Here is a 55,546-nt window from a genome sequence, read left to right on the forward strand (position 1 = left end):
AGCGTGTCCTCTTTCAGCATGGCGCGCAGGTCCAGCCCCGCCGAACCTGTGGTGGCGTAAGCGGGGAGCGGAAAATCGCTGCCGATGCGAGGGTCGAGGATCTTGGCTTGTAGGGCGTGCATTCGTGTTTAAACCTGGTTCATTCGATCGGCAATAAAAGTCACCAGCTGCCGCGCGATCTTGGCTTTGCTGGTCTGGGCGAAGAGCGTCTCTTGCAACGCTCGGTCAATCACGCTGCAGGCGTTTTCTTCGCTGTTGAAGCCGATGCTGGGATTGGCGACGTCATTGGCGACGATCAGATCAAGGTTCTTGTCCTTGAGCTTGCGTGCGGCGTAATCGAGCAGGTGTTCGGTCTCAGCCGCAAAACCGACGCTGAACGGGCGATCCTGGCGCTGGGCGATAGTGGCAAGGATGTCCGGGTTGCGGACCATCTGCAGGAGAAGACCATCGCCGGTTGTAGGGTCTTTCTTCAATTTTTGTGTAGCGACGACTTCAGGGCGGTAGTCGGCAACCGCGGCGGAGGCGATGAAGAGATCGCAAGGCATTGCGTCTTCGCAGGCTGCGAGCATGTCCCGGGCACTGACAACGTCAACGCGCGTTACACGGTCTGGCGTCTGCAAGTTCACGGGGCCGGTGATCAGCGTGACCCGCGCGCCGGCTTCGGCCGCGGCTTCGGCCAGCGCAAACCCCATTTTCCCGGAGCTGTGGTTGGTGATGTAGCGAACCGGATCGATGTTTTCCTGGGTGGGACCTGCAGTAATCAGCACGTGCTTGCCGGTCAGCGTGAGACGCTGGAAACAATCGGCGGCAGACTGCGCCAGATCATTGGGTTCGAGCATTCGGCCATAACCGACGTCGCCGCAGGCCTGGCTGCCACTGGCCGGGCCGAACATGCGCAGGCCGCGCTGTTCGAGCAACTGCAGGTTGGCCTGTACGGAGGGGTCTCGCCACATGGCCTGATTCATTGCAGGTGCGACGGCAACGATAGCGTCCGTCGCCAGTACCACGGTGGTCAGTAGATCGTTGGCGATGCCTTGGGCCAGACGCGCCATCAAATCCGCCGTGCCCGGCGCGATAAGAATCATGTCGGCCCACTTGGCCAGCTCGATATGGCCCATGGCGGCTTCGGCAGCCGGGTCGAGCAAATCCAGGTGAACAGGATGGCCGGACAGGGCCTGCATGGTGAGCGGGGTAATGAACTCCGCGCCGCCCCTGGTCATGACGACCCGAACTTCTGCGCCGTGATCGCGCAATCGGCGGACCAGTTCGGCGCTCTTGTAGGCCGCGATGCCACCGCCGACGCCGAGAACGATGCGTTTTCGATACAGCCGCTGCATAGGCCTGCCTTAAGGTCGGTTAACACGCGGCAATCATTACGCCTCCCCAGGCCTGACTGTCGCGCAAAAAAGAGCGGCTAAGATAGCACAGCGACCGCACGGGAACAGCGGTGCCACACACAGGGAGCTGCTATGAGTATTCGTGATTGGCCGGCGGCAGAGCGTCCGCGTGAAAAGCTGTTGGAGCGGGGGGCAGCCAGCCTGTCGGACGCCGAGTTGCTGGCGATTTTCTTGCGCACGGGGGTCTCGGGGCGAAGCGCCGTGGACCTGGCCCGGCATCTCCTGCAGCAGTTTGGCAGCCTGAGGGCGTTACTCGAGGCCAACCTGACCGCCTTCAGCAGCGAACTGGGGCTCGGGCCTGCAAAGTTCGCCCAGTTGCAGGCCGTGATGGAAATGGCTCGGCGCAACATGGGCGAGGATTTGAAGCGCGAGTCGGTACTGCAGAATCCGGATCAGGTGCGGCGCTACCTGAAGGCGCTGTTGCGGCATGAGCCCCATGAGGTCTTTGGTTGTCTGTTTCTGGACAGCAAGAACCGGGTCCAGACGTTCGAAGTGCTGTTTCACGGCTCGATCAACATGGCCCATGTTCACGCAAGGCAGGTGGTCAAGCGCGCACTGGCCCACAACTCGGCGGCGTTGATTCTGTGCCACAACCATCCCTCAGGCGTTAAGGACGCCAGCGAAGCTGATATCGAACTGACGCGCTACCTGAAGCAGGCACTGGCGCTGGTGGACGTGGTGGTGCTGGACCACTTGATCATCGGCGACGGCGATCCATTGTCCATGGCGGAATACGGGCTGATGTAGCGCCCCTGTGACCGGCTAAGGCGATGCAGTGGTATTGGCCGTTCTCCGACTGTGAGGCCAGCGTCAGCCATGAGGGCGTGAGCCGCTAAACCATAGAGCTGACGCTCTAGGAACCGGCCTATTCCCGGCTGAAGCCGGTCCCACTGAAAGCATTGCGCGCATTCAGAGGGACCTGACGCGACCTCGGAGGTCTTGGGAATCCTCGGTGCGTTACTTCACCGTCACTTCGGCGAAATCCTGGCGACCAAACGGACTGACGCTATAACCCTCGACATTTTTTCGGGTCAGCGCGTAGGCCGTTGGATGCGCCAGCGGTAGCCACAAGGCTTGCTTCTGGATCTGCTCCTGCGCCTGGTGGTACAGCTTGATGCGCTGAGCCTGATCGGTAACGGCCTTGCCTTGGGAGATCAGCTTGTCCAGGCCCTCGTCGCAGTAGCGCGCGAAGTTAGTACCGGACTTGACCGCTGCGCAGGAAAACTGCGGCGTGAGGAAGTTATCCGGATCACCGTTGTCGCCCGCCCAGCCCATGAACAACAGGTCGTGCTCGCCAGTTTTGGCGCGACGAATCAGCTCACCCCATTCAATCACTTTGATCTCCGCCTTGATGCCTACGGCCGCGAGATCGTTCTGCAGCAGTTGTGCGCCAGCGTTTGGATTGGGGTTCAGCAGACTGCCCGACGGACGTGTCCAGATCGTGGTTTTGAAGCCGTCTTTCATACCGGCCTTTGCCAGCAGCTCTTTGGCCTTAGCCACGTCATGTTTGTAACCTGGCAAATCACTGGCGTAGCCCCACGTATTGGGCGGATAGGGACCATTGGCCGGCCGCGCCGAACCTTCAAAGACGGCTTTGAGGTAAGTGTCCTTATCGAATGCCAGGTTGATTGCCTGACGTACTTCTGGCTTGTCCAAGGGTGGGTGTTGGCTGTTGATCGCCAGGAAAGCGGTCATGAACGCGTCAGTCTTTTCGACCTTCAGATTCGAGTCTTTGCCCGCTTCGGCAACATCCAGCGGCTTTGGTGAAAGGGCAACTTGGCATTCATTACGACGGATGCGTTGCAGGCGGACGTTGGCGTCCGGGGTAATCGCGTAGATCAGCGTATCCACCGCAGGTTTGCCGGCGAAGTAATCGGGATTGGCGTCATAGCGCACAACCGAGTCTTTCTGGAAACGCTTGAAAACGAAGGGGCCAGTACCGATCGGCTGGCTGTTTAGCTTCTCTGGCGTGCCCGCTTTGAGGAGCTGAGCGGTGTACTCCGCAGAATAAATAGACGCGAAGCCCATGCTTAGCGTCGCCAGAAACGTTGCGTCCGGGTGGTCCAGGGTGATGCGCACCGTGGCAGGGTCGATTGCTTCGACTTTTTTGATCAGCGAAGGCCACTGCATCGACTGCGCATGGGGAAAGCCCTGCGCAGCGACCTTGTTCCAGGGGTTGGCCGGGTCAAGCATGCGCTGAAAGCTGAACACGACGTCGTCGGCATTGAGCTCGCGCGTCGGGGTGAAGTAGTCGGTGTGATGGAATTTGACACCCGGCTGCAGCTTGAAGTCATAGGTCAACCCGTCGGGCGACACGCTCCAGCTTTGCGCCAGGCTGGGGACAAGCTTGGCCGAGGCGGCGTCGTAGTCCACCAGACGGTTCATCAGCACGTCGGCGGAGGCGTTGGTGGTGGTCAGCGAGTTGTACTGCACCACGTCAAAGCCTTCAGGGCTGGCTTCCGTGCAGACGCTCAGCGTGTTAGCCGCCTGTGCCAGCAACGGGGTGGACAGGGAAGCGAGCAAGAGGGGTAAAACGGCTAGGCGCATGGCGATTTTCCTTTCAGAGATAGCCCATCTGCCGGTGCAGTCTGGAGAGGGACTAACCCTAGACCATCGATTGAAGTAGAACAATCGCCCCGGCGCGACGAGTGGTATATTTCCCCTCGCGCCCTACACCTCTGCACTCGGCGGGCCGCCGCCCTTGTCTTTCTGGGAGGCAAATCGTTGTTTGTGTTGTTGCATCGGGGGCTTTCTGGTATAAAGCAGCGCTCTTTTCTAGGGGCCCGCTGCCTTCACCGCAGGTGTGGCCGGTAAGACCCCTGAAGAAACGCGGCGCCTGGCGCCAAATGACTGAGAGATTAAGCGGCCAACCCATGCCGGGTTGGGCATGAGGTTTAGAGGGCTGAGGCATGTCGAGAGTCTGTCAAGTTACCGGTAAGGGTCCGGTAACCGGGAATAACATTTCCCACGCAAATAACAAAACCCGTCGTCGTTTCCTGCCAAACCTGCAGCATCACCGCTTCTGGGTTGAAGAAGAGAAACGCTTCGTACGTCTGCGCGTATCTGCTAAAGGCATGCGCATCATCGACAAGCGTGGTATCACGGTTGTTCTGGCCGAAATCCGCCGTGCTGGCGCTAAGGTTTAAGGGAGAAAATCATGCGTGAATTGATCCGTTTGGTGTCGACCGCTAACACCGGCCACTTCTACACCACCGACAAGAACAAGCGCACGACTCCGGACAAAATCGAAATTAAAAAATTCGATCCGGTTGTTCGTAAGCACGTGATCTACAAAGAAGCCAAAATCAAGTAATTGATTTTCGTCTCTTACAAAAAAGCCCGCAGCGATGCGGGCTTTTTTGTGGGTGAGAGAATGGCAGCTCACCTCTCGATACCTTGATGCTCAAGCTTTCTGTTCGAACACCACATAAATTTTGCGGCATGGCTCAAGCACTTCCCACGTCCCGCTGAACCCGGCCGGAATCACGAAGCGGTCACCCGCGCGCAGAGTCTTTGCCTTGCCGGCCTCATCGCGAAGGACTGATACGCCCTGGACGATTTCGCAATATTCGTGCTCGGTGTAGCTCACCTTCCACTGGCCGACTTCCCCTTCCCAGACACCTGCATTCAGCTGGCCGCACGGGCTGTTGTAGTGGTTGTAAACCGTCTGGTCGGGCTCGCCCTTGAGAATCTTCTCGGCAGCAGGCCTGAAGCGCTCCGCTGCGGTGGTGGCTTCACTGAAATCAACGACGCTTTCGATGCTCATATCGGGTTCCTGAAATAAGGCGCTGCTTGATTGTTGATCGTAAGAACTGTGACTGACCAGGCCCCAACGGCTGTTGAATAAAATGCACGATTCGGCCGCATTCTGCCTGCTTGTGTCCAATATATTGGAAATTAGCCCAATGCTGGTTTAGGGTGGCGAATGCCCTTGGCTGATCCGACGACGCTTCATGCACTCTCCTGAAGCCTGACCCGCGAGCGCCGAGGCGCGCACATCTCATAAGAGGAGGACGTTCCATGACCACCCTGACTCATGCTGACTGGGCGCAACGTGCCCAGGATTTGAAAATCGAAGGCCGTGCATTCATCAATGGTGAATACACAGACGCCGCTTCCGGCTCGACGTTCGACTGCATCAGTCCGGTCGATGGCCGTTTCCTCGCTCATGTTGCCAGCTGCGACGCTGCCGATGCCCAGCGCGCTGTCGAGAATGCGCGAGCCACATTCAATTCCGGCGTCTGGTCGCGACTCGCGCCGGCCAAGCGCAAGGCAGCCATGCTTCGTCTGGCCGAACTGATCAACGAGAACGTTGAAGAGTTGGCGCTGCTTGAAACCCTCGACATGGGCAAGCCCATCAGTGACTCCTACGGCATTGACATTCCCGGCTCCGCTCAGGCGTTGAGCTGGAGTGGCGAGGCCATCGACAAGCTGTACGACGAAGTGGCGCCCACTCCGCATGATCAACTCGGGCTTGTGACCCGCGAACCGATCGGTGTGGTTGCCGCCATAGTGCCGTGGAATTTCCCGTTGCTGATGGCTTCCTGGAAACTGGGTCCTGCGCTGTCCAGTGGCAACTCGGTGATCCTGAAGCCGTCGGAAAAATCCCCACTGACTGCCATCCGCGTGGCTCAACTCGCCATCGAAGCCGGTATCCCGGCAGGCGTGCTAAACGTGCTGCCCGGTTATGGTCATACCGTAGGCAAGGCGCTGGCGCTGCATATGGATGTCGACACGGCGGTATTCACCGGTTCGACGAAGATCGCCAAGCAATTGCTGATCTACGCCGGCGAGTCGAACATGAAGCGCGTTTGGCTGGAAGCCGGCGGCAAGAGCCCGAACATCGTTTTTGCCGATGCGCCGGACCTCCAGGCAGCGGCCGAATCGGCAGCGAGCGCCATTGCTTTCAACCAGGGCGAAGTGTGTACGGCCGGTTCGCGCCTGCTTGTCGAGCGATCCATCAAGGATAAATTCCTGCCCATGGTGATCGACGCGCTGAAAGCGTGGAAGCCGGGCAATCCGCTTGATCCGGCGACTACAGTGGGCGCATTGGTGGATACCCAGCAGATGAATACTGTGCTCTCGTACATCGAGGCCGGCCATTCGGACGGTGCCAAACTGGTGGTCGGCGGCAAGCGCATCCTTCAAGAGACCGGCGGTACCTACGTCGAGCCGACCATTTTTGATGGCGTGACCAACGCGATGAAGATCGCCCAAGAGGAGATCTTCGGGCCGGTGTTGTCTGTCCTGACTTTCGATTCGGCCGAGGAAGCAATTCAGATTGCCAACGACACACCTTACGGGCTTGCGGCGGCGGTGTGGACGGCTGATCTGTCCAAGGCACATCTGACGGCGAAGGCGTTGCGCGCGGGCAGCGTGTGGGTCAATCAATACGATGGCGGCGACATGACCGCACCGTTTGGCGGCTTCAAGCAGTCTGGCAACGGCCGTGACAAGTCGCTGCATGCGTTCGACAAATACACCGAGCTCAAGGCCACCTGGATCAAGCTGTAACAGGTCGCGCCCGTTCACCCTCCAGTCACTGAAAGACCATAGCAGCCGGACCTTCCTCAAGGGCCCGGCTGTTTTGTTTCATCCTTTTGAGCCACAGGAGCGTGGTGATGCGTTGGGGTACTTATTTCGCGGTGCTGGCTTCAGTGCTGAGCGTGGGGCTGGCGCTGGGCGTGAGCATGCCGCTGGTGTCGTTGAGGCTGGAAGCGTGGGGTTACGGCGCGTTTCCCATCGGCGTGATGGCGGCGATGCCCGCTATTGGCGTTTTGCTGGGCGCCAGCCTTGCCAGCCGACTCGCGTTCAGGCTCGGTACCGCGAACCTGATGCGCTTGTGCCTGTGGGGCGGATCGATTTCAGTGGGGTTGCTGGGCTTGCTGCCCAGCTACTGGGCCTGGCTGGCTCTGCGCCTTGCGCTCGGGATGATCCTCACCATCGTGTTCGTGCTCGGCGAAAGCTGGATCAACCAATTGGTGATCGAGCGGCTGCGCGGCAAGCTGGTCGCGCTGTATGGCAGTTCCTATGCCCTGAGCCAACTGGGCGGGCCCATCCTGCTGGGCTTCATGGGAACCGAGGCTGACTACGGCTTTTGGGTGGGAGCCGCCTTGCTTGCTGTGTCGCCTCTTCTGTTGCTTGGCAGAACGGGCGCACCGGCCGTGGCATCCAGCCATGTAACGCTGCGCGATCTCGGCGGCTTCTGTCGGAGCTTGCCGGCCATTGCATGGGCTATCGCCCTATTCGCCGGGTTTGAAGCGATGATTCTGACGTTGCTGCCGGTGTATTGCCTGCAGCAGGGATTCACGCCGGAAGTGGCCCTGGCGATGGTCAGCACGGTGGTGGTGGGGGATGCGCTTCTGCAGTTGCCCATCGGGGCATTGGCCGACAGGGTGTCGCGTCGTCGGCTGTTTTCCGGGTGTGCGCTGGCGCTGACAGCGACCAGCCTGGCCATTCCGCTGTGGGTCGATACGATTGCCATCTGGCCATTGTGGGTGCTGTTCGGCGCCAGTGCGGGCGGGCTGTTTACGCTGTCGCTGATCCTGATCGGCGAGCGCTACCGTGATGACGCTCTGGTACGCGCCAATGCTCACGTTTCGCAGCTCTGGGGCATTGGTTGTCTGCTAGGGCCTTTGGCGGCCGGCGCCGGTAGCCAGTGGATCAGCGGTCAGGCTTTGCCCCTGCTCATGGCAGCAGGGGCGCTGGGATTGGTGATCCTGTCACAGCGGCCCAAGGCGTTCGGGCCGCAGGCGGCGGTGGCTTAGAGCATCTTTTCCAAGCCTACCGCGCTACTGAACCAGGCATTCATCCGCCGCCACCAGTCGCCAGGCTCCCTGGACAGCGTGTGGATTTTGCCGTTGTCCTCGGTCACCCACACCAGCCGGTCGTTCTCCAGCTTGACCTGATAGCTGATGGCCGGCGCCATACCCTGAAGCGCCAGATCCCGCAGGTATTCAGTCAGTTCAGGGCTGTCCACAAGCACGCCGACTTCCGTGTTCCACAGCACCGATCGCGGATCGAAGTTGAATGAGCCTACAAACATTTTCTGGCGATCAAAGATCATCGCTTTGCTGTGCAGACTTGACTCCGACCCGCCGTTGATCAAGCTCGTGCGCAGAAACTTCGGTCCGCTACCTGCGTTGCTAGGGTCGCCGGGTTGGCGGCGCAGTTCGAACAGCTTCACGCCATGTTCCAGCAGCGCTCGACGGTAAGGTGCATAGCCGCCATGTACTGCCGGTACATCGGTGGCTTCCAGCGAATTGGTCAGCAGGCTTACAGAAACGCCTTTGTCTGACAGCCCTGTCAGGTACACCAGGCCCTCCTGCCCGGGGACAAAATAAGCCGAGATCAGCGTCAGTTCCTGGTGCACATTGGCCAAGTCAGGGCTCAGTTGGGTTGTCAGCAACAGGTGAGGGTCCGGTTCGCCCCGCGACAGCACTTTGGTCGGAGCGTCCCACAACGCCTGGTTATGCGCCCAAATCAGTTCGTTGAGCCAGGTTTTCATGCGTGGCTGGGTCCGGTAGGCCATCAACCTCTCATAAAGCGCCTTCTTCTCGACGTGGGCCTGCGCCAGCGACTTGGCCAGCAGCGTGCGCGCCTTGGCCAGATCCTTGCGGTCAGGCGGCCAGTAAAGAAAATCGTCGATTGGCTTGCTCAGCGTGCTGTTCCAGTACTGATCGAAGCTGTGGCCCAGCTGTTCGGCGACCGGCCCGACGCTGAGCATGTCGATGTCGGTGAAATTCAGGTTGGGTTCGGCGTCGAAATATTCATCGCCCAGATTGCGCCCGCCCACGATGGCGACGGCGCTGTCTGCCAGCCACAGTTTGTTGTGCATGCGCCGGTGCTGTTGGGACAGATTGAACAGCCGGCCCAGGTTGCGCGTGGCGCCCATGCTGCGGCCCAGGTTGAGCGGATTGAACAGACGAATCTGAATGTTCGGGTGTGCTGCGAGAGTGGCGATGACCTCATCCAGTCCATCGCTGGTGGTGTCGTCGAGCAGGATGCGCACACGGACGCCGCGATCGGCCGCTTTCAGCAGTTCGTCAACCAGCGCCCGAGTGCTCAGGCCGTCGTGGACAATGTAGTACTGCAGGTCGAGGCTGGTTTTCGCATTGCGAATCAGCTCGGCCCGGGCCATGAATGCTTCGGTGCTGTTGGGCAGCAGGCGAAACCCGGAGCGGCCTTCATGGGGAGCGGCCTGGGCCATGATTGAGCGGCCGAACGAAGACTGCGCCGCAGGCAGGGCCTGACTGGGGCCGTCAGGCGCGGGCGTGTGCGCACAGCCGCCAAGCCCGAGGGCGAGTGCCAGAACGAGGGGCACCGCCCATGTGTTGGTCAACGCAGTCATCCGAAAATCAGTCATGGCGATATGACCGCGCTTTCTTCAAAAGGTTAAAGGCTGCAGAAGGTTAAAAGCTGCAAGGGGTTATGCAAGGTCGGCACGCTGCATGAGCCGCGCTGCGGCAGCGCCCACCTTGCGCACGGCCTCTTCGATTTGCGTGGTCGGTTTGGCGGCGAAATTCATTCGCAGGCAGTTTCTGTATTTGCCGGATGCGGAAAAGATACTGCCGACGGCGATCTGTACGCCCTGGCCCTGCAAGGCCCGATTAAGGCGCAACGAGTCGAAGTCCTCCGCCAGCTCGATCCACAGCATGAAACCGCCTTGAGGACGACTTACGCGGGTGCCTTCCGGGAAGTACCGCGTAACCCAGCCGGTCATTAAATCGCGACTGCGCTGGTACTGTCCCCGCATCCGGCGCATATGCGGTTCGTAGTGACCGGCGCGAAGGAAGTCGGAAATCGCCAGTTGTGGCTGGGTCGCGGTCGAGCCCGTGCTGATGTATTTCATGTGCAGCGCGCGGTCAAGGTAGCGACCGGGTGCGATCCAGCCCACGCGAAGACCCGGCGCCAGGGTTTTGGAAAACGAACTGCACAGCAGCACGCGTCCGTCTTCGTCGTAGGATTTGATAGTGCGAGGGCGGGGATAGCTGTAGGCCAGATCGCCATACACGTCGTCTTCGATAACGGCGACGTCGAAGCGTTGCGCCAGGACCAGCAGCGCTCGCTTGCGGTCCTCCGGCATGTTGTAGCCCAGAGGATTATTGCAACTGGGTGTCAGCTGTATGGCTTTGATCGGCCATTGTTCCAGAGCCAGCTCCAGCGCATCCAGGCTGATGCCGGTGAGCGGGTCGGTCGGGATCTCCAGGGCTTTCATGCCCAGACCCTTGAGCGCTTGCATGGCACCGTGAAAGCTCGGCGAGTCCACCGCGACGATGTCTCCCGGTTCGCAGACCGAGCGAATGCTGATGGCCAACGCTTCCTGGGCACCGGTGGTGATCATCAAGTCATCGGGATCGACGTTGGTCCCCGAATCCAGCAGCAGGCGCGCGACCTGCTCTCGCAGACAGCGCCGCCCGTGGATGTTGTCGTAATACAGCCCGGGCATGTCCGAGCGCCGGCTGATCCGGCCAAGCGCCTGGGTCAGCGGGCGCAGGGTCGGGCTGGTGACGTCGGGCATGCCGCGGCCCAGTTGAACCACTTCCGGGCTGGGGGCCGCGCGCGCCAGCTCCAGCACTTGATCCCACTGCGAGATTTCCACTGGCCGCTGCGCAGGTCGACCTATGGCTGGCAAGGCAGGCACCTTGCGGTCGGCAGGCACGAAATAGCCGGATTTAGGGCGGGGCAATGCCAGGCCGTTGTCCTCCAGCAGCCGATACGCCTGCTGCACCGTGCTCAGGCTGACGCCATGTTCAAGACTCAATGCCCGAACGGAAGGCAATCGATCCCCAGGGCGATAAAAGCCGTTTTCAATGCGGGTGCCCAGCAGTTCGGCAAGGTTGACGTAAAGGGTCATGGCGTACTCCCGCAGCTGATGCGTTCGGTGGACCAATACAGATCAGCGGAAAATACAGCATTCAGCCGCCTATTAAAGCGTTCTGTATGCAAAGAATAATAATTCTTTGGATCTGTAATGGTTTTCCATACAGCCACATCATGAACCGGTCGAAACCCTTCACGAGGTGTCTGGAGATGAGCGGAATAAGTGATGTTCGGTTAACGCTGTATGGAAGCGAGCTGGTGCGCGAGCATGAAGCGGGCCTGCGCATCAATGCGCCGGAAGGCCTGGGCGTGTGGGGGCTGTTTCAGCACCGTCGCGCCACGCGGCGAGCGCTTCTGAAATTGAATGACGAGCAACTTCAGGACATCGGCTTGAGCAGAGAGCAGGCGCGTTATGAGGGACTCAAGCCGTTCTGGCGCGAATGAGGCCTGTGACGGTGTCGGTCCGCACGGAGCGAGGTTCGCTACACCCATTCTTTCAGCCGGTGCCACAACATCCCCATCGCCAGTAACGGCGAGCGCAAATGCTTGCCGCCGGGGAAGGTGATGTGCGGCACTTTCGCGAAGAGTTCGAACCCGCCGCTGTGTTGACCACTGATGGCTTCAGCCAACAGCCTGGCGGCCAGGTGTGTTGCGTTGAGCCCATGCCCCGCGTACGCCTGGGCGTAGAACACGTTCGGATGCTTATCCATCCGCCCGATCTGCGGCAAGCGGTTGGCGCCAATGCCGATCATGCCGCCCCACTGAAAATCGATTTTTACGTTCTTGAGCTGAGGAAACACCTTGAGCATCTTCGGTTGCATGTAAGCGGCGATGTCGCGTGGGTCGCGACCGGAATAGTGACAGGCGCCGCCGAACAGCAAGCGTCGATCAGCGGAGAGTCGGAAATAATCGACCGCCACGCGCTGGTCGCACATCGCGGTGTTGCGGGGCATCAACTGGTTTGCGAGCTCTTCACTTAACGGCTCAGTCGCGATCACGTAGCTGCCCGCGGGCAAGACCTTGCCGCTCAACTCCGGATCGAGCCCGTTGAGGTAGGCGTTGCAGCCCAGCACCAGGCTGCTGGCGCGAACCAAACCGTGAGGCGTGTGAATTTTGACCTCAGCCCCATACTCCAGGCGTGTCGCAGCCGAGTGCTCGAACACGTCGACGCCCAGAGACTGGGCTATGGCCGCTTCTGCCAGCGCCAGATTCAAGGGGTGCAGATGCCCCGAGCCCATGTCGAGCATGGCACCGGCGTAGTTGGGCGAGCCGATGACGCTGCCGATGTTGCCCGCTTCGACCAATTCCAGCGTGTGCCTATAGCCCAAGCTGTGCAGCTCTTCAGCGTCCTTGGCAAAACCTTCGAATTCTTTGGGCTTGTTCGCCAGATCGCAGTAGCCCCAGGTCAGGTCGCAGTCGATGTGGTATTTGCTGACGCGCTCGCGGACGATTTCCACCGCTTCGAGGCCCATCAGCTTGAGCTGACGAACGCCATCCTCACCGATGACATTGCTGAATTGGTCCACCTCGTGCCCGACGCCGCGGATCAGTTGCCCGCCATTACGCCCACTCGCACCCCAACCGATTCGGTGCGCCTCCAGCAGTACGACTTTCAAACCGCGCTCAGCCAGCTCAATGGCCGTGTTCACGCCGGAGAACCCGCCGCCGATGATGCAAACGTCGGCTTTGATCTCGCCGCGAAGGGCAGGGTAGTCAGTTTCAGGATGGCGAGTGGCGGCATAGTAGGACGCCGCGTGATCAAGCAATCCGGGCTGAGGAGGCCGAGCATTCATGTTAAATATCCCGAGAGCGCTGTTTGGAAAATTTTACGGAGGGTAGCGGGCTGGGGATGACGGGGCAAGAAGATGGCGGTGTGCGCTGTCCCGGCCTGGCGAAAGATGGGCATGGGACTGTGTAAGCGAAAGGCCTGATCGGGCACACTTACGCCCTTTAACAGGAGGATCTGCCGCGATGGGCTGCAACAGCGAGAAAATCCGCGATCTGCGGCGTCAGATTCCGTCCTTCGAGTGTGTGCCAGGGTGCCACGACTGCTGCGGGCCTGTAACGACGTCTTCCGAAGAAATGTCGCGTTTGCCGCGCAAGACCGCCGCCGAGCAAGAGGCCGCGCTCGACGAGCTGAACTGCGTGCATCTGGGTCCAAACGGTTGCACGGTTTACGAGGAGCGGCCGCTGATCTGTCGTTTGTTCGGCACCACTGAAACCCTGCCATGCCCTAATGGCCGCCGGCCGGAGGTGCTGATTCACCCGCGCGTCGAAAAGCAAGTGCATGAGTTCATCGCCTCCACGCGGCAAGTGCTGGTTTGAGGGTTTAAGGTGCTATTCGGGGATCGGCAAACACAAACTCTCCTTTACCTCTTCCATCACGATATAGCTTTTGGATTCCCGTACATGGGGCAGCTTGAGCAGGATGTCGCCCAGCAACTTGCGGTACGACGCCATCTCGGAAATCCGCGCTTTAACCAGGTAGTCAAAGTCCCCTGACACCAAGTGGCATTCCAGCACATGCGGCAGTTTAAGCACCGCGCGTCTGAACTCTTCAAACGTGTCGCCTGACTTGTAATCCAGGCTGATCTCGACAAACACCAGCAGGCTGGCTTTGAGGTTCTGCGGATTGAGGCGGGCGTTGTAGCCCATGATGATCCCTTCCCGCTCCAGACGCCGGACCCGTTCTGTACAGGGCGTAGTAGACAGCCCCACGCGTTCGCCCAGTTCAGTGAAGGAAATCCTGCCGTCGTTTTGCAGGATGCGCAGAATGTTGCGATCAATCTTGTCCAGTTCGCGTCTGGACTGGTGTTGGGTGCGCATCACAAGGCCCTCTGTCAAAACGACGGTCGTCGAGAGAAAACACCGAATATAGGCTGTTATATAGTCAAAAGCACTGCTCGGGCCTTTTTATACTGCGCACATCCTTGCCTTAACTTGAAAACGTCAGCGGATATCCGCGATGAGGGAATCAACATGCGCGTCCTGGTCCTTGGAAGTGGCGTCATAGGTACCACTAGTGCGTATTACCTGGCGCGCGCCGGCTTTGAGGTGACTGTCGTCGACCGTCAGCCGGCCGCTGCCATGGAGACCAGTTTCGCCAATGCCGGGCAGGTCTCGCCGGGTTATGCCTCGCCGTGGGCCGCTCCGGGTGTGCCGCTCAAAGCGCTCAAATGGCTGATGCAGCGCCATGCACCGCTGGCGATCAAGGCGACGGCGGATATCGATCAATACCTGTGGATGGCGCAGATGCTGCGCAACTGCACCCAAAACCGCTATGCCGTGAACAAGGAGCGCATGGTGCGGCTGTCCGAGTACAGCCGCGACTGCCTTGACGAGCTGCGCGCCGAGACCGGGATCTCCTACGAGGGCCGCAGCCTTGGCACGACTCAGCTGTTCCGCACCCAGGAGCAACTGGACAACGCCGCCAAAGACATTGCGGTGCTTGAGCAAGCCGGTGTGCCCTATGAGGTACTTGATCGCGAAGGCATCGCCCGCGTTGAGCCGGCTCTGGCGAACGTCAGCAATATCCTCAGTGGCGCACTGCGCCTTCCCAATGATCAAACCGGCGACTGCCAGCTGTTTACGACACGTCTGGCCGAGATGTGCGTGAAGCTGGGCGTTGAATTCCGTTTCGGTCAGTCCATTGATTCCATCGAATTTGCCGGCGACAGCATCCACGGCGTCCGCATCAACGGCAAACTCGAAACTGCTGACCGCTACGTGCTGGCGCTTGGCAGCTATTCGCCGCAACTGCTCAAGCCTCTGGGCATCAAGGCGCCGGTTTACCCGCTCAAGGGTTACTCGCTGACGGTGCCGATCACCGACTCTGCGATGGCGCCGACGTCGACCATCCTCGATGAGACTTACAAGGTCGCGATTACCCGCTTTGACAACCGTATCCGGGTGGGTGGCATGGCCGAGATCGCCGGGTTCGACCTGTCGCTCAATCCTCGTCGCCGCGAGACGCTGGAGATGATCGTCAACGATCTTTATCCTCACGGCGGCGACCTGCAGCAAGCCAGCTTCTGGACCGGTCTGCGCCCGACCACGCCGGACGGGACGCCGATCGTAGGCGCCACACCGTATCGCAATCTGTTTCTCAACACCGGCCATGGTACGTTGGGTTGGACGATGGCCTGCGGTTCGGGCAGATTGCTGGCCGACCTGATCGCCCGCAAAACGCCACAAATCAGCGCTGAAGGCCTCGATATTTCTCGTTACGGCAGCTCCAGGGAGAACGCAAGACATGTCCATTCAGCGCCAGCTCACCAATGAACGCATGAGCCAGTTGGTCGTCCACAACGGCACCGTTTATCTTGCCGGGCAAGTGGCCGACGACATGGCGGCGGGGATCGAGCAACAGACCCGCGAGACGCTTCATAACATCGAGCGACTGCTGGACCTCGCCGGTACCGACAAGACCCGCATCCTGTCAGTGACGATTTACCTGAAGGATATCGACGCGCATTTCGCCGGCATGAACAGCGTCTGGGATACCTGGCTGCCAAGAGGCCTTGCGCCGGCGCGAGCCACAGTGGAAGCCAAACTGTGCGAGCCCGGGATTCTGGTCGAGCTGTCGGTGGTCGCGGCGCTGCCTTAAGTCGGAACTCCTTGGCACGCTGCGCGCCTGTGTGCTGCTGAAACCATACGCAACATCTTTTAGGAGCGCGCCCGCCCGCGAAGACAGGTCAGCTGCATCGGCCTCGCCTGACACGCCACAATCGCGGGCAAGCGCGTTCCGGAAGATTCTCCAACCCTGATCAAGAAGCCTCGCCATGCGTCCAGCCCGCGCCGTTATTGACCTCCAGGCCTTGCGCCACAACTACCAACTGGCCCGAGACACCGCCAATGCCAAGGCGTTGGCTGTCATCAAGGCTGATGCCTATGGGCATGGCGCTGTAAGCGTTGCGCAGGCGTTGGAGTCTCAGGCGGACGGCTTTGCCGTGGCGTGTATCGAAGAGGCACTCGAACTGCGTCAGGCCGGCATCCGTGCGCCGATTCTGCTGCTGGAAGGCTTTTTCGAGGCGGACGAACTGGCGCTGATCGTCGAGCACGATTTCTGGTGCGTTGTGCATTCGTTGTGGCAGGTCGACGTTATCGAGCAGGCAGCACTCGCCGAACCGCTGAATCTCTGGCTGAAGATGGATTCGGGGATGCATCGCGTCGGTATTCATCCTTCGGAATTTCAGGCGGCGCATCGACGGTTGCTGAGCAGTGGCAAGGCCGCCAAAGTCGTTCTGATGAGCCACTTCGCCCGCGCCGACGAGCTGGACAGCGCGCGTACTGACGAGCAGCTGGCGATATTCCAGTCGGCGCGTGCGGGCTTGCCCGCAGAAATCAGCCTGCGCAATTCGCCCGCCGTGATGGGCTGGCCCACGGTTCCAAGCGACTGGGTCCGTCCTGGCATCATGCTTTACGGCGCAACACCCTTCGATCAGCCGCAGTCCGTGGCAGACCGCCTGCAGCCGGTGATGAGTCTTGAATCCCGAGTGATTTGCGTTCGGGATCTGCCCGCTGGCGAGCCGGTCGGCTACGGCGGCACCTTTATCGCCGAGCGCAGCATGCGCATCGGTGTGGTCGCGATGGGTTACGCCGACGGCTATCCCCGTCAGGCGCCAACCGGTACGCCGGTGATGATCGATGGGCATCGCAGCCAGTTGTTGGGGCGAGTGTCGATGGACATGCTCTGCGTCGACCTGACCGACGTGCCGGGCTCAGGTTTGGGCAGCGACGTGCAGCTGTGGGGCAAAAACATCCTCATCAGCGACGTCGCAGCGCACGCGGGCATGATCCCTTATCAGATTCTCTGCAACCTCAAGCGCGTGCCAAGGCTCTATTCCGGCCGCTGATCCCGCACCTCGGGCGGCTGCGATAACTCCTGTTGCAGCCTGCCGCCGCCGCTAGTCCCCTGGCTGATCCGGCCATGGGCTCAAGTGTTGTAAATACTGAACGCTGTTGCCATGATGGCTGCCACTTGACCCAACATGATCATCAGGAGGACTCCCGCATTGGACGTCGGTGAACGACTGCAATCCATTCGTAAACTCAAAGGTCTGTCCCAGCGTGAACTCGCCAAACGAGCGGGCGTGACCAACAGCACCATCTCCATGATCGAGAAAAACAGCGTCAGCCCCTCGATCAGTTCGCTGCGCAAGGTGCTGGGCGGCATACCGATGTCCATGGTGGAGTTCTTTTCCGAAGAGCTCGAACCCGAAAATCCTACCCAAGTGGTCTACAAGGCCAGTGAACTGATCGATATCTCGGACGGTGCCGTGACCATGAAGCTGGTCGGCAAATCCCATCCGAGCCGCGCCATTGCGTTTCTTTCCGAGGTTTACCCGCCGGGGGCTGATACCGGCGTCGAGATGCTCGTGCACGAAGGCGAGGAGACCGGGATTCTGGTCGAGGGCCGTCTTGAACTGGTGGTCGGTCTAGACACCTACGTGCTTGAAGAGGGCGACAGCTACTACTTCGAGAGCTCACGACCGCATCGCTTTCGCAACCCGTTCGACGTTCCTGCACGGCTGATCAGCGCGGCCACGCCGGCGAATTTCTGATCGCGGCGCCAGACTCGGGATTGCAGTGAATGACAGGTCCAAAGCTGATGTTGATCGCGCTGGCAACGTTGCTGTACGTCGGGAACGCGTCAGCGACCATGCGCTGCGGCACCGCGCTTATCAGCCTGGGCGATACTGCCGATGTGGTTCGCAAGAAGTGCGGAGCGCCTGACAGCAGCGTTGACCAATTGCCTGCGCTCACAGCGAATGGCGTTCCGAGGCTGAACGCCGCAAAGGTGAGTATGTGGATATACGGCCCGCGCAACGGCGCTCGGCAGCATTTGCGATTTATCGAAGACAAGCTGGTGGACATCGATACAAAACGGGATCAATGAACCGCTAGCGACGCCCTTTGCAATCACATCGCAGGGCGCAATGCAGCAAATAACCTGAAGCCTCGGTCCAACGCCCATCAAATAACAAATCAGGAGAGGCCGGATGCCGCAATCCTGCTCGATCGAGCAAGCTGTCGATCACGTGCTGGCCGAGTTGCCTGCGCACGTCCACATGGGTATGCCGCTGGGGTTGGGCAAGCCCAATCGGTTTGCCAACGCGCTTTATGCCCGGATCAAATCGCTGCCGGATCGGCAACTTACTGTGTACACCGCGTTGTGCCTCGGACGGCCAGACGGTGGCGACGGTTTGCAGAAGCGCTTCCTGGGGCCCTTTCTGGAGCGGGTTTTCGATGATTACCCCGAGCTGGACTTTCTCGCTGACCTGCGGCGGGACGAATTGCCGCCCAATGTCCACGTTCAGCAGTTTTTCATGCAGCCCGGCAGCCTGTTGGGCAGCAACGAGGCGCAGCAGGATTACGTCAGCAGCAACTACAGCCATGCCGCACGGGACATCAACGCCAACGGGTTGAACCTCGTTGCGCAGCTGATCGCCCGCGACCCTCAACGTCCCGACCACCTCAGCTTGAGCTGCAACCCCGACATCACCCTTGACCTGTTGCCCATGCTGGAAAAACGCCGGGCAGCGGGGGAGCGCATTCTGATGCTTGGCCATGTGCACGCGGACCTGCCGTACATGCCGGGCGACGCCGAGATCGGCATCGATACTTTCGACCTGCTGATCGAACATGAGGAGCGCAGCACGCTGTTCTCCACACCCAATATGCCGGTGGGTATTCAGGACCATTTCATTGGTTTGTACGCGAGCATGCTGGTGCGTGACGGTGGCACGCTGCAGATCGGCATTGGCTCCATGGGCGATGCGTTGACCGCCGCATTGCTGGCACGGCAGGCCGATAACGATACCTATCGGGCGTGCCTGGCAGAACTGGACGGGATCTCCACCTGGAAACCGCTGATCGAAGCCGAAGGCGGGGTGATGCCCTTCGCCACCGGGCTGTACGGCTGCAGCGAAATGTTGGTCAACGGCCTGCTGGTGTTACTGGAGGCGGGGATCATTCGCCGCAAAGTGTACGCGGACATCGAGCTGCAGCAGATGGCGAATGACGGGGTTCTCGATGAGTCGGTCTATGGAGACGGCGTGCTGATTCATGGCGGCTTCTTTCTTGGTCCGCGCAGCTTTTACGATCGACTGCGGGAGTTTGCGCCAACACAAATTGCGCAGATCAACATGACCGCCATCAGCTACATCAACGAGCTTTACGGCAACGAAACGCTCAAGCGTCTGCAACGACGCGACGCGCGGTTTATCAACAGCTGTTTCACTGTCACGCTGCTGGGCGCAGCGGTGTCTGACCAGTTGGCCGATGGCCGAGTCGTCAGCGGCGTGGGCGGGCAGTACAACTTCGTCGCGCAAGGCCATGCCCTTGAGGGCGCGCGTTCGGTGCTGATCCTGCGCAGCTGGCGCGAGTCAGGCGGGGAGGTCAGCTCCAACATTGTCTGGGACTATGCGCACACGACGATTCCGAGGCATTTGCGCGACATCGTCGTTACCGAATACGGCATCGCCGATCTGCGTGGTAAAACCGATGCGGCGGTGATCGAGGCGTTGCTCAACGTCAGTGATTCGCGCTTCCAGCCGGGGCTGATCGATCAGGCACAGAAGGCTGGCAAGTTGCCAAAGGATTTCCGCCTCGACCCGCTGTTCAGTCAGAACACGCCCGATCGGCTCAAGGACATTCGCAGCCAGTTCCCTTCGTTGTTCATCGAGTACCCGTTGGGCAGCGATTTTACTGCCGAGGAGCGCGACCTTCTGCGAGCGCTGAACTGGCTGAAGAGCAAGTTCAAGCTCACGGAAATCATCGAGTTGGGCAAAGCCACGCTGGAGGCGCCCGATGCAGGCGAGTTTCCGGTGCATTTGCAGCGCATGGGGCTGGATCAGCCACAAGGGCTGCGCGAAGAGCTGTATCAGCGTCTGTTGTTGGCGGGCCTGCAAGCGACGTCATAGGTTCAGGGTGAGTTTGCTCGGAAATGCGTGGGGGCGGGCAGCGCTGCTTTGACAGACCGGACACTTTCGCGACCGTCGTAACCTCCGATTGCTCCTACGGTGGAATTGCGCCGGACCTGTGTTGAGGTTACCGGCGTGAGTTGTGGGAGCGAGCTTGCCCGCGAATGCACCTGTATGGATCAGCCGAGAGTTTTGATGACCAACAGAACGGCAGCGAACACGCCGCTCACCGCGAACAACTGCTGCAATCTAGGGCCGGCCAGATAGCGACTGACTCGGCGGCCGGCCACAAGTCCTGCGACCGCCCCGCAGGCGAACGGAACTCCCACGGCCCAGTGCATGGCACCGCTGACGCTGGCGGTGATCACGCTACCCGTCGAGACCAGCGCGATGACGGCGAGTGACGTGGCGACGATGCTTTTCATCTCCAGATCGGTGTAACGGGTCAGTGCTGGCACGATCACAAAGCCGCCGCCCACCCCGAGCAAACCCGACAGCAGCCCTGCCAACGCGCCGGTCGCCGCCAGTGACCGGGCGCAGGGCAAGGTCCAGCGCAAGCGACCGACCAGCGGATTCACCACGCACGGCCTGAAAGCGCCTCGCTCGGGAGGCTTGCCGTGGCGCAGTTCATGAGCCGCTTTGCGGTAGATCCGCCCGCACACATAAAACAGGATCAACGCAAACCCCAGTGCCAGCGGGGCATTGGGCAACCGGTGCGCCAGCCACAGGCCGACCGGGGACAGCGCGATACCGATCAGCGCGATAAAAACGGCAGCCCGGTAGCGAACGATACCTTGACGCAGGCCCAGTGCAGCACCGACTGCGGAGGCCAGGCCGACCGCCAGCAGGCCGACCGGGGCGGCTTCGATCATCGTCAGACCCAGGCCAAAGATCAGCAACGGCACCGCAAGAATGCCGCCGCCCGCGCCGGTCAGCGCCAATACCGCGCCAATGATCGTACCGAGGCCGGCTCCGATCAGTTCGTGTTCATTCATGTCAGTCAGGCATGTTCCGTGAGGCTGCCGGGCAGGGCTGCCTGTGGTGAGCGCCACTCAGTGGCGCGGTCGGTAAGTTTTACAGCGCGTTGATTGGTACTTTCAGGTAGCGCACGCCGTTGTCTTCCGCCTCCGGCATGTTGCCGCCGCGCATGTTGATCTGCACCGAGGGAAGAATCAGCGTCGGCATGTCCAGCGTGGCGTCGCGTTTCTCGCGCATTTCAACAAAAGCGTCCTCGCCGATGCCTTCACGCACATGGATGTTGCTGGCGCGTTGTTCGGCAACCGTGGTCATGAACATCAGTTCGCGCCCGTTGGGCAGGTAGTCGTGGCACATGAACAGGCGCGTCTGCGGCGGCAGACTGAGAATGCGCCCGACCGAGCGATACAACGTGCGTGCATCCGCCCCCGGAAAGTCGCACCGGGCGGTGCCGTAGTCGGGCATGAACAGCGTATCGCCAACGAACGCCACGGCTTCATCGCCGGCTTCGATCACGTAGGTCATGCAGGCCGGTGTATGGCCGGGGGTGTGCATCGCTCTGGCTTGCAGGCTACCGATCTGGAAATGCGCGTCGTCTTCCAGCAGGCGGTCGAACTGGCTGCCATCCCGGGCGAAATCGCCTTTGGCGTTGAACAACGTGCCGAAGACTTTCTGCACGCGAGTGATGTGGCTGCCAATTGCGACGGTACCGCCAAGCTGCTCTTTCAGGTAGGCCGCCGCCGAGACGTGATCGGCGTGTACGTGGGTTTCCAGAATCCACTGCACCGACACGCCCAGTTCGCGAACCCGTGCTATCAGCTTGTCGGCAGACTGAGTGCTGGTGCGCCCGGATTTGGGATCGTAATCCAGCACGCTGTCGATCAGCGCCGCATGAAGAGTGGCGCGGTCAATGACCAGGTAACTGATGGTCGAGGTCTGTGGATCGAAGAACGCCTCAACGCTCAATTTTTCGTCAATGTCCATAACGTGTCTCCTGCGGTGAATCTGGATCAAACGAAGGTAACCACGCCGTCTTTCAGTGACTGCACGCGAGCCAGGGACTCTACACGGTAGCCCTGGCCGTCGAGTTCGGCGCGGCCGCCCTGAAATGACTTTTCAATCACGATACCAAGCCCGGCGACGGAAGCGCCCGCTTGCTTGATGATCGAAATCAGCGCCTGTGACGCTTTGCCGTTGGCCAGGAAGTCATCGATGATCAACACGCGGTCGCTGCTGTTCAGGTGGCGGGTGGAAATGGCGATGGTGCTCTCGGTCTGCTTGGTGAATGAAAACACCGATGCCGAAAACAGGTTTTCCGTGAGGGTCAGCGACTGATGCTTGCGCGCGAAAATCACCGGGATGCCCATCTTCAGGCCCGTCATGACCGCAGGTGCGATACCGGAAGCCTCGATGGTGACGATTTTGGTGATGCCCGAGTCGGCGAACAGGGTGGCAAACTCATCACCGATCTGCTGCATCAGCACCGGGTCAATCTGATGATTCAGAAATGCATCGACCTTCAGTACATGGTCGGAAAGCACGATGCCTTCTTCGCGAATTTTCTTGTGCAGTGCTTCCACGTGGGTGGTCCTCAGAGCGCGGTGTGCGCGAAATAAACGTTATCTTTTGAGCATGGCGCGAATGTCCGCCAAGGCTGTGTTGCCGCGTACGGCTTTGACTTCAACGGGCGTGTCATCGTTGCCCTCCCAGGCGAGATCGTCCGGCGGCAGCTCATCAAGGAACCGGCTCGGCAGGCAATCGATGATTTCGCCGTACTGTTTGCGCTTTGCCGCAAAGGTGAACGCCAGCGTCTGCCGCGCGCGGGTGATGCCCACGTAGGCGAGCCGGCGTTCTTCTTCGATGGTATCGGCCTCGATGCTGGAGCGGTGCGGAAGGATTTCTTCTTCCATGCCCATGATGAACACGTACGGAAACTCCAGACCCTTGGAGGCGTGCAGGGTCATCATCTGCACGCCTTCGGCGCCGTCTTCCTCTTCCTGCTGGCGCTCCAGCATGTCGCGCAGCACCAGCTTGCCGATGGCCTCCTCAATGGTCATGCCGCCTTCTTCGTCTTTCTCCAGCGTGTTTTTCAGCGCCTCGATCAGAAACCACACGTTGCCCATGCGGTAGTCGGCGGCTTTATCGCTGGAGCTGTTCTGACGAATCCAGTTTTCGTAATCGATGTCCATGACCATGCTGCGCAGTGCGGCAATCGGGTCCTGCGTCGCGCATTGCTGACGCACGCCATCCATCCAGTGCTTGAAGCGCTTGAGACGGTCAGTGAAGCGGCTGTCCAGATGCTCGCCCAGGCCGATTTCGTCCGTGGCGGCGTACATCGACACCTTGCGTTCGGTCGAGTAATTACCGAGTTTTTCCAGGGTGGTCGAGCCGATTTCCCGGCGTGGCACGTTGATCACGCGCAGAAAGGCGTTGTCGTCATCCGGGTTGACCAGCAGGCGGAAGTAGGCCATCAGGTCTTTGACTTCCTGACGTCCGAAAAAGCTGTTGCCCCCGGACAGTCGATAGGGAATCTGGTGGTGCTGCAACTTCAGCTCAATGAGTTTGGCCTGATAGTTGCCACGATAGAGAATGGCGAAGTCGCTATAAGGCCGATCGGTGCGCAAGTGCAGGCTGAGGATTTCGACAGCGACGCGCTCGGCCTCCGCGTCTTCGTTTTTACAGCGAATAACGCGGATCTCATCGCCGTGACCCATCTCGCTCCAAAGCTGTTTTTCGAACGCGTGGGGGTTGTTGGCAATCAGCACGTTGGCGCAGCGCAAGATACGGCTGGTGGAGCGGTAGTTCTGCTCAAGCATCACCACTTTCAGCGACGGGTAATCGTCCTTGAGCAGCATGAGGTTTTCAGGGCGAGCCCCGCGCCAGGCATAGATTGACTGGTCGTCGTCACCCACGACGGTGAACTGGCAGCGCGTGCCGATCAGCATTTTTACCAGCAGGTACTGGCTGGCGTTGGTGTCCTGATACTCATCGACAAGCAGGTAGCGCACCTTGTGCTGCCACTTCTCCAGAATGTCGGCGTGCTCCTCGAACAGCTTCACCGGCAGCAGGATGAGGTCGTCGAAATCCACTGCGTTGTACGCCTTGAGCGTGCGCTGGTAATGGCTGTAAACGATGGCTGCGGTCTGCTCCTTGGGGTTGCGCGAATTGGCAAGCGCCTCGGGCGGCAGGATCAGTTCGTTTTTCCAGGCGCCGATCATGTTCTTGATCTCGTCGACGCCGTCGTCGCCCGAGTATTCCTTCTGCATGATGTCGGTCATCAGCGCTTTGACGTCGGTCTCGTCGAAGATGGAGAATCCGGGCTTGTAACCCAGCCGGGCGTGCTCCTTGCGGATGATGTTGAGACCCAGATTGTGGAACGTCGAGACGGTCAGACCGCGACCTTCGCCGGCGCGCAGCAGGGTCCCGACGCGCTCTTTCATCTCCCGCGCCGCCTTGTTGGTGAAGGTCATGGCGACGATGTACTGAGCCCGAATGCCACAGTTCTGGATCAGGTGGGCAATCTTGCGGGTGATGACGCTGGTCTTGCCGGAGCCAGCGCCGGCGAGCACCAAAAGAGGGCCGCCGACGTAGTTCACGGCTTCCTGTTGCCGGGGATTGAGTCGGGACATGGGGAGAAATGGGGTCGCTTGAAAAAGGGCGGGCATTTTAACAGGGTCAGCGGAATGTGCAGCCTCCGTCCGACGCTGTGACGCGCCGCGCTATCTATATTTCGCCGTTTTGTTACATTTGCGACATTGCGGATGATTCTCGCGTTTGACGACCCTCATTCGGGGGGGCGCCAAGGTCATTATGTTTGTGTGGGGAGTTAGCTTGTCTACGCCTGTCGAACCCTTGCGTTTGCTGCTTCTGGCGGCCTCGCCTGAATGGCCGTCATCGTTGCGCGAATGCCTGGCTCCGCTTGGGAATATCGCCGTTCTTGACTGCGCGTCGAGCTGGGACACCGTTGGTCATCAAATGGACCTCACGGTCCCCGGAATTCTGTTCACCACCGAAGCCCTTCAGCCTTCTGCAGGTCAATGCAATTGGCCTACTGTTTTGCTCTTTGAAACAGAGCCCGACGAAGAGCCTCCCGGCGTGAGTGACTGGCTGGTGCGCGACGCCCTTACCCCTCAGGCGCTGCGACGCTGTTTGCGCCATGTGCGCGAACGCGGCGTGCTGGAAACTACCCTTCATCGTCTCGCAGAGCAGGACCCCCTGACGGGCATTGCCAATCGGCAAGGTTTTCAGACGTTGCTGGCGGCCCGACTGGCTGAGTTTGACGGTCGCGGCCTGGCGCTCGGGCATCTGGACCTCGACAATTTTCGCCGCGCCAATGACGCGCTGGGTCACCAGGCGGGTGACCGGTTGATCTTGCAAGTGGTAGCGCGGCTGAAAGGTCAGTTGGAGGCATGCGATCAGCTGGCGCGACTGGGCAGCGATGAGTTCGCTCTGCTGATCGATACACGGCGCGCCCCTGAGCGCGCGGAGTCCATTGCCGAGCGCATCACCGAAGCGTTATCGGAGCCGTACTGGGTCGACGGTGAGAGCCTGTTGATCGGCTGCAGTCTGGGCATCGCTTATGCCCGGCTTAACGGTGGCGCCGATCCACTGATGTGGCATGCACACATCGCCATGCAGCAAGCCAAGGGCACGCAGGGCTGCACTTATCACGTCTTCAACGAACGCATCAACCGAAACGCCCGCAGCCTGGCGGACCTGGAAAGTGAACTGCGCCGCGCCTTGCGTCGCGATGAGCTGGAGCTCCACTACCAGCCGCGGCTGTGCCTGAGCACGGGCCGCATTCTGGGGTTGGAGGCTTTGGTGCGTTGGCGGCACGCCGAGCGTGGGTTGTTGCCGCCCAGTGAGTTCGTCCCGCTCGCCGAGCAAAGCGGACTGATCGTGCCGCTCGGGTACTGGGTCATCGCTCGAGCCCTGCGTGACATGCAGGCGCTGCGCGAGCAAGGCGTGCCGCCGCTGCACATGGCGATCAATCTGTCGTTCCGCCAGTTTCAGGACAACCAACTGCTCGCAACGCTTAGCCGCCTGATTGCCGATCGCGGTATCGATGCGCAATGGCTTGAATTCGAGCTGACCGAAACCGCCGTCATGCGCCGCAGTGACCTGGTTAAACAGACCATGGACGCACTGGGGCGCTTGGGTGTGCGCTTTTCGCTGGACGATTTCGGCACCGGTTTCTCATCGTTCGTTCACCTCAACAGCCTGCCGATCACTTTGCTGAAGATCGACAAGAGTTTTGTCGGTGAGATGGAGCAGCGTGAAGAGAACCGCAAGCTGGTCCACGCCATGATCAACCTGGCGCATAACCTCAGCCTGGAAGTCGTGGCCGAAGGCGTCGAAACCACAGAGCAACTGGCGCTGCTGCGCAGCTTCAACTGCGATCAGGCTCAGGGCTTTCTCATCAGTCACCCGCTGGCAATGCCCGAGCTGATGCAATACCTGGCGATGGACCAAAGCAGAGGGCTTGTAGTCCAAGGCAAGTGATCGGCAGCGCAGTTTCTCTACATGCCTCGAACCGGTTCCAATGGCGCGCCTAAAGTTTCGACACGCCTCGGACTGATGCTATTTGGCGCGGCCCGATGTTTCGACACGCCTCGGACCGATTCTGTAGGAGCGCGCTTGCCTGCGAACGGGTTGGGCCAGCGGCGACGTTGCTTGCAGGTACGACGCCATCGCGGGCAAGCGCGCTCCTACAATTAACGGCGTGGAATTTCGAAATGCCGCGGGCCGATTCTGTAGGCACGGCGCAGAGCTTCGACACGCCTTGGCCCCATTCTGTAGGAGCGCGCTTGCCCGCGAACGGTCGGGTCAGCGGCGACGTTGTCGGCAGGTACGACGCCATCGCGGGCAAGCGCGCTCCTACAATTAACGGCGTGGAGTTTCGAAATGCCGCGGGCCGATTCTGTAGGCACGGCGCAGAGCTTCGACACGCCTCGGACCGATTCTGTAGGAGCGCGCTTGCCCGCGAACGGTTGGGTCAGCGGCGACGTTGTCGGCAGGTAGGACGCCATCGCGGGCAAGCGCGCTCCTACAATGAACAGCGCAAAGTTCGAAATGCCGCGGACCAATTCTATTAGCGCGGCGTACAGCTTTGACACGCCTTGGCCCCATTCTGTAGGAGCGCGCTTGCCCGCGAACGGGTTGGTTCAGCGGCGACGTTGCTTGCAGGCACGACGCCATCGCGGGCAAGCGCGCTCCTGCGATTAAGGGCTGCTCATCCCATCACCACAACGCCCGTTGCCTCCTTGCGCAGCAGCCGTGTGGTCTTGCGCTCGAACGCCCAGGTCAGTGCAACGGCTGAGCAAAGCAAGCCGATCGCCAGCCCCCACCACACGCCTACGGCGCCTTGGTTCGCAAGGAATCCAAGGCCCCATGCCAGAGGCGCGCCCACCACCCAATAGCTGGCCAGGCCGATCAGGAAAGTGGTTTTTGCGTCCTTGAAGCCACGAATCGCGCCCATTGCGATGGTCTGCGTCCCGTCGAGGATTTCGAACCACGCCGCAATAGCCAGCAGCTTCACCGCCAGCTCGACCACGCCTTGGTACTTCGGATCGTTGACGTCCACGAACAGGCCGATGACCGCATAAGGCGCGACCCAGAACAGAATGCCGAACGACAGCATCAGCAGACCGCCAAAACCAATGCCCATACGCCCGGCGGTGCGCGCCAGTAACAGGTTGCCGGCGCCGTAGTGCAAGCCAATGCGCATGGTCACCGCGTAGGAAATCCCGACAGGCACCATGAACGCCATCGACACCGATTGCAGGGCAATCTGGTGCGCTGCCATCTGCGTGCTGCCCATCGCGCCCATGCAGAACGCCGCAAATGTGAACAGGCCAACCTCCACGGCATAGGTGCCGCCGATGGGCAGGCCCAGACGCCAGAGTTCTTTCAGGCAGCTGCGCGAAAGCTTCATCAATTCTTTATGGAGCGGGTACGCCGCATAGGCGCTGTGATATCTGATGTGCAGGGCAAGCGCGAGGGCCATCGCGTTGGTGACGATGGCCGTCACCAGTCCGATGCCCATCAGGCCCCAGTGCGGCAAGCCGAACAGCCCATGGATAAACGCGTAATTCAGACCGAAGTTCAGCGCCACACCCACCAGGCTGATCACCATGACTGGCGTGGCCCGGCCCAGCGCGCTCGTGAAGCCGCGCAGGGCCATGAAGCTCAGCAGGCCGGGCAGCGCCAACGGCAGAGTGATCAAAAATTCGCTGGCCATGTAAACGTTGGCCTCTGCCTGGCCGAAATGCAGCAGGACCGGCTCAAGGTTCCACAGGATCAAAGCAGCAATCAGGGCCATGCCCCATGCCAGCCACAATCCGGCCTGGGTCAGCCGGGTAACGCCGGCGTGGTCGTTTGCGCCTTTGCGGATCGCGACCAAAGTGCCAACGGCGGCCATCACACCGACGCAAAAGAACGACACGAAGTTATAGCTCGCCGCGCCCAAGCCACCGCCCGCAAGGGATTCCGGACCCAGCTTGCCCATCATCACGGTGTCAGTGAACACCATCAGCATGTGCGCCATCTGGGAAGCGATCAGCGGCCCGGCCAGACGCAGGATGATCCAGAGTTCTTTGAAGGCGTGCTGATGCATGGTCTTTGCGCTCGGGTGACGGGTGTTGGCAGGCCGGTCATTGTGGGGATTAGGCCGGGGATGCACAAAGGGATAAATCCGATCATTGGCATGAGTAAAACTCATACCGCCATTTCTGCAGTACAGTGGCTGCGGTCGCGTTCTGCCTGAGGAAACCTGCCGATGTCACGCAATCTTCCGCCCCTGTATGCACTGCGCGCGTTTGAAGCCGCCGCCCGCCACAGTTCGTTCACGCGCGCGGCGGAAGAGTTGTCGATCACGCAAAGTGCAGTCAGTCGGCACATCCGTACGCTTGAAGAGCATTTTGCCTGCCGATTGTTTCGACGCAGCGGGCGCAACTTGCAGCTCACTGAGGCAGCGCGTGAACTGCTCCCTGGCGTGCGTGAGGGGTTCTCGGCTCTGGAGCGGGCGTGCAGCGCGCTGATGGCAGAGGAGGGCATTTTGCGCATGAAAGCGCCGTCTACCCTGACCATGCGCTGGCTGCTGGCGCGGCTAAGTCGCTTCCGTCATCTGCAGGTTGGCAACGAGGTTCAGCTGACAAGTGCGTGGATGGATATCGACAGCGTGGACTTCACCCAAGAGCCTTTCGACTGCGCCGTGCTGCTCAGCCATGGGCACTTCCCGCCAGAGTGGGAGGCGACATACCTGTTCCCCGAGCTGCTGATTCCAGTCGGCGCGCCCACATTGCTGGACGACGCCCCGTGGGACGCCGAGCGTTTGGCGAGCGCCGAACTGCTGCACCCCACGCCAGATCGCCGCGACTGGCGTCGGTGGCTGGAGCGCATGGACCTGTCCGAACGGGTCTCGCTCAAGGGTGGGCAGGTGTTCGACACGCTTGAGCTGGGCATGATCGCGGCGGCTCGCGGCTACGGGGTATCCATGGGTGATCTGCTGATGGTGGCCGAAGATGTGGCCCAAGGCCGACTCAGCCTGCCATGGCGCACGGCGGTGGTCAGTGGCGAAAGTTACTATCTGGTGTGGCCCAAAACCCGTCCGGGCGGCGAGCGTCTGCGGCGGCTGAGTGATTTCTTGCAGAGCGAAGTACAGGCAATGGAGTTGCCCGTTGTGACCACTCTTGAGTGACTTTTCACATACAAGGGCCAACCGGGCCAGGGAGTCATGCAGTTCTGCGCACCGGCTTGAAGCGCTTTGCGTCCTAAGACCGCGTGTAGGACTCAAGTATTCCCATCGTCAGCCGAATCTGTGACTGCAGACCCGATTTATCTCTATCGGTTTCATAAATCCTTTCTATCAGAAATCGTCCGAATGGTGCTCCTGTAATCAGAGCGGTCCAGTCGTTCGGCAAGGAGCCCCCATGCCTCAGCCTCGCGCCCGAATTGCTTCGCAACTCGGTATTGCCCTGGCCGTTATTCTGGCCGTCGTCATCAGTGGCAGCACGCTGTTCGCCCTGCGTTCTCTGGACTCGGCGAACCTTGTGATCCGCGAAGAGCACATGGGCAGTGAAGCCCGCTTGCTTGCCGATCAGCTCAATACGTTCCACAGCACCTTGCGCGACAGCACCCAGCGCTTGAGCGGTCTATTCGAGAAGCGCTTCTCTGAAGGTCTGAGCATTCAGACCGATCAGCAGATCGCAGTTGCGGGCGCGCAAACGCCGGCGCTGCTGCTTAACGGCACCGCGCTGAACAATGACTTCACAGAGGTCGATGACTTCAAAAAAATGACTGCCGGTGTAGCGACTGTGTTCGTACGCAGCGGCGAAGACTTCGTGCGTATCAGCACTTCTTTGAGCAAGCAGGACGGGTCACGTGCCATCGGCACCGTGCTGGATCACAAACATCCGGCCTACGAGAAGCTGCTTGCGGGCCAGGAATATGTCGGCCGCGCCCTATTGTTCGATCGCTTGTACATGACCCAGTACACCCCGGTGCGTGACGCCGGCGGCAAGGTCATCGCTGTGCTGTTTGTGGGCTTCGATTACACCGACGCGCAGAAAGCCCAGTTCGATAATCTCAAGAATTTCCGAATCGGTTCCACCGGCTCGCTGGCGCTGCTGGATGAGCAGAACAAATGGCTGGTGGCGCCTGCGGGCGTCAAAGACCTCGATCAGGCGAGCGCTACGCTGGCCACGTTCGTCAAATCGCCCGGCGTGGGGCATTTCTGGCAGGACGCCGGTGAAGATTTTTATACGGTGGGTGAGAAATTCGCGGGTGGTCCGTGGGTGGTTCTCGCAACCATGCCAAGGGCCGAGATCAGCGCCGTGACATGGAGCGTCGGTACCCAATTGGCGATTGGCAGCCTGTTGGCAATGCTGATTGCAGTAGGTGCGGCCATCTGGCTGCTGCGTAGCAAGCTGCGACCGCTCTCTGCGCTGGTTGATCAGGCAGAAGCCTTGGGTGCAGGGAATTTGAGTGTGCGGCTGAACATCACCAGTCGCGACGAAATCGGCCAGTTGGCAAGCAGCTTCAACAAGATGGGGCAGGCCCTGGAAACCATGGTTTCCCATATTCGCACTGCCGCGCAGGAAGTCAGCGGCCGCGCCAACGCCTTGTCCGGATTGTCCGGCGGCGCTTACGAGGGGATGGAACAGCAGTCCGGCGAGATCACCAGCATGGCCGGTGCGGTGGAAGAGTTCAGTGCCACGGCTCTGACAATCGCCGACAACATGGGCAGCACCGAGCGCATGGCCCAGGGCAACGCCCAGCAGACACGCATCGGCCGCGCCTCGATGGAAGAGGCATCGGCCTCGCTGGAGCAGATTGCCGGCTCACTGAGCAGTACCGCGACGGTGATCGATACTCTGGGTCAACGCTCTCAAGAGATTGGTGGCATCGTCAGCGTGATCACCTCGATTGCCGAGCAAACCAACCTGCTGGCCTTGAACGCTGCCATTGAGGCAGCTCGTGCCGGTGAGCAGGGTCGTGGCTTTGCTGTGGTGGCGGATGAGGTCCGCAGCCTTGCCTCGCGTACCCGTCAGGCCACTGACGAAATCTCTGGCATGATCAGCAGCATTCAGCAAGAGACCAGCAACGCCATCAACACCATGCAGCAAGGCAATGCTTTGATGCAGGAAGGCTTGTCGCGCAACGCCAAGGTCGCGGCGGCGCTGGCGACGATCGACGAACAAAGCCGCTCTGCCGGCGAACAGTTCACCTCCATCACCACGGCGACTCAGGAGCAAAGCAACACCGCGACCCTGCTCAGCGCCAACCTGCAAAGCATCGCGCTGGCCAACAGCGAACAGCGCGAAGTCGTGTCCAACCTGGCGATCACCGCGCAAGAGCTCAACTCTCTGGCGGCTGACTTGCAGAAGGAAGTGGATAGGTTTCGGTGATGTCAGCGAGCTGACAGTCGCGGGAGCAACGTGCGCTCGCGCATGGTTCGCGATGTATTCAAGAATCGCCAGCAAATCTGCTTTGGCATACTTGGTCCATTCAAGTCTCAGCACCGCGCTTCCTTTCAAGTAGTTCTGCGGCGGCAGCCATGACGTCCTCGTGCGAGTGCGTCGGCCCCGAGTCATCCATGGCTTCACGCACCTTGGCTTTAAACCATTGATCGTAAGCATCCGGGTGCGCGCCAAGGCCTGCGGGCAGGCCGCCTTCTCGGACGACCCGCGTGAGTAAAATACGTACGGCATCGGAGATTGTCAGGCCGAAGTTGGCCAAAGTTTCCGACGCCTCGGTTTTAAGCGCCTGATCGATCCTGACATGCAGCATTGAAGTCTGGGTTGTCATGGGGGCTACTCCTGAAAAAGAGCACTATGTATCTCAGGTGAGATACGTACAACAACGATCTTCAATTAGACGACGGCCGATACTGCAGCGCCTCTGCAATGTGGCAGCGGGCGATTGCGTCCACCTTCTCCAGATCTGCCAGCGTTCGCGCAACCTTCAGCAGACGGTGTGCGGCGCGCAGGGAAAGGTTGAGGCGCTCACAGGCAATCTCGAGCCAGGCTTCGTCTTCCGGCAGCAGCGCGCAGTGTTGGCGCAGCGCGGGCAGGTCGAGAAATGCGTTGGCGCAACCCTGCCGCCGTTCCTGGCGCTGTCGGGCTTCAGACACTGCTTCAGCTGCGCGGGCGCTTTCACCCTCGGTGTTTTGCGCGCCTGCCAGCGACGTGGTTTCGCGGGCGACGGTCAGGTGCAGGTCGATCCGGTCGAGCAGTGGGCCGGACAGCTTATTGCGGTAACGCTGAATCTGATCGGTCGAGCAACGGCAGCGCCCGGTCGGCTCGCCGTGGTACCCGCATGGGCAAGGGTTCATTGCGGCGACAAGTTGGAAACGCGCCGGGAAGCGCACTCGATCTCTCGCCCGGGAAATCACGATGTGGCCTGACTCAAGCGGCTCTCTCAGCACCTCCAGCACGCGCCGATCAAACTCCGGCAGCTCATCCAGAAACAGCACGCCGTGGTGTGCGAGGGTGATCTCACCGGGTTGTGGACGACTGCCACTGTAAAATCCATCAATAAATGTCAATATATTGATAATTGAACAGAGGTAAATGTCAATGACCGCAAAGCCAGCTCCGAAACCATCAGCTTCTGCGCGCCAAATTGGAATGACCACCCGAAGCGTATCCGGCATCGTCCCGGGGCTTGGACCGTACGAATCAACCTTGGAGCGGGACTTGATGGAGATCATCCGATTTGAAGGCGCTTTCGAGTCGTTCCTCGCCCAGCCAGTAAAGATTCAATATCCTGGTCAAGGCAAAAAGGTGAGATCGTACACTCCAGATGGGCTGATCCATTTCAAAGCGTCACTAGCTAGGAAACCACTCCTTTATGAGGTGAAATTTCGAGAGAACTTTAGGGAGAAGTGGCGCGAGCTTATGCCTGCATTTCGCGCGGCTAAAAGCTATTGCGAAGGTGTTGGATGGGAGTTTCGAGTGTTCACAGAGGTTGAGATCAGAACTCCCTTTCTCACAAACGCTAAATTTCTTTGGCCTTTTAAGGATCTAGATGCCGATACCGCGATGGTCAAAGCGTTGATGAGCAAGGTTGATGATGAAGCGATCACAGTGGAAGCACTTCTGGATCAGATAGAAGAAGGTGATCGCACGCTGTTTATTCCTCCGCTGTGGAATTTAATCGCGAATAGAGTGATACATTGTGATTTGAATCAAACTTTGAGCCTTAAAAGTTTGCTCTGGGCGGGAAGCAATCACCCATGAGAAATTTGAACATTGGTGATTCTGTCTACTTTGGGCATAGGAAGCTAGTGCTCTTAGAAATTATCGATATGGAAAGCGCGCTTGTCGCCCCGTCAAGGGAGGCCAAATCTGAAGTGGTCCCTTTGACTGACCTAGCGCTGACACCGCCTTGTGCTGATCCCTTAGCAACGCCGTTAGCGGCTATTAACAATTATGAGTGGGCATTGTTAGTTCAAAAATTCAACATGCTAAAACCACTTCTTGCAAACCGCGCCCGAACGGAGGATGACGTTAAAAATGTTGCCAAAGCAATAGGGAAAACAAGTAGAACAGTCTATCGCTGGCTAGAGCGCTACAATAAAACGCAGATAATTACGGGGTTGGCCAGGACCGTCCGTATCGACAAGGGCCGCCGGCATTTAGGGGAGGAGACTGAGAGTGTAATTCAGAGCTTCATAGAAGCATACTACCTTACGGCTAATAGACCAAGTGTTCAAAAACTGTACGAAAGAATTAAAGAGCATTGCATTAAGCATAATTTAACCACGCCGCATAAAAATACTGTGTCGAAGAGGGTTGCGGATATTCCTGAAGAGATAAAAACTCGTAAGAGGCTCGGGAAAAAGAAGGCTGTTGAAATTCATGCACCTCAGCGCGGAAACTTTCCGGGAGCAGATTCTCCAAACGCAGTTGTTCAAATCGATCATACTCCCGTAGACATAATATTGGTAGACAGTGAGCATCGGCTTCCTATAGGGCGGCCGTATTTAACGTTGGCGTTGGATGTAGCAACAAAAATGGTCTCTGGATACTATTTATCGCTTGATCATCCTAGCACTTTATCCGCCTGCCTTTGCATATCTCACGCTGTGCAACGAAAGGATATGTGGCTGAGCAAAAAAAACATCGATGCGGAGTGGCCAATCCACGGGAAAATGGAAAAAATCCACTTAGACAATGCTAAGGAGTTTCGGGGTAACTCAATTAAGCGTGCGTGTGAAGAGCATGGAATTATTCTCGAATGGCGCCCCAAGGGGCAGCCGAACTATGGCCCGCACATTGAGAGAAGCTTTCGAACTTACATGGACGAGGTGCATACGCTCGAAGGTACCACCTTTTCAAGCGTCGCGAAGAAAATGGATTATGACTCTGAAGGCAAGGCATGCATGACCCTGGAAGAGTTTGACCGATGGTTCGCAATTTTCTTGTGCTGTAAGTATCACAATAAGGCCCACAAAGGAATTAGTGAAATGGCGCCCCTCAAGCGGTTCGAGCGGTATGTTCGCGGTACCGATACTGAGTTGCCGAGAGGTTTTCCAGCCGTAATAAAAGACGAAGAAAAATTTAGGCTAGATTTTATGCCGTATCGCGTCAGAACGGTGCAGCAGTCGGGAATAGAATTGCACTATATTTCCTATTATGCCCCTGTGCTAAAGTCATACATAGGTGAAAAGCAAGCAGGTTCCAATCGATCTGCACAATATCATTGCTCGTACGATCCACGCGATCTTAGTTACATCTATTTTTATGATGCCGAGGCTAAAGTCTACCACAAGATACCATGTGCCAACGGTAGCCGACCACCGATAAGCTTGTGGGAGTATAGGGCGGTCAGTAAAAGAATTAGATCTCACCCGGATCATGTAATCAATGAGGACGCCATCTATAAAGGCCATGAAGAAATGGAATGCATACGCCAAGAAGCCATTGCGAAAACTAATCAATTTAAATCCCGCCGCGCAGCGGTAAAACGGCAATTAAGGACAGCCGAGAGGCGTCTTGGATGGGCAGGGGTGCATCAGCAGGAATCTACGGTTGCCACGCTCGAGATCGAGACGGAAGTCGCCGAGACAGAAGATATGATATTTGAGCCATTCGATGACATAGATCTGCGATAGGAGTTACTATGACCTACTCACACTTACACCCAAAAACTCTCGAGAAGATGGGCCTATCGGACGAGGATAGAATTGAGTGGATGAAACTTCATCGATGGCTCGGATACCCACATGCCAATATAGCTCTTGAACGGCTGGAAGAACTGTTGGCTCATCCAAGAGTAGACAGAATGCCAAACTTACTGTTGTTAGGGCGAACAAATAATGGTAAGACAACCGTGGCCAAGGAATTTGTGCGGCGTCATCCCGCTGACGAAAATATCGGTGGAGATTACATATGTTTACCAGTCTTATATATCGAGTGTCCAGGAACGCCCACTGAAGCCGGTATCTATAACGAAATATTTAAGACCCTTTACGGATCAACCATAACTGGCTCGATCGAGCAGAAAAGAGACCGCGTAGCTAATCTATTAAAACAAATCCAAACGAAAGTGCTTATCATAGATGAGCTGCATAATCTTTCCGCCGTCGGTGCTATCAAGATGAACCAAGTGCTCAACGGTCTGAAATATTTAGGGAATATTCTTCAGTTGTCTCTTGTTGGTTGTGGTGATGCGCGACTGCCTAGAATAGTTCGTACAGATGATCAAATAGAAAATCGTTTTCAGCCTGTGGTCCTACCACATTGGAAATTCAATAAAGAGTTTCGGCAACTGCTCGCTTCCTATCAACGCATCTTACCGTTAAAAAAAGAATCGCGTTTGAACGACAAGCAGATTGCGTTGAAGCTCTATGCAATGTCGGAGGGCGCTATAGGTGAGCTATCCAGGTTGCTGAACTTAGCCGCAGCCTATGCAATAAAGAGCGGCGACGAAGAAGTTACTTTGAAGGGACTAGAGTCATGTGGCTATGTGGCTCCTAACGCTCGAAAAGAAGAGCTGGCGGGAATATGATTCTCCCGATCCATACGCAACCAAAATCGGACGAAATACTTTCATCATGGCTCGTCCGTCTGGCGTTGTGTAATCGATTGCCCATACATACGTTTTATAGATCTTTACTTGGCTATCGCGGGGAAATTTGGACGCGGGATATCGACCGTCACCCTTCGCTAGATCTTCTCGAGACCCTTTCCGATGTTACCAGCCTGCCTGTTTTACGCCTCAAAAACCTGTCACTAAGCTATTACGAGAGTAAACTCTTCGAGGAACTTCCTTACAATGGCGACGTACCGTGGGTTGTGCCGGTAGGAATCTACCATCGTAGCCGTCTGCGACTTAGTATGCAGTATTGTCCGAGATGTCTGTATGAGGACGATGCACCATATTACCGTAAAGCTTGGCGCACTGCGTTGTGCGTGATTTGCCCCGATCACCGGTGTCTTCTTTTGGATTGCTGTGCTGCTTGCAAATCTCCCATCATGTTTCATCGCCACGGTATTGGGCGCTCTAGACGATTAATCAATCATCCAGGTCGAATTTGTAGTATTTGTCTAGCAAGTATAGGCGATGCCAACGCTACTGTACTTGACACGAACCCTTCGATTGTATCTGAGTATGCTAAACTTATTAGTGTCCTCGATGGTGGAGGCTCTAACTTTCTTAAACTAACAGCTGGTAACGAGCTACTTCTTTTTAGGGGTATCAGAATATTGGTTGCGTTGATAATTGGGCGTAATGGTCGCCAGCTGAGAAAAGTCTTACAAGACACCATTCGATTGGAAATTGTACCTGTCCCTCGAAGGGACTTTGAATATCAGCCGATCGAAGTCCGATTGAATTGCATGCTTGCAGTTGTCTGGATGTTGGAAGAATGGCCTGACAGGTTTATCTGCATCATCAACACAGCTAAGCTGACGCGATCAAGGTTAACTGATGCTGATGCATATGTGCCGTTCTGGCTGTCATCTGTTACTGATGCATTTTTTAACCACGGACCCATTGTCCCATCCGAAAAGGAAATGCTCGCTGCAATCTCCTATCTAATTAAATCAAATAGGGGCATTTGCTGGCAAGATCTCGCTGATATCACCGGTCTTAAGCGGGATGCCGCGAGGAGGGCTCTAAAGCGCTGGGAGGAATCCCATGACAAAGCGAGTCCTACTACGCGCGGTGTACTAACATAAGCACCATCGCGCACTGATTTGATTAAACCGTTCACGCAATTGCCGGCTGCAGGTGGCTGTGGTGATGGATCGAGCGCTGGCGATGATTGATCAAGCTCGTTCCTCCATCATGACGCTCAGCACATAAGTTTGTCGACGAACTCGACTTACTCAACTTGGTTTTGATGTCGCTATTCCAGCTGATACGGGCCGACCTGCTTATCACCCTGAAGTCTTGCTGAAGATCTACAACAAAGGCCTGTCTCAATCGCATCCAATCCAGCCGTCGGCTAGAGCGAGAAGCTCTACGCAATGTTGAGATGATGGATTCACGTGTCCTTTTGACGCCGGTTTTTAAGATCATCGCCAGCTTCCGAAAAACAACGTCAAGGCTATCCGGAGCGTCTGTCGCCAGTTCGTGGTCCTGTGTCAGCAGTTGGGATTGTTCAGTGAAAATCTGGTCGCCATTGATGGCGGCAAATTCTAAGCCGTGAACAACCGCGACAGTCATTTCACCAGCGCAAATTTGAAGCAGCGTATGGAGGAAATCGAATCGAGCATCAACCGTTATCTGACGGCACTTGATATTGCGGGTCGGCAAGAGCCCACGTCCTGTGAAGCTAAGACCGTGTGGCTGGAGGAAAAATTCGCCAAGCTGAAAGTGCAAATGTAAGAGCTTCAGGCAGTTGAAATACGGCTCACAACTCGCCGGGTAAACAGGTCTCACTGACCCATCCAGACGCGCACTCAATGATGACGCGTGGTACAGGAGTGGTTGGTACGATGTGCAAACAGCAGTCGATGCTCAGTAACATTTGATCGTTGCCCATGAGGTCACCAGTGTCGGCTCCGGCCAATGAATGCGTTGTCGGCCTGAAAGGGTTGGCTGCGTTGCCTACTTCGCTCGCCAGAGGCCCGGCTGAAGCCTCCATGACACTTAGTGACGACCCGTAAGCTCTGGTCGAGCAATTACGCGGATAACAACCGTTGGCGATGTGCGCTGACAGTACACCGCCGCGTTTTACACACGCCATGAGTTCTATAGATGCCGCTACCGCACGGTGGAAAGGTTCCCCCATGAGGCTATGCATCATAACCGCAGCAAACAGTGCTCATTTTCTACGGCGAATTATGACCTCATTTTGCATCTATTCCTAAATCTGCAAAAATTTCTTTCATAACATGGCAGGCCAATTATTGGTGATAACGCTTGTTATAGCGGGTTTCTGTAGATACTTTGTATAAACATCACGGAGGTGTTTATGGAGGTCAAAATCCAGCAATGGGGCAACAGCGCCGCCATCCGCCTGCCCTCCACTGTACTCAAACAAATGAGTCTGGTCAGCGGCGATGTGCTGTTGCTCAACGTCGATCCAGACGAACAAGCGATAACCCTGAAGCCTGCCAGAGCCAAGCCTCGCTATAAGCTGAGCGAACTGATGGCACAGTGTGACTTAACCGTCCCGGGGCCGGTCGAGCTGGCCGCGTGGAATGCGATGCCGGCAGTCGGAGGCGAGGCGTGAGACGGGCCAAGTTCAACCGGGGGGACATCGTGCGTTGGCACTTGAGGACCCCTGCCGGCCTTGAGCGGAAAGGCGATACTTACCTAGCGCTGATTGTCTCGCCGGCGGCCTTCAACGTTGCAGGACTGGTCTTGGTAGCACCCATCGCCCAAGGCAGCGATGTTAGCCGCTACGCCGGTTTTGCGGTGCCATTGAGCGGCTGTGGAATCGAGACGCAAGGGATCGTGCTGTGCCACCAAGTCAGTACGGTTGACCTTGAGGGCCGATCCGCCAAACGCGTGGAGGCAGTTCCTGAGGTCGTGATGGACGATGTATTAGCTCGCATCCAGGCCCTCATTGAGTAGGTTTGGGTCGCGCACTAGCACTGAGAACAAAGGAGGGCAGGGACCATGTTGCTGTATCAATTCCAGAAGGGGACAAACCCGCGGCGAGTGATGATCTACCTTGCCGAGAAAGGGCTAGACGTTCCACGCTATGAACTTGATTACGCCAACGGCGAACATCGCTCGGCTCAGTACCTGGACATCAATCCCTCGGGTAGGGCCCCGGCCTTGGTGACCGATACCGGGGTGGCGATCACCGATTCGGCTGCAATCATCGAGTACATGGAAGAATGCCATCCCGAAAGACCGATGATCGGCACCGACCCAGTCAGCCGGGCGCGCGTGCGTTCACTGGAAAGGCTTGGCAGCGATCTGGTCGCGCGGGGTCAGTTATGGCTCTGGAACCAGACCGGCGCATTTCCGGCGAAAGAATCAGCTCCAGCGAAGGAAACGGCAGACCGTCTCTATGGCTACGTGTCCGAACTTCTCGATGTCCTGGAGACCGAGATCGGCGAAAGTGAGTTTCTGGCGGGTGCGAACCCGACGATCGCCGACTTCACCGCCTTCCCGATATTTCAGACGGCGCGCGAAAGATTTAACCTTCCATTTGGGGAGAACCACCGGCGTCTAGATGCTTGGTATAAACGGTTCCGATTGCGTCCAAGCGCGGACTACTAATCACAGCAAAGGAATGCTCATGAGCCGGTTCCAGATCGAAGAGTACGACACGCTCGACGTCGACGTACTCCGTGCCAATCGCGATCAGATTTATGCGCTTGAGCTGACGTTGGACGGTCAAGTTTGCAGCGGTACCAACTGTGTTTTGGCGGAGCCAAATGCGTGTGGCATTCCCGTGCGCAAGGCTATCGTTGATGATGCTCATATCCCTTTTTCAGACCAGGAGACGGAGCGTGATGCTTTGCTGAAGGCCCTTCGCAAGCTCTACAAGCTCGCTGCGGGTCGCAAGCTACTGCTGCCTAAATCAGGGATAGGTGCAGGCCCACACGGGCTTGCGGTTCATAGCCCTCGTATCCATCACGACCTGTGCCAGATACTGGCTAACCATTTCGGTTATAACCCGCCTTTTGATGCTGCTAGCCAGGTCTGCGCGGGCTCCAAGAGCGGAGTGGTAGACCGTCACCAGCTTTTTACCGAGGTGTGTGTCGGTGGTGGAGTCTACATGGCCCACCTCGTTGCCGAGAAACACGCTCTAACCATGGAGCAGCTAAGAGTACATTGCCTGGTTGCCGGGAGAGAATTGGAGGCGCAGCGCAAGCTGTTCCCGCTTCACCGACCCATCTATCGATGGGCAAGGGGTGAATAGCGTCGCCGCAGCCGAAGGTAAGCCAGAACGAGCTGCCGACCGAGGAATGACGCGTTTGCCGGTAAGGGAGCTGCGTTGAATCCTCAGAAGGGCTACAAATCTCAAGCAGCAATGGAGCCTCGACCTTAGGAGTACGCCGCGGCAATCTGATTTCTGCCTTGGCCTTTAGCCTCATAAAGCGCCAGATCCGCAGCCCTTAACCAATCTTCAACGGTGTCATCGTGGACACTGAGCTCTGCAAACCCAATGCTGAGCGACACCGCTGGCAGGTCGGGCCGCTCGTTGAACGTCTGCTGCAGCTGTTGTTGCAACCTGGTGAGCGTCGCCTGGATTCGTTCAACGCTAGCTTCGCGCAATATCAGTCCAAACTCGTCTCCACCAATACGTCCAGCTGTGTCGCTTGGACCTTTTACCCTGCTCAGCACTTCACTGAAAAGCTTGATAACGCCGTCACCTGTCAGGTGGCCATACCCATCATTGATCGCCTTGAAATGATCGAGATCGATGAGTGCCACCGCAGAGCGGGCAATGCCTGGCTTGGCCAGAGCATATTCTTCGTCGAGTACGCTCCGCCAGGCGCTCTGATTCAGCAGACCTGTCAGCATGTCCATGCGGCTGTAATCGCGAAATGCGCGCTTATGCGCAGCAAGCTTTGCACCCAGGTGATAGGCAGCGCCTCCGACTGCGAGCGGGTATACAGCAAGCATTGGGATACAGGCATAAACCTGTAAAGGGGTGGTTTCTGGCGCAAATCCCGGATGCAAGACGCCGGTGAAAACCAGCACTGCAGTTGCGAGCGAAGCGAGACACAGCTGCAGTAGCCGGGGACCGCCTACCGCAATGCTGTTCAGGCACAGCATCGAAATCAACAGCGTTGTCGGCAACAGGTTGAAATGCATGGAGGCAACCCATAAGCCCCCAAAAGCGGATTCGACAATCAGATTGCGCCGTTCAACGACGTAGGGAATCGCCACTCTTCGAGCCAGCAAGAATGCTAGATGAGGCCAGATAAAACTGTGGAATACCAAAAGTGGCCAAATCCATGCTGGGGTAGGCAATGCGTATAGCACCGCGGCAATGGCCCAGAATCCAATACCAGAGCCCAACGCTCTAGGCAGATACATTCGTTTGGCGAAGGAACCTGTTTTTGAGGTCATAAATGAGTCGTCTGGATGTGATCGGCGGGCATGGTAGCTCGATGTTAATGGCTTTGCGCCACTATCCGACCGAGGGCTTACCGTCTAATTCCATTCGAACGGTAATGAAACAAAAAATGAAGCGCGCGCTGCTGGACCTGTGGGTTCGTTGCGAATTAGAGAGCGTCCAACATGAGTAGCCAGATAAATCCGCCACTCATCGGGTAGCAGAGGTTACGGCGGGCTCTAATAAATTCCCCCTTATCAAATGAATACGGGCTTGATCAAACTTGCCAGACCGCCCCAGTTGGGCGGCCATTTCCATATGCTAGCCAATCATTGCTCGAATGTTAGCGATCTGCCCCGGGCTACGCCCCTTGACGAGTGGCATTCTGCCATCCCTTTTATTGCCGTATTATCGTCAAGCACAGCTCGACATTTGTTGTAGACCAGATAGGACTTTGGTATGACGCCCAAAAAAGCCATGGAACACGCCCGCCAGGACATCGCGGAATTACGCGCATCCCCTACCTATGACAGTTGCGAAAAGATGCACGCGGCCATTCGCGGCTATAGTCATGCGCTTCTCGACTGCGGGCTGATCAGCGCCGCACAGCAAAAAATGCTGATGGCCGAGGCTGACGCCGAACTCCGCGGTTGGGAGTTGCCACCGACACCCTATGGTCAACAACCGCGTTAGCGGTCGCCCATCTGTACATTCAAAGGAAGTCTTCCGCCATGCCCATGACACCCGAACGCATCGCCGAGCGAGTGGGTGATCTCGTTGAGTCCATCCGCCACGCCCTGAGCGCCTCATTTGCCGAGCATAACGCTGCCACCACGATTGACTACATCCGCCAAGTACATGCCTTGGGCATCATTGATTCTGCGCAGCTCGATACTTTGGTGACCTCTGTGAATCAGGCGGCCGACAGTTGGCTGCCGTCGGTGGACAAAGACGGCATGCCGCTGGAGAAGTGAAAGGCCGTTCGCAATGCTAGAGATAGGTACGCGACATGCTTGAATCTTTGAGGCACTCGATTAGAGAGCTGCACCGATCTAACCGGGCCAGGCTGGAAGATGAATGTGATGATTTGCTTCAACGTATCGAGCAAGCACGCAGTGAATGTGCCCTGACAGATGAGCAAGCCACGCAACTGATTTATGATGTTCGTAACGAGCGGTCACGGTGCTTTCGTGCCAGCGGCGGCCGCCGCGCAGGTCATCCATTTGGAGAAGAAAGAGACGCATGAAGACGGCACTTTTCCTAAATGAGCTGCCAGATGATCTGGCCCCCGTCATCGACAAGCTACTCGTCTCGCTGGCCACCGCGCATAACCCGGCCCAGCTCCAGCGCGAGCGGGACATTCAGCAGGGCTTTTTCCTAGGCTTGGGAGCCGCCCGATGTGTGCGGCCGTCTCAGGCCGAGGCGCTGAAACTGATGTTCGAGTACGTGACGGCGGCCCGGCTCAAAGACTGGCTGGCTCATGACGCGTTTGCAGAGCCCGGTGTCAAAGCTTGAAGCCGGGCGATGAGCATCGGACTTACACACCCCTACTAGCCACTGTCTACGTTTGACTGCTTCTAACAGCTGCGTTGCCCTTGCTCGCTCCACCATACAAGGAGGAGGGAGCCTGCTTGGCCACCCATACATCTGGTCGCTGCGCATCAAGTTGGGACAGCCATCGTATCGGATTTAGCCAAGCACTAGGCCGCCGTTCAACAGTCTGCTGACCGCAAATATCTGGAACTAACATCACCGCAAATTTTCGGAATAAGCGAACTAGGTCACATTCCGGGAAAGGAACACCCTCATGCCAAATTCTGCTCATTACCGAATCGACTATGTGCACAATGGTGCCCCAAAGAGCTTTTACGTCAGCGCGCAAACAATGAGTAATGCTGAGGCTTGGCACTGGGCTGCTATGGATTCTGGGGTTGCACAGATTCCCAAGTACCGTCGGGACAAAGTGCCGGTGGTGAGCAGGCCGCTTGCCGAACGCCATGGCATCATTCAGGTGCAGTGGGCCCAAGCTTGAACGCAGACGGCCGATTAACGATTAGCAGCGGTGGTCATCATCAATGGAAATGTCGCTTGACCATCCTGCGCCACGCCGGGCTTTTTGAGTGCCAGATCTAAAGTACGGGTTAGTCTGGATCAGCTCGGATGGCCATCCTCAGTAGGGATGTATTTCGGCAGAAACAATGAAAATGTTGTCCCGTGCCCTTCCTCACTTTCGACAGTAAGGCAGCCACCCGCCTGGATCACATATCCATAGGCCATGGCCAACCCCAGGCCTGTGCCTTTGCCTTCTACTTTTGTCGTTAAGAACGGCTCGAAGATTCGCTCCATTAGGTCGGCAGGCATGCCTGTTCCTGTATCAGACACCTGGACGCGCACGCACGAGTGACCGGCTACTAGTAGGGAGCCCTTGGCAGCCAGCTGTTCATTTACGTCAACATTGCAGGTGCGAATCGAAATGGTACCGCCTGTTGGCATCGCGTCTCGGGCGTTGACCATCAGATTGAACACGGCGCTTTCCAGTTGATGTGGGTCGACCTTCGTCAGCCATAGGTTGGACGCCAAATCAGTTTCATACGTGACCTTTGACCCCAAGCTTCCACGACCAAGCTCAATGAGCGAAGTGATCAACGGATTCACATTGATCACTTCTGAGCCCAGCTTGTGTCGTCTGGAAAAAGCCATAAGCCGGGCTGTCATCGCACCTGCGGTCTGGGAAGCGCGCAGTGCATTGGCCAGGTGCTTCTTCGCATGATCGGGCTTATCGTTTGTAAGGTAATGCTCAGCAAGACTTGCCGAGCCCGTTACGGCCGTCAGCATGTTGTTAAAGTCATGCGCGATGCCTGTGGTGAGCTGGCCCACGATTTCCATCTTCTGAGCCTGAAACCGATCGTTCATCATCTGGATCCGCTCCTCTTCACGCTGTCGTTGAGCGGTAACGTCCTGTACGCAGTTAACGATGCCGATCTGCGTCCCCTGCTCATCGAAAAGCGGTGTGACGTTTTGCTACAACTTTGCGACGGCTGCCGTCACGCCGCTCGACGATCACGTCGACGTTCAAGGCGGGCACGCCGGTGGCCAGCACCTGGACCATCGGTGTCTGATCATGGGGAAGGTAGACGCCTTCGCCGGTGTAGAGCCTATGTGCACCGCAGAACTTCACTTCTGGATCACCCCTGACGGGGGTTTCTCCCCAGATTTCCGCCGCTTTGAGGTTATAGGCGACGACTACCGCTTCCTGATTACAGATATAAACGCCAACGGGAAGGTGCTCGATCAGATCCTGGCTGTAACGAGCGTTCCAGGGACCATCTGTAGTCCGGCGGTGATAATCAAGCGCCATGGGCGTACCTGTAAGGAGAGAGCATGCAGCCGGATGGCTGACCTGTATTATCTCAACATCCTACGAGCGTGCCATCGCTAATTTAAAATGCCACATGCTCTCTTTACTACGTCTGCTAGAGCTCGTCTCTTACTCAGATTGGGCAGCACGCCCCTCTAGAATTTCAAACCCATCATCCGTTGGAGCGTAATCGACGGTTGCACGGGTCTTATCAATGGAAAGTCGCTTGTATCTGTTGTCAGACACACCGTGTACCACATGAAAACCACTCAGGTCGGTATCCACACAATCCCTAAGTAAAGCCACGACATCCCTCACGCTGATGAATGCAGCAACGTCTCTGTGGCTATGGGTCTCTCCAGGCCGAAAATCGGCCACATTGGCAATGCGGACCGCGATGGTTGTCATTTGGCCGTCGTTTGCATACATCGATGCAAGAGCTTCCCCAAAGGCTTTGCTCGCGCCGTAAAAGTTACCCGGCCGAGGTGCCATATTTTCGTGTACCTGCAGGTCTTGTGGGTAACCCTCAATGGCTTGCGCGCTGCTGGCAAAAACGAACCTCTTGCAGCCTTGAGTTTTCGCAGCGAGCAGCATGTTGTAGGTGCCCACAATGTTAACTGGCAAAAGCGAAGTCATGAAGTCGGCGTCGGGGCTTGCGTCTGCTGCCAAGTGGATAACGGTATCGATGCCTTTGCACGCTTCAAGGCAGCTCGGAAGATCCCTGATATCCAGAGAAAAGCGCTGTGCTGATTCCGGGAGTGTCTGCACGTCGATATCAGCCAGGCGCAAATCCAGCTTGTCGATTTGCGCCGACCAAAAGGCAGTGCCAATAAGCCCCGCAGCACCTGTGACCAGGATTTTTCGTGGGTTCATGCTGAGCATCCTTGTTGTTATTGGCGGTTCGAAACCTCAGCTCGCATGGTTGACCGGTCCAAGCACGGCTCACGATAGCCCGCATGGCGGCGCGCGATTCGGCGTCTAAATGGTTCAAAAGGGGCAGAGCCTTGGCTAGGCCGCTCGAAGAACAACGCAGGCTGGCAGATGCCCAACGCTACGACGATGGGTTTAATACTGCAATCATGTCTACTTCCACGGAAGCATTTTTGGGGAGCTGATAGACACCGACCGAGGTACGGGTATGAACACCTGCCTCACCCAACACGCTTCGAAGGATAAAAGAGGCGCCATTGGCTACTTCGCTTTGCTGAGTAAAGGAGTCGGCTGACTGCACGAAAACGGTTATGCGCAGTACCGCCTTGATTTCATCAAGGGATCCGACACGCTCCCTGATTAACGCGAGACCACGAAGCGCGCAGATTTTGGCTGCATCCTGCGCTTGCCCCAGGCTGATATCGCTGCCCACAGCGCCAGGATGAACAATTTCATCCCCCACTCTGGGTATCTGCCCACTGACGTAGATGCGGTTGCCATCACAAACGGTAGCAGCGTAGTCACCGCCCCGCTTCAAACCCGCTTCAAACGAACAACCCAATTGGGCCAACGCCTTAAGAAATCGCTCTTCCCGTGACATGCCTGCTCCGTGATGATCCGCTAGAGTGCCGTAGGGCACACAGATTGAGTGGATGAGTCTGGCTGGTTTTCAGGAAAGGATTTAGACACAGATTGCCCGCCAGATTGGCATACAGGGTATTCAGCCATCCTGTCGTCTGCCCACGTGAATAAGCGCAGCGGATTGCCCAGGCAACCGCCGGCTCGGACTTCAGGATTGTTTCTATTTTCAGTTGCCGGAGGCTTGCCTATAGTTGCCCGCGAGCAACAGGTTATGTGGTGAATCGCAGCAGCTTGATCCCGCGCAATCGGACCGCACGACACATGGGATTTCTTCAGAAAAGGAGCTTTTGGCATGGACGTATTCATTGACGTCGAAACTCTCAAAAACCTGGCTCAGCGCGCACTGTCGACAGCGCAAAACTGTCACTGCCAGCGTCGCGATCTGGAAGGCTGGGCCGACTGGCCCGTCGGTTTCCACGAGCAAGACTTCGCACAAATAGGAACGCTGGCTCGTTATGTGCCGGAAGAGTCCATTATCAAAGAGTTTCACCCAGCCGGCACCAGCTACTGGTCAAGCAACGCACCGATTGCTCCTCGATTTTACCCGTACAACCAAAGCACGGTATGGCAGTGTCGTAGCTGCGAACGCGTCTACCTGCGGCATAACGATGACGGCGCCTATCATGTGGCACCCAGAATTCGTCTGGTAAGTCCGACGTTAATCATGGATGCTCCTCACCCGAATGATGGTCGGGAGTGCGTAGGTATGTAGTTGCGCGAAAGCTTGATCAATACCAAGCCGCTGAAGTCTGGCGAGCCCGCCCTAGGTCCCGAAGGCCAGGCCACCAGCGGGGACTACTAACCCCTCGCCCAGTACGGGCGCACAAGGGAGCCCTATCGGATCCGGTGGGGATTTGCGTGGCGCAATCCTAGCAAGCGTTAAGCAGACACAGCTGAAAGAGCGGCTTCTGCGTTACGAATAGCGGGAGTTACGTTAAATGCCTATTTTCATCCGGCTGGTAACTTCGCTGGACCACGACGAAACGGCATAGGAGATCGCAGCAGGCTGTGAGCTCTTAATGGCCGGCAACCCGGACGCCCTTGACCATCCTCTAGTCCCAACTTACCGGGTGCTTTCGACCCATAGCGGTCATTCCATCTGAGGCGATGAGCCAGCTGGCGTATACCAGTAAACCCTGGAGTCGACATGAACACGCTTTTGCTTCTGCGGCGTGAATGAGGTGTCGAGTGTGCCCAGTGCAATCGAAACCCAATCGCTAAATGCGCCTTGGGAGCGTGACCAGAACAAAGTTGAGCCGCACCGCGCGCAAAACTCGCGAAGCACCGATTCTGAAGAAGAATACCTTGTGATGTACCCGGCCCCGTTGAGTATCCTTAATGCGCTACGGGGCACGCTTCCATACGATGCGAATGCCGCCCCGTGACCTTTGCGGCATTGACCGCAGTGACAATGACTCACTGAGTTTGGCGTAGTCAGTAGCTCGTAATGGATTGCTGCACAAAGACAGCTTCCTTGGTAGACCTCTGTCATGCGTTCGTCCCTGTCGCTGGAAAAGGCGCGAGCTTAACCACCTGAATATTATCAGTCGATTGTCGGGCTGCTGGCTGAAAGCTGCCGATGACCATGGCCATCAGCAGGCGATACTCTTTAGATAGATGCGCCTGAGCTACCCGCAAACAAGGGTATCATTTCGAGCGTATCAATCCGGTTCCACTGGAGGTACTGTCGGATCTGACAAATGCAGGCCAAGGAATAGGATCATGGAGATCGAACGGAGCATTGAAAAATGGAACGCCCGATGGATGATCGTCTCCGGTCGGGCAGTGTGCACCAGCTGCATGGAAAGCCAAGCGTTGGAGGATTGCGAAAAAGCCTTTTGTCATGCCGACACATGCGCTGTCAGCAATCAGGAAAGCAAACATCCATGGGGTTCTTTGCACGTCATCCTAGACTATGCCCGAGGCTGAGCTGTCGCTTAGGTCTCAATCCCTTCTATTCATACTTCATCTTGTAGGTCGCTGAGCCCTCTGGCCGGTTGTCTCGACGATCGTAGATCTTCGTTGTGCTGATGTTGGCATGACGCAGCCAAGCCCAGGCCTTGGTCGTGTCAGATTCATGCAGAATGGGACTGGTTGCTGCCGAAGCTCTGAGTATGCGCACAGGCAGCGGTAACGTAGTGCTTTCTCCGGGTGCCGATTCAGGCACAACCGATGGCCCTGAAAGAATCCAATCTCGCACATGCCTTGTTTCACGTTCCCTCCACATCGCATACGATGGATAAAACCAAGGGAGTGGCATTTTGCTTATTTTACATCTGTCAGATATTCACTTTCGAAAGCAGGAAATTGATACCAGTCAAGATCCTAACTTTCATCTACGGCACGAGCTGGTCAAGGACGTTGTCCAGCAATGTGAGCGCTTAGGTCCTCCCAGTGCGATTATCGTATCGGGTGATGTCGCGTTCGCCGGTCATCTTGATGAGTACGCTTTCGCGACGAACTGGCTTCGAGATCTCTGTGCTGCATGTGGTTGCGAGATGTCCGCGGTCTTCGTGGTACCTGGCAACCATGACGTGGTACGCGCATCTGCTGATCATAACCTCGTTCAAATGGTGCATGATCGGATTAAAGGCTCAGCAAACCCCGGTGCAGAGATTGCCAAACAGCTGAGAGACCCTGAGGCCTGCGTGCTTTTGTACAGGAGCCTCGCGAACTATAACCAGTTTGCGTTTCAGTTCTTTTGTGATCTTCTGCCGCCTGAGCGGACTCGCGTCACGCGCGATCTCAAGCTTAACGACGGCTCAACGTTGCGCCTCTGGGGGCTGAATACTTCTTTTGTGTCGAGCAGCAAAGACCGGGAAAGGACCCTGTTTGTTGACCCAGCAACGCTTCAGATAACTCGTGAAGCGGGTACAATTAACCTAGTCGTAGCGCATCACCATCTGTCTTGGTTGGCCGAGGCACGTGCTGTCGAAGACCATTTGAACGATGTCGCGCCTCTTCAATTATTCGGCCACGTTCACACCAATCGCGTGGATCTCCACCGGGATTATGTGCGCTTGACAGCTAGTGCAGCGAACCCCGATCGATATGAGCATGAATGGGAGCCGGGCTATAATCTTATTGAACTCTCGGTGACGGGAGGGCCAGATAATCGCACTTTATCTGTACGTACACACGTGAGGGTCTGGCAAAGAGCTCCAGGTGGATTTCAGGCAAAGCGGGACAGGGGACAATCAGAAGTTTTTGCTCATACAATTGATCTCGAGCCGTGGCGTGCGATCCCCAACCTAAATTTGGTAGCAGGACCTCCATCTGCTCGTAATGCTGATTCTTCGTCGATGCCCATTGAGGAGGGAGCTGCAATGGATACCCTTCGAGATATAGGGCTACGCTTCTATCGACTTTCTTTCAGCAAGAAATCCGAAATCGCCGGTCGGCTTAACCTTCTTGAAGACGAAGACATGAGCTTACCTGACCATGAGCGGTTCCGCCGCGTGTTTATCCGTGCGCACGAACGGGACATGCTGGCTGCGCTGGGCGACGCTGTGACCTATGCAGAACAAGGGCGAAAAAACTGATTATGGCTAGACCAACATTTGCGGACCGATATGCCGAGGCAGGCCTGAACCCTAGCTCCCAGACGATCATTGAGCGCGGCGAATCCGTCAAACGGATTGTGGCGACTGCCAAAACAGCAAAAGAACGAGTCTGGGATTTGGTGGGGATTTATTTTGATCTAGCTGAAGCGGATACCGGATGGTTCCGTGACGAACTAGCTCAAGACGATGCGAGCTTTAGCCTTGTAAACAATGGTAGAGAGGCGAGTATTCTTGCGGCGATCGCTCTTGAGGAGTTGATCGAGTCGGGTGAAGCTCACGCTATTCTCGCAGTACTTACTGGCTCTGTAGCGGGTACGGTTCGTCCTTCTCAAGGCGAATGGTTGATCGGCGTGGCAAGAAATGCGCTAGCGCGATTTTCTGTTAGTAATCGATCACCTAGAGCAATTGAGACCTCCGTGACTGTTTCCAGTCTGAACAAGAGCTTGGGAGAAGAGGTCGTGCTCGTAGCGAATGGAGACATGGATGAGCTCGTAATCACCTTGGGGAAAATGAGAGGAGAAGCTCACGCTCTCACTAAATCGACGGCCATCCAGATCTCCACAGCTATTACAGAGTTGAATCGCCAGATGAAGGGTATGAGGGAGGAATCGCAGATTCTGTGGTGGTTGTTCGGTGAATATAGCCGCGATCTCGACCGGCCGTTCTCCAGTATAGACATCCATCAGGCGGCGATTGCAGGAGCAATAGATCTTGGAGCCTTAACCACTGTTTCGACATTGGGGCCACTTGCTGCACCGGCAATGCTGCAGCGAGTTATTGCTTTGGCAAAAAAACCTAAAGGGCAGACGTCCCGAGCGTTGTCAGCGACTATAGAAAGCTTCTCCGGGGAGGATCTAAGCGAGCTAGACATCAGAACGGGTCCTCCGGTGCGGCTTGTTCCAATCACGACTGCAATCGACCTTGCTCGCACGCTTGGCAGTGGTGTTTGGCATGCGCGGTTCCATAAAATTACTGGCATGGAAGCCTCCATCAGCTTCGAGCCACTGGTTTTGGCTGAGCAGCTTTATCGTGAACATCTCCTAGGGCAACTCGCGTGACAGCAGAGAGTAATGGGATCGAAGAGGTTGAGGGCGTCGACGAAGATGTCGATGTTTTCGAACATACGGAAAGTGGCGGTTCTCCGAGCGTCGACTCCACCTGGGCTTTTCTCCCGGCTACTACACTGCTAGCGGTTGCGGACGCGGACGAATTATTGCGTTGGCGAGCAGCATCGGTAGTCGCAGTGGTGGGAGAGCGAAATGGTGGAAAGACTACATTGGTGGCAGAGATCTACGAGCGGTTTCTACATGGCCCTTTCGCGGGAAAACTCTTCGCTGGCAGTTGGAGTCTTTCCGGGTTTGAAATGAAGAGTTTTCAGTCGCGAGCTGAGTCGGGAGCTACTTCCCCCGATACGCTAAGGACTTCCTCACGGGATGGCTTGGGATTTTTTCACCTTGCAGTAGCTGATGTGTCCACTCCCCAAGATCGGCGAGACCTATTGATTTCTGAGCGCGCAGGCGAAACCTATCGTGAGGTTCGCGATACTCCTAAGAAGAGCTTAGAGATGATTGAGCTGCGTCGCGCAGCAGCTATTGCATTTATCGTCGATGGTGAGCGTGTTCGAGAGGATCTCAAGCGAGCAGAAGTGTTTGCATCTGTGCGCAACCTTATACGTGCCTTACATGAAACGCGGACCATTAATTCGGGCTGTCGGATTCAGGTCGTTACCACCAAATTCGATCTTCTCGATGATGACGAAGCTCTTATCGCAAGAAATGCTCTCACTGAATTCGAGCAGCGGATGACCAATCTTTATTCGAGCTTTTACACGGTAGAAGTTTTCCGGATAGCTGCCCGTGATCCTAAGGGGGTCGTCGAACCAGCCATGGGCATTGCTCCTCTATTTAGAAGCTGGACACAGCCCTCCCTACCCGTAAAAGATGCAGATATTGAGCTACCGGCGCTAACAGACGAATGCGATCGACTGCTCCTCAGAAGGAAGGAGCGGTAATGAATGCGAGCTTCGTGGTAATGGGCTTGCCTGAGTCGGGTAAGACTACCTTTCTAGCAGCCCTTTGGCATCTCATCGAGTCAGATGAGACTGAATGCAGCTTGGTCCTGGATGGTTATGAAGGCGATCTGACATACCTTAATCAGATCGCGGAGGCTTGGCGCTCTTTTAATAAGGTTCCACGTACTTCCCAAGTAGGAAGTATGACGGTTTCGTTCAACCTGAAAAACCGCGCTACAGGTGTTCGAGGCACGGCCCTTTTCCCTGACCTAGCAGGAGAGGTTTTTGATCAGCAGGTTATTGAGCGTAGATGCCGGCCTGATTTCGTTACGGATGTGTCAGAAGGCGACGGGATCCTTTTTTTCATCAGTGCAAACGTCGCTGAGGACACATTATCCGTCGTGGAGCTAAACGCACGCTTGCGCATACCGGAGCATGAAGCGGGTGATGACGAAGCTCGGTTAGTGGAGGGCAAGCAGGGTAGCGAGCAACGCTTGGCGTGGCAGCCGCAAAATCTTCCAAAACAGGTGAAAATCGTTCAAATTCTTAGCGATCTTCTACGACGCCCATTTGAGCAGCAGACTCGACGGATGGCTATCCTCATTTCTGCCTGGGACCTTGCGGCAGGTATGAACCTGACTCCTAGGGAATGGCTAGCCAAGCACATGCCATTAGTTGACCAGTTTCTGAGGACGAATGCGGCACTGTTCCAACATGAAATATTTGGCATTTCTGCCCAAGGTACTAGCTTGGAAAACGCGGAGGCAGTCATCCAAGTTGCGAAACTACCAACGCCAAGTAATCGAGTGCAGATAGTAGGTCCTAACAGCACAGGGCACGACATCACTTTCCCACTGATCTGGCTCATGTCGGTCCAAGAATGAAAGTCGACCAGTGCCTGTTCGGTTACAACGATGGTCATAAGCTACTGGCCACTTCTCTCTCTCTGGGCTCCGAAACCTCGACATTGACCGAGCTGAGCGACATGGCTCCTGGCATAGTATTCGGCAAATCTGGCGGTTATTGGACCGGAGTCCCCGCGCCATCCATCGGACGATATGTCCTTATGCGGACGTGGCCTGCGCCTGAAATGCCCAGGCCCGGATGCGTCTGGACTCACGCGCTTCTGATTGACCCTAATGTGTTGGAGTTGCTTGAAGACCTAGCAGTCCTTCAAAAGTCTATGAGTCGTCCTTCCAACCAAGCTGACATTTCCCAGTATCGTGAACCATTGCAGCTTGCGATCTCTGCAGGCAGGAGCGTTGTTGACAGTGCCATTGTTACAAAGCTTCTTATAGCGCTCTATCAGAGGGACCGTGCAGTTGTAGATACCGATTTTGCAGGCGAGATCGATGATCCGCTTTTCGCCGTTTGGTCTCAGCAATGGCCTAGGCTTAGAAGAAATCTACGGTTTCAGACAGCCGCCGCTCACTCGCATCATCCTGCTCCCGGCGTGCGTTTTGACCTTTCTACCAAAATCGCCGCCATACCCGAATCTGATCTGAGTCCTGCTGCTGCGCTTCCTTGGATGTCTGCTGCGTTACTCGACATTCAGCAAGGATCTGGAGAGTTGCGAGATTTTTTATGGCGATACGGTAGTGACGTGAAACGGCAACGGAAATCTTTTAGGCCGCTTGTTGAGCTTTATGTAATGGATCGCGACCTGACCGTTATAGATGGCCATCACATTATGCAGATTGTCCGCGACTCATTTCCTAGTCAGCAAGACGCTTTGCTGTTAAAACAAGATTTAGTGGATGGAGTCGTTATGCCGCCGGCACAACCGGCAGCAATAAGTGCTTTTTTTCACGAGATGGCCGGCTCGGGATTACCCCCGCCGACGCTCGAAGGTATTCAGAGGCTTGCCGAGCTTTGGGATTCTCAAAGTGCAGAGCTTTTGGCCATTGCTGACGAGATAGCTGATGCTGTGGAGCCAATCGCACAGCTCGTATTTGGCGCCTGCATCAGCCGCCTCAAAGCCTCTAAGTTCTGGTCAGCTACATCCGATTTTCCGAAGCTACAGGATCGGCTATTGCGGGAGCGTCCTGAGCTATTGCTTGAAGAAGGATCGTTGCAGCTTGGCGACGATAGACTGGCTGATTTGCTGGCCCTCGTTCCAGAAAACGCGGTGAAGCTGCCATATTTTATTTCTTTACTATTATCAAAAAATAACAAAAAAATTGCGGATTCTGTGTTCGATGCTTTTCCGAGAATTACTTCCGAACAGTTGCTTAACGCGGAAAATAGCGATTTGGCGGTCGGTCAGGCATGGCGTTCGTCGATCTTATCGCGTCCGAATTTGCTGCTCACGTCTGCTTATCTGGGATGTATTTCTCGAACAAGTCTTCTCTACGATTACTTTGTTGCTCTTGGGGGATTTGTACCTCAGGTACTTGCTGGAGGTGTCGGACCGTGGGGAAAGGCTCTGGAAGAATCCCGCAGTGATTTAAACAGTGAACAAGAAAATGCGCTCAAGACTTTTATCTTGATATTGGCTCTTCGCACAGGAAATCAGGATGGACAGAGAGTTGTGGAGGCGCTATTCGATACAATTCACGCAAAAGTTCTAAGGGACAAGTTGCAGGGGGAGGCAAGAACTATACTTCTCGATTGCCTGCCGGAGCTGGGCTGGTTCTCCAACTGGGATGTTGGATTTCGGCTTCGGTTGATGGTCACAGCTGCCTACATTCAAAATGATTGGTCACCTCAGAGCTTCGCCGATCTAACGCAGGACTCCAAAGTACGGTCGATGCTGGCCGACGCTGCTAAAGAGTTTAAAAGTGGGAAACAACTTTATAAAGCAATCACTGGCTGAAAGCATGCTCTTTCACTCGCCAACTGCCGGTCCTCAAACCGACCCGACATCTAATACTTCACCTTGTAGGTTGGTGAATCCTCCGGCCGGTTCTCTCGCCTATCGTAGATCTTGGTCGTGCTGATATTGGCG

Annotated in this window: 56 protein-coding genes and 4 pseudogenes (2 of these 60 running past the window's edge); 37 read left to right on the plus strand and 23 right to left on the minus strand. The window is 57.0% G+C overall.

What is annotated here, in order from left to right; genetic code table 11:
- Positions 1-122: the 5' end (the start) of a dUTP diphosphatase gene (gene dut, locus QRN48_RS01045; protein WP_037016677.1), read on the minus strand. The gene continues 334 nt to the left of window position 1, outside the view; the window shows 122 of its 456 coding nt (coding positions 1-122); its start codon is at positions 120-122; the stop codon falls past the left edge of the window.
- A gap of 6 nt (positions 123-128) precedes the next feature.
- The gene (gene coaBC, locus QRN48_RS01050) at positions 129-1,337 is read right to left on the minus strand and encodes a bifunctional phosphopantothenoylcysteine decarboxylase/phosphopantothenate--cysteine ligase CoaBC (protein ID WP_191944158.1); all 1,209 of its coding nucleotides are present in this window, start codon (positions 1,335-1,337) and stop codon (positions 129-131) included.
- 132 nt (positions 1,338-1,469) lie between these two features.
- Here coaBC and radC point away from each other — a divergent pair, with 132 nt between their 5' ends.
- Positions 1,470-2,144 (plus strand): RadC family protein, encoded by a 675-nt coding sequence (radC, locus tag QRN48_RS01055; RefSeq protein ID WP_285348419.1) that lies wholly within the window; start codon positions 1,470-1,472, stop codon positions 2,142-2,144.
- 210 nt (positions 2,145-2,354) lie between these two features.
- Here the strand turns inward: radC and QRN48_RS01060 are convergent, their stop codons facing one another.
- Complete coding sequence (locus tag QRN48_RS01060; RefSeq protein ID WP_285348421.1) at positions 2,355-3,944, minus strand: ABC transporter substrate-binding protein; 1,590 nt, start codon at positions 3,942-3,944, stop codon at positions 2,355-2,357.
- A gap of 362 nt (positions 3,945-4,306) precedes the next feature.
- Here QRN48_RS01060 and rpmB point away from each other — a divergent pair, with 362 nt between their 5' ends.
- A complete protein-coding gene (rpmB, locus tag QRN48_RS01065; protein ID WP_037016669.1) occupies positions 4,307-4,543 on the plus strand; it encodes a 50S ribosomal protein L28 in 237 nt (78 codons plus the stop codon).
- A gap of 11 nt (positions 4,544-4,554) precedes the next feature.
- Positions 4,555-4,710, plus strand: coding sequence for a 50S ribosomal protein L33 (gene rpmG / locus QRN48_RS01070; RefSeq protein ID WP_010225867.1), 156 nt, complete (start codon positions 4,555-4,557; stop codon positions 4,708-4,710).
- Positions 4,711-4,800: 90 nt separating this feature from the next.
- On the opposite strand, the gene QRN48_RS01075 is transcribed toward rpmG, so the two are convergent.
- Positions 4,801-5,163 carry a cupin domain-containing protein gene (locus QRN48_RS01075; protein ID WP_285348426.1) on the minus strand — a complete coding sequence of 121 codons (363 nt, stop codon included), beginning with the start codon at positions 5,161-5,163 and terminating at the stop codon, positions 4,801-4,803.
- 254 nt (positions 5,164-5,417) lie between these two features.
- On the opposite strand from QRN48_RS01075, the gene QRN48_RS01080 reads away from it, so the two are divergent.
- Both QRN48_RS01080 and QRN48_RS01085 read left to right on the plus strand, forming a co-directional pair.
- A complete protein-coding gene (locus QRN48_RS01080; protein ID WP_285348428.1) occupies positions 5,418-6,911 on the plus strand; it encodes an aldehyde dehydrogenase in 1,494 nt (497 codons plus the stop codon).
- Between the two features lie 107 nt (positions 6,912-7,018).
- Complete coding sequence (locus QRN48_RS01085; protein ID WP_285348429.1) at positions 7,019-8,164, plus strand: MFS transporter; 1,146 nt, start codon at positions 7,019-7,021, stop codon at positions 8,162-8,164.
- On the opposite strand, the gene QRN48_RS01090 is transcribed toward QRN48_RS01085, so the two are convergent.
- Positions 8,161-9,738: a phospholipase D family protein gene (locus tag QRN48_RS01090; protein ID WP_285348479.1), complete on the minus strand. Its 1,578-nt coding sequence runs from the start codon at positions 9,736-9,738 to the stop codon at positions 8,161-8,163. The genes QRN48_RS01085 and QRN48_RS01090 overlap by 4 nt on opposite strands.
- An 87-nt stretch (positions 9,739-9,825) precedes the next feature.
- A complete protein-coding gene (locus QRN48_RS01095; RefSeq protein ID WP_285348430.1) occupies positions 9,826-11,253 on the minus strand; it encodes an aminotransferase-like domain-containing protein in 1,428 nt (475 codons plus the stop codon).
- 176 nt (positions 11,254-11,429) lie between these two features.
- Between QRN48_RS01095 and QRN48_RS01100 the strand changes: the two genes are divergently transcribed.
- Entirely contained in the window at positions 11,430-11,663 is a 234-nt protein-coding gene (locus QRN48_RS01100) for a DUF1127 domain-containing protein (protein ID WP_285348431.1), read from the plus strand.
- 38 nt (positions 11,664-11,701) lie between these two features.
- On the opposite strand, the gene QRN48_RS01105 is transcribed toward QRN48_RS01100, so the two are convergent.
- Positions 11,702-13,012 (minus strand): NAD(P)/FAD-dependent oxidoreductase, encoded by a 1,311-nt coding sequence (locus QRN48_RS01105; protein WP_285348433.1) that lies wholly within the window; start codon positions 13,010-13,012, stop codon positions 11,702-11,704.
- 178 nt (positions 13,013-13,190) lie between these two features.
- Between QRN48_RS01105 and QRN48_RS01110 the strand changes: the two genes are divergently transcribed.
- Complete coding sequence (locus tag QRN48_RS01110) at positions 13,191-13,544, plus strand: YkgJ family cysteine cluster protein (RefSeq protein WP_037016657.1); 354 nt, start codon at positions 13,191-13,193, stop codon at positions 13,542-13,544.
- Between the two features lie 12 nt (positions 13,545-13,556).
- Here the strand turns inward: QRN48_RS01110 and QRN48_RS01115 are convergent, their stop codons facing one another.
- Positions 13,557-14,045 (minus strand): Lrp/AsnC ligand binding domain-containing protein, encoded by a 489-nt coding sequence (locus tag QRN48_RS01115; RefSeq protein WP_037016655.1) that lies wholly within the window; start codon positions 14,043-14,045, stop codon positions 13,557-13,559.
- Positions 14,046-14,198: 153 nt separating this feature from the next.
- On the opposite strand from QRN48_RS01115, the gene dadA reads away from it, so the two are divergent.
- The 6 genes from dadA (at position 14,199) to QRN48_RS01145 (ending at position 20,143) form a co-directional block, all read left to right on the plus strand.
- The gene (gene dadA, locus QRN48_RS01120; protein ID WP_191944151.1) at positions 14,199-15,500 is read left to right on the plus strand and encodes a D-amino acid dehydrogenase; all 1,302 of its coding nucleotides are present in this window, start codon (positions 14,199-14,201) and stop codon (positions 15,498-15,500) included.
- On the plus strand, positions 15,472-15,825 hold the full coding sequence (locus tag QRN48_RS01125; RefSeq protein WP_037016651.1) for a RidA family protein: 354 nt from the start codon (positions 15,472-15,474) through the stop codon (positions 15,823-15,825). The genes dadA and QRN48_RS01125 overlap by 29 nt, the downstream gene beginning before the upstream one ends.
- Positions 15,826-16,000: 175 nt before the next feature.
- Positions 16,001-17,074 carry an alanine racemase gene (alr, locus tag QRN48_RS01130; protein WP_191944150.1) on the plus strand — a complete coding sequence of 358 codons (1,074 nt, stop codon included), beginning with the start codon at positions 16,001-16,003 and terminating at the stop codon, positions 17,072-17,074.
- 159 nt (positions 17,075-17,233) lie between these two features.
- Entirely contained in the window at positions 17,234-17,782 is a 549-nt protein-coding gene (locus tag QRN48_RS01135) for a cupin domain-containing protein (RefSeq protein WP_037016647.1), read from the plus strand.
- A gap of 29 nt (positions 17,783-17,811) precedes the next feature.
- Positions 17,812-18,117: a DUF2845 domain-containing protein gene (locus tag QRN48_RS01140; protein WP_244653654.1), complete on the plus strand. Its 306-nt coding sequence runs from the start codon at positions 17,812-17,814 to the stop codon at positions 18,115-18,117.
- Between the two features lie 103 nt (positions 18,118-18,220).
- Positions 18,221-20,143, plus strand: a complete 1,923-nt coding sequence (locus tag QRN48_RS01145; RefSeq protein ID WP_285348440.1) for an acetyl-CoA hydrolase/transferase C-terminal domain-containing protein — start codon at positions 18,221-18,223, stop codon at positions 20,141-20,143.
- 179 nt (positions 20,144-20,322) lie between these two features.
- Here QRN48_RS01145 and QRN48_RS01150 read toward each other — a convergent pair whose 3' ends face one another.
- The 4 genes from QRN48_RS01150 to rep form a co-directional block, all read right to left on the minus strand.
- Entirely contained in the window at positions 20,323-21,138 is an 816-nt protein-coding gene (locus QRN48_RS01150; RefSeq protein WP_191944148.1) for a sulfite exporter TauE/SafE family protein, read from the minus strand.
- A 79-nt stretch (positions 21,139-21,217) separates the two neighbouring features.
- Entirely contained in the window at positions 21,218-22,102 is an 885-nt protein-coding gene (locus QRN48_RS01155; RefSeq protein ID WP_037016639.1) for an MBL fold metallo-hydrolase, read from the minus strand.
- Between the two features lie 26 nt (positions 22,103-22,128).
- Entirely contained in the window at positions 22,129-22,698 is a 570-nt protein-coding gene (locus QRN48_RS01160) for a xanthine phosphoribosyltransferase (RefSeq protein ID WP_191944146.1), read from the minus strand.
- A 39-nt stretch (positions 22,699-22,737) separates the two neighbouring features.
- Positions 22,738-24,747: a DNA helicase Rep gene (gene rep, locus QRN48_RS01165; RefSeq protein ID WP_037017589.1), complete on the minus strand. Its 2,010-nt coding sequence runs from the start codon at positions 24,745-24,747 to the stop codon at positions 22,738-22,740.
- Positions 24,748-24,949: 202 nt separating this feature from the next.
- Here rep and QRN48_RS01170 point away from each other — a divergent pair, with 202 nt between their 5' ends.
- The gene (locus tag QRN48_RS01170) at positions 24,950-26,620 is read left to right on the plus strand and encodes a putative bifunctional diguanylate cyclase/phosphodiesterase (RefSeq protein ID WP_191944145.1); all 1,671 of its coding nucleotides are present in this window, start codon (positions 24,950-24,952) and stop codon (positions 26,618-26,620) included.
- A gap of 730 nt (positions 26,621-27,350) precedes the next feature.
- Here QRN48_RS01170 and QRN48_RS01175 read toward each other — a convergent pair.
- Positions 27,351-28,733 (minus strand): NorM family multidrug efflux MATE transporter, encoded by a 1,383-nt coding sequence (locus QRN48_RS01175; protein ID WP_191944290.1) that lies wholly within the window; start codon positions 28,731-28,733, stop codon positions 27,351-27,353.
- A 162-nt stretch (positions 28,734-28,895) separates the two neighbouring features.
- Between QRN48_RS01175 and QRN48_RS01180 the strand changes: the two genes are divergently transcribed.
- From QRN48_RS01180 to QRN48_RS25210, 3 genes and pseudogenes are all read left to right on the plus strand, one after another.
- Positions 28,896-29,816, plus strand: a complete 921-nt coding sequence (locus QRN48_RS01180) for a LysR substrate-binding domain-containing protein (protein ID WP_285348445.1) — start codon at positions 28,896-28,898, stop codon at positions 29,814-29,816.
- Between the two features lie 232 nt (positions 29,817-30,048).
- Positions 30,049-31,170: pseudogene (locus tag QRN48_RS25205) on the plus strand (Cache 3/Cache 2 fusion domain-containing protein); the annotation flags it as partial.
- Between the two features lie 132 nt (positions 31,171-31,302).
- Positions 31,303-32,025 (plus strand): methyl-accepting chemotaxis protein, encoded by a 723-nt coding sequence (locus tag QRN48_RS25210; RefSeq protein ID WP_476240400.1) that lies wholly within the window; start codon positions 31,303-31,305, stop codon positions 32,023-32,025.
- Positions 32,026-32,125: 100 nt separating this feature from the next.
- Here the strand turns inward: QRN48_RS25210 and QRN48_RS01190 are convergent, their stop codons facing one another.
- Positions 32,126-32,425 (minus strand): type II toxin-antitoxin system RelB/DinJ family antitoxin, encoded by a 300-nt coding sequence (locus QRN48_RS01190; RefSeq protein WP_285348446.1) that lies wholly within the window; start codon positions 32,423-32,425, stop codon positions 32,126-32,128.
- Positions 32,426-32,486: 61 nt separating this feature from the next.
- Positions 32,487-33,137: pseudogene (locus tag QRN48_RS01195) on the minus strand (ATP-binding protein); the annotation flags it as partial.
- A gap of 181 nt (positions 33,138-33,318) precedes the next feature.
- On the opposite strand from QRN48_RS01195, the gene QRN48_RS01200 reads away from it, so the two are divergent.
- The 9 genes and pseudogenes from QRN48_RS01200 (at position 33,319) to QRN48_RS01235 (ending at position 40,952) form a co-directional block, all read left to right on the plus strand.
- The gene (locus QRN48_RS01200; RefSeq protein ID WP_285348480.1) at positions 33,319-33,858 is read left to right on the plus strand and encodes a TnsA endonuclease N-terminal domain-containing protein; all 540 of its coding nucleotides are present in this window, start codon (positions 33,319-33,321) and stop codon (positions 33,856-33,858) included.
- Positions 33,855-35,735 (plus strand): TnsB C-terminal domain-containing protein, encoded by a 1,881-nt coding sequence (locus QRN48_RS01205; RefSeq protein ID WP_285348447.1) that lies wholly within the window; start codon positions 33,855-33,857, stop codon positions 35,733-35,735. Before QRN48_RS01200 ends, QRN48_RS01205 begins: the two co-directional genes overlap by 4 nt.
- An 8-nt stretch (positions 35,736-35,743) precedes the next feature.
- Complete coding sequence (locus QRN48_RS01210) at positions 35,744-36,631, plus strand: TniB family NTP-binding protein (RefSeq protein ID WP_285348448.1); 888 nt, start codon at positions 35,744-35,746, stop codon at positions 36,629-36,631.
- Positions 36,628-37,803: a TniQ family protein gene (locus QRN48_RS25125; protein ID WP_350310416.1), complete on the plus strand. Its 1,176-nt coding sequence runs from the start codon at positions 36,628-36,630 to the stop codon at positions 37,801-37,803. The genes QRN48_RS01210 and QRN48_RS25125 overlap by 4 nt, the downstream gene beginning before the upstream one ends.
- Positions 37,804-37,931: 128 nt before the next feature.
- Positions 37,932-38,591: pseudogene (locus tag QRN48_RS01215) on the plus strand (transposase); the annotation flags it as partial.
- A 453-nt stretch (positions 38,592-39,044) separates the two neighbouring features.
- Entirely contained in the window at positions 39,045-39,305 is a 261-nt protein-coding gene (locus QRN48_RS01220) for an AbrB/MazE/SpoVT family DNA-binding domain-containing protein (RefSeq protein WP_285348449.1), read from the plus strand.
- A gap of 29 nt (positions 39,306-39,334) precedes the next feature.
- Complete coding sequence (locus QRN48_RS01225; RefSeq protein ID WP_285348481.1) at positions 39,335-39,649, plus strand: type II toxin-antitoxin system PemK/MazF family toxin; 315 nt, start codon at positions 39,335-39,337, stop codon at positions 39,647-39,649.
- A gap of 45 nt (positions 39,650-39,694) precedes the next feature.
- Complete coding sequence (locus QRN48_RS01230; protein ID WP_285348450.1) at positions 39,695-40,306, plus strand: glutathione S-transferase family protein; 612 nt, start codon at positions 39,695-39,697, stop codon at positions 40,304-40,306.
- Between the two features lie 19 nt (positions 40,307-40,325).
- Complete coding sequence (locus QRN48_RS01235; protein ID WP_285348451.1) at positions 40,326-40,952, plus strand: DUF7831 domain-containing protein; 627 nt, start codon at positions 40,326-40,328, stop codon at positions 40,950-40,952.
- Positions 40,953-41,077: 125 nt separating this feature from the next.
- On the opposite strand, the gene QRN48_RS01240 is transcribed toward QRN48_RS01235, so the two are convergent.
- Positions 41,078-42,109 (minus strand): diguanylate cyclase, encoded by a 1,032-nt coding sequence (locus QRN48_RS01240; RefSeq protein WP_285348452.1) that lies wholly within the window; start codon positions 42,107-42,109, stop codon positions 41,078-41,080.
- Between the two features lie 445 nt (positions 42,110-42,554).
- On the opposite strand from QRN48_RS01240, the gene QRN48_RS01245 reads away from it, so the two are divergent.
- The 4 genes from QRN48_RS01245 (at position 42,555) to QRN48_RS01260 (ending at position 44,127) form a co-directional block, all read left to right on the plus strand.
- Complete coding sequence (locus tag QRN48_RS01245) at positions 42,555-42,788, plus strand: hypothetical protein (protein ID WP_285348453.1); 234 nt, start codon at positions 42,555-42,557, stop codon at positions 42,786-42,788.
- Between the two features lie 38 nt (positions 42,789-42,826).
- Positions 42,827-43,069, plus strand: a complete 243-nt coding sequence (locus tag QRN48_RS01250; RefSeq protein WP_285348454.1) for a hypothetical protein — start codon at positions 42,827-42,829, stop codon at positions 43,067-43,069.
- 268 nt (positions 43,070-43,337) lie between these two features.
- Complete coding sequence (locus QRN48_RS01255) at positions 43,338-43,610, plus strand: hypothetical protein (RefSeq protein WP_285348455.1); 273 nt, start codon at positions 43,338-43,340, stop codon at positions 43,608-43,610.
- Positions 43,611-43,902: 292 nt separating this feature from the next.
- Positions 43,903-44,127, plus strand: coding sequence for a DUF6555 family protein (locus tag QRN48_RS01260; RefSeq protein ID WP_285348456.1), 225 nt, complete (start codon positions 43,903-43,905; stop codon positions 44,125-44,127).
- A 119-nt stretch (positions 44,128-44,246) separates the two neighbouring features.
- Here the strand turns inward: QRN48_RS01260 and QRN48_RS01265 are convergent, their stop codons facing one another.
- The 4 genes from QRN48_RS01265 to QRN48_RS01280 form a co-directional block, all read right to left on the minus strand.
- The gene (locus QRN48_RS01265; protein ID WP_285348457.1) at positions 44,247-45,011 is read right to left on the minus strand and encodes an ATP-binding protein; all 765 of its coding nucleotides are present in this window, start codon (positions 45,009-45,011) and stop codon (positions 44,247-44,249) included.
- 79 nt (positions 45,012-45,090) lie between these two features.
- Positions 45,091-45,453 carry a hypothetical protein gene (locus QRN48_RS01270; RefSeq protein ID WP_285348458.1) on the minus strand — a complete coding sequence of 121 codons (363 nt, stop codon included), beginning with the start codon at positions 45,451-45,453 and terminating at the stop codon, positions 45,091-45,093.
- A 129-nt stretch (positions 45,454-45,582) separates the two neighbouring features.
- Positions 45,583-46,326: an NAD-dependent epimerase/dehydratase family protein gene (locus QRN48_RS01275; RefSeq protein WP_285348459.1), complete on the minus strand. Its 744-nt coding sequence runs from the start codon at positions 46,324-46,326 to the stop codon at positions 45,583-45,585.
- A 178-nt stretch (positions 46,327-46,504) separates the two neighbouring features.
- Entirely contained in the window at positions 46,505-46,984 is a 480-nt protein-coding gene (locus QRN48_RS01280; protein ID WP_285348460.1) for a RidA family protein, read from the minus strand.
- A gap of 333 nt (positions 46,985-47,317) precedes the next feature.
- On the opposite strand from QRN48_RS01280, the gene QRN48_RS01285 reads away from it, so the two are divergent.
- Positions 47,318-47,737: a hypothetical protein gene (locus tag QRN48_RS01285; protein ID WP_285348461.1), complete on the plus strand. Its 420-nt coding sequence runs from the start codon at positions 47,318-47,320 to the stop codon at positions 47,735-47,737.
- A gap of 378 nt (positions 47,738-48,115) precedes the next feature.
- On the opposite strand, the gene QRN48_RS01290 is transcribed toward QRN48_RS01285, so the two are convergent.
- Positions 48,116-48,517: a GFA family protein gene (locus QRN48_RS01290; RefSeq protein ID WP_285348462.1), complete on the minus strand. Its 402-nt coding sequence runs from the start codon at positions 48,515-48,517 to the stop codon at positions 48,116-48,118.
- Between the two features lie 230 nt (positions 48,518-48,747).
- On the opposite strand from QRN48_RS01290, the gene QRN48_RS01295 reads away from it, so the two are divergent.
- On the plus strand, positions 48,748-48,954 hold the full coding sequence (locus QRN48_RS01295; RefSeq protein WP_285348463.1) for a hypothetical protein: 207 nt from the start codon (positions 48,748-48,750) through the stop codon (positions 48,952-48,954).
- Between the two features lie 25 nt (positions 48,955-48,979).
- On the opposite strand, the pseudogene QRN48_RS01300 reads toward QRN48_RS01295, so the two are convergent.
- Positions 48,980-49,153, minus strand: a pseudogene (locus QRN48_RS01300) (tyrosine-type recombinase/integrase); the annotation flags it as partial.
- 133 nt (positions 49,154-49,286) lie between these two features.
- Between QRN48_RS01300 and QRN48_RS01305 the strand changes: the two are divergent.
- Genes QRN48_RS01305 through QRN48_RS01325 form a run of 5 tightly spaced genes read left to right on the plus strand, consistent with a single transcriptional unit; the run spans position 49,287 to position 55,414 of the window.
- The gene (locus QRN48_RS01305) at positions 49,287-50,567 is read left to right on the plus strand and encodes a metallophosphoesterase (RefSeq protein WP_285348464.1); all 1,281 of its coding nucleotides are present in this window, start codon (positions 49,287-49,289) and stop codon (positions 50,565-50,567) included.
- 2 nt (positions 50,568-50,569) lie between these two features.
- Positions 50,570-51,646, plus strand: a complete 1,077-nt coding sequence (locus QRN48_RS01310; protein WP_285348465.1) for a GTPase-associated system all-helical protein GASH — start codon at positions 50,570-50,572, stop codon at positions 51,644-51,646.
- Complete coding sequence (locus tag QRN48_RS01315; protein ID WP_285348466.1) at positions 51,643-52,599, plus strand: TRAFAC clade GTPase domain-containing protein; 957 nt, start codon at positions 51,643-51,645, stop codon at positions 52,597-52,599. The genes QRN48_RS01310 and QRN48_RS01315 overlap by 4 nt, the downstream gene beginning before the upstream one ends.
- A complete protein-coding gene (locus QRN48_RS01320) occupies positions 52,599-53,483 on the plus strand; it encodes a TRAFAC clade GTPase domain-containing protein (RefSeq protein ID WP_285348467.1) in 885 nt (294 codons plus the stop codon). Before QRN48_RS01315 ends, QRN48_RS01320 begins: the two co-directional genes overlap by 1 nt.
- The gene (locus QRN48_RS01325; RefSeq protein ID WP_285348468.1) at positions 53,480-55,414 is read left to right on the plus strand and encodes a GAP1-N1 domain-containing protein; all 1,935 of its coding nucleotides are present in this window, start codon (positions 53,480-53,482) and stop codon (positions 55,412-55,414) included. The genes QRN48_RS01320 and QRN48_RS01325 overlap by 4 nt, the downstream gene beginning before the upstream one ends.
- Positions 55,415-55,464: 50 nt before the next feature.
- Here QRN48_RS01325 and QRN48_RS01330 read toward each other — a convergent pair whose 3' ends face one another.
- A protein-coding gene (locus tag QRN48_RS01330; protein ID WP_285348482.1) for a tyrosine-type recombinase/integrase crosses the window boundary here: on the minus strand, positions 55,465-55,546 show its 3' portion. Its footprint extends 881 nt past the window's final position; 82 of the gene's 963 nt are visible here — the last part of the coding sequence; its start codon lies beyond the right edge, outside the window; it ends in the stop codon at positions 55,465-55,467.

This window comes from Pseudomonas sp. ME-P-057 (genome assembly GCF_030208975.1).
GTDB classification, from domain to species: Bacteria; Pseudomonadota; Gammaproteobacteria; order Pseudomonadales; family Pseudomonadaceae; genus Aquipseudomonas; species Aquipseudomonas lutea.

Excerpts from the sequence above, each read along its gene's own strand:
- coaBC (WP_191944158.1), bottom strand. The coding sequence starts at position 1,337 with ATGCAGCGGCTGTATCGAAAACGCATCGTTCTCGGCGTCGGCGGTGGC.
- radC (WP_285348419.1), top strand. The coding sequence starts at position 1,470 with ATGAGTATTCGTGATTGGCCGGCGGCAGAGCGTCCGCGTGAAAAGCTG.
- QRN48_RS01060 (WP_285348421.1), bottom strand. The coding sequence starts at position 3,944 with ATGCGCCTAGCCGTTTTACCCCTCTTGCTCGCTTCCCTGTCCACCCCG.
- rpmB (WP_037016669.1), top strand. The coding sequence starts at position 4,307 with ATGTCGAGAGTCTGTCAAGTTACCGGTAAGGGTCCGGTAACCGGGAAT.
- rpmG (WP_010225867.1), top strand. The coding sequence starts at position 4,555 with ATGCGTGAATTGATCCGTTTGGTGTCGACCGCTAACACCGGCCACTTC.
- QRN48_RS01075 (WP_285348426.1), bottom strand. The coding sequence starts at position 5,163 with ATGAGCATCGAAAGCGTCGTTGATTTCAGTGAAGCCACCACCGCAGCG.
- QRN48_RS01080 (WP_285348428.1), top strand. The coding sequence starts at position 5,418 with ATGACCACCCTGACTCATGCTGACTGGGCGCAACGTGCCCAGGATTTG.
- QRN48_RS01085 (WP_285348429.1), top strand. The coding sequence starts at position 7,019 with ATGCGTTGGGGTACTTATTTCGCGGTGCTGGCTTCAGTGCTGAGCGTG.
- QRN48_RS01095 (WP_285348430.1), bottom strand. The coding sequence starts at position 11,253 with ATGACCCTTTACGTCAACCTTGCCGAACTGCTGGGCACCCGCATTGAA.
- QRN48_RS01100 (WP_285348431.1), top strand. The coding sequence starts at position 11,430 with ATGAGCGGAATAAGTGATGTTCGGTTAACGCTGTATGGAAGCGAGCTG.
- QRN48_RS01105 (WP_285348433.1), bottom strand. The coding sequence starts at position 13,012 with ATGAATGCTCGGCCTCCTCAGCCCGGATTGCTTGATCACGCGGCGTCC.
- QRN48_RS01110 (WP_037016657.1), top strand. The coding sequence starts at position 13,191 with ATGGGCTGCAACAGCGAGAAAATCCGCGATCTGCGGCGTCAGATTCCG.
- QRN48_RS01115 (WP_037016655.1), bottom strand. The coding sequence starts at position 14,045 with ATGCGCACCCAACACCAGTCCAGACGCGAACTGGACAAGATTGATCGC.
- dadA (WP_191944151.1), top strand. The coding sequence starts at position 14,199 with ATGCGCGTCCTGGTCCTTGGAAGTGGCGTCATAGGTACCACTAGTGCG.
- QRN48_RS01125 (WP_037016651.1), top strand. The coding sequence starts at position 15,472 with ATGTCCATTCAGCGCCAGCTCACCAATGAACGCATGAGCCAGTTGGTC.
- alr (WP_191944150.1), top strand. The coding sequence starts at position 16,001 with ATGCGTCCAGCCCGCGCCGTTATTGACCTCCAGGCCTTGCGCCACAAC.
- QRN48_RS01140 (WP_244653654.1), top strand. The coding sequence starts at position 17,812 with ATGACAGGTCCAAAGCTGATGTTGATCGCGCTGGCAACGTTGCTGTAC.
- QRN48_RS01145 (WP_285348440.1), top strand. The coding sequence starts at position 18,221 with ATGCCGCAATCCTGCTCGATCGAGCAAGCTGTCGATCACGTGCTGGCC.
- QRN48_RS01150 (WP_191944148.1), bottom strand. The coding sequence starts at position 21,138 with ATGAATGAACACGAACTGATCGGAGCCGGCCTCGGTACGATCATTGGC.
- QRN48_RS01155 (WP_037016639.1), bottom strand. The coding sequence starts at position 22,102 with ATGGACATTGACGAAAAATTGAGCGTTGAGGCGTTCTTCGATCCACAG.
- rep (WP_037017589.1), bottom strand. The coding sequence starts at position 24,747 with ATGTCCCGACTCAATCCCCGGCAACAGGAAGCCGTGAACTACGTCGGC.
- QRN48_RS01175 (WP_191944290.1), bottom strand. The coding sequence starts at position 28,733 with ATGCATCAGCACGCCTTCAAAGAACTCTGGATCATCCTGCGTCTGGCC.
- QRN48_RS01180 (WP_285348445.1), top strand. The coding sequence starts at position 28,896 with ATGTCACGCAATCTTCCGCCCCTGTATGCACTGCGCGCGTTTGAAGCC.
- QRN48_RS25210 (WP_476240400.1), top strand. The coding sequence starts at position 31,303 with ATGGCCGGTGCGGTGGAAGAGTTCAGTGCCACGGCTCTGACAATCGCC.
- QRN48_RS01190 (WP_285348446.1), bottom strand. The coding sequence starts at position 32,425 with ATGACAACCCAGACTTCAATGCTGCATGTCAGGATCGATCAGGCGCTT.
- QRN48_RS01200 (WP_285348480.1), top strand. The coding sequence starts at position 33,319 with ATGGAGATCATCCGATTTGAAGGCGCTTTCGAGTCGTTCCTCGCCCAG.
- QRN48_RS01205 (WP_285348447.1), top strand. The coding sequence starts at position 33,855 with ATGAGAAATTTGAACATTGGTGATTCTGTCTACTTTGGGCATAGGAAG.
- QRN48_RS01210 (WP_285348448.1), top strand. The coding sequence starts at position 35,744 with ATGACCTACTCACACTTACACCCAAAAACTCTCGAGAAGATGGGCCTA.
- QRN48_RS25125 (WP_350310416.1), top strand. The coding sequence starts at position 36,628 with ATGATTCTCCCGATCCATACGCAACCAAAATCGGACGAAATACTTTCA.
- QRN48_RS01220 (WP_285348449.1), top strand. The coding sequence starts at position 39,045 with ATGGAGGTCAAAATCCAGCAATGGGGCAACAGCGCCGCCATCCGCCTG.
- QRN48_RS01230 (WP_285348450.1), top strand. The coding sequence starts at position 39,695 with ATGTTGCTGTATCAATTCCAGAAGGGGACAAACCCGCGGCGAGTGATG.
- QRN48_RS01235 (WP_285348451.1), top strand. The coding sequence starts at position 40,326 with ATGAGCCGGTTCCAGATCGAAGAGTACGACACGCTCGACGTCGACGTA.
- QRN48_RS01240 (WP_285348452.1), bottom strand. The coding sequence starts at position 42,109 with ATGACCTCAAAAACAGGTTCCTTCGCCAAACGAATGTATCTGCCTAGA.
- QRN48_RS01245 (WP_285348453.1), top strand. The coding sequence starts at position 42,555 with ATGACGCCCAAAAAAGCCATGGAACACGCCCGCCAGGACATCGCGGAA.
- QRN48_RS01250 (WP_285348454.1), top strand. The coding sequence starts at position 42,827 with ATGCCCATGACACCCGAACGCATCGCCGAGCGAGTGGGTGATCTCGTT.
- QRN48_RS01255 (WP_285348455.1), top strand. The coding sequence starts at position 43,338 with ATGAAGACGGCACTTTTCCTAAATGAGCTGCCAGATGATCTGGCCCCC.
- QRN48_RS01260 (WP_285348456.1), top strand. The coding sequence starts at position 43,903 with ATGCCAAATTCTGCTCATTACCGAATCGACTATGTGCACAATGGTGCC.
- QRN48_RS01265 (WP_285348457.1), bottom strand. The coding sequence starts at position 45,011 with ATGATGAACGATCGGTTTCAGGCTCAGAAGATGGAAATCGTGGGCCAG.
- QRN48_RS01270 (WP_285348458.1), bottom strand. The coding sequence starts at position 45,453 with ATGGCGCTTGATTATCACCGCCGGACTACAGATGGTCCCTGGAACGCT.
- QRN48_RS01275 (WP_285348459.1), bottom strand. The coding sequence starts at position 46,326 with ATGAACCCACGAAAAATCCTGGTCACAGGTGCTGCGGGGCTTATTGGC.
- QRN48_RS01280 (WP_285348460.1), bottom strand. The coding sequence starts at position 46,984 with ATGTCACGGGAAGAGCGATTTCTTAAGGCGTTGGCCCAATTGGGTTGT.
- QRN48_RS01285 (WP_285348461.1), top strand. The coding sequence starts at position 47,318 with ATGGACGTATTCATTGACGTCGAAACTCTCAAAAACCTGGCTCAGCGC.
- QRN48_RS01290 (WP_285348462.1), bottom strand. The coding sequence starts at position 48,517 with ATGACAGAGGTCTACCAAGGAAGCTGTCTTTGTGCAGCAATCCATTAC.
- QRN48_RS01295 (WP_285348463.1), top strand. The coding sequence starts at position 48,748 with ATGGAGATCGAACGGAGCATTGAAAAATGGAACGCCCGATGGATGATC.
- QRN48_RS01310 (WP_285348465.1), top strand. The coding sequence starts at position 50,570 with ATGGCTAGACCAACATTTGCGGACCGATATGCCGAGGCAGGCCTGAAC.
- QRN48_RS01320 (WP_285348467.1), top strand. The coding sequence starts at position 52,599 with ATGAATGCGAGCTTCGTGGTAATGGGCTTGCCTGAGTCGGGTAAGACT.
- QRN48_RS01325 (WP_285348468.1), top strand. The coding sequence starts at position 53,480 with ATGAAAGTCGACCAGTGCCTGTTCGGTTACAACGATGGTCATAAGCTA.